This window comes from Nocardia sp. NPDC060249 (assembly GCF_042728755.1).
GTDB lineage: Bacteria > Actinomycetota > Actinomycetes > Mycobacteriales > Mycobacteriaceae > Nocardia.
The window spans coordinates 1,486,715-1,544,385 of the sequence record NZ_JBHXAQ010000001.1; the positions used below are offsets into that span (position 1 = coordinate 1,486,715).

At 69.4% G+C, this 57,671-nt stretch carries 48 protein-coding genes (2 of these 48 running past the window's edge); 23 read left to right on the forward strand and 25 right to left on the reverse strand.

Annotated features, from left to right (window positions below; translation table 11 throughout):
* Positions 1 to 1,476: the 5' portion of a TldD/PmbA family protein gene (locus ACFWFP_RS06730; protein WP_379293540.1), read on the reverse strand. 57 nt of this gene lie to the left of the window's left edge; only the first 1,476 of its 1,533 coding nucleotides appear in the window; the start codon lies at positions 1,474 to 1,476; the stop codon falls past the left edge of the window.
* A gap of 194 nt (positions 1,477 to 1,670) precedes the next feature.
* Between ACFWFP_RS06730 and ACFWFP_RS06735 the strand changes: the two genes are divergently transcribed.
* Positions 1,671 to 2,264: a helix-turn-helix domain-containing protein gene (locus ACFWFP_RS06735; RefSeq protein ID WP_379293541.1), complete on the forward strand. Its 594-nt coding sequence runs from the start codon at positions 1,671 to 1,673 to the stop codon at positions 2,262 to 2,264.
* 13 nt (positions 2,265 to 2,277) lie between these two features.
* Here ACFWFP_RS06735 and ACFWFP_RS06740 read toward each other — a convergent pair whose 3' ends face one another.
* On the reverse strand, positions 2,278 to 3,045 hold the full coding sequence (locus tag ACFWFP_RS06740; RefSeq protein ID WP_379293542.1) for a sulfite exporter TauE/SafE family protein: 768 nt from the start codon (positions 3,043 to 3,045) through the stop codon (positions 2,278 to 2,280).
* 55 nt (positions 3,046 to 3,100) lie between these two features.
* On the opposite strand from ACFWFP_RS06740, the gene ACFWFP_RS06745 reads away from it, so the two are divergent.
* The 9 genes from ACFWFP_RS06745 to ACFWFP_RS06785 all read left to right on the forward strand — a co-directional run bounded on the left by ACFWFP_RS06745 (position 3,101) and on the right by ACFWFP_RS06785 (position 24,955).
* Complete coding sequence (locus ACFWFP_RS06745; protein ID WP_379293543.1) at positions 3,101 to 4,276, forward strand: sensor histidine kinase; 1,176 nt, start codon at positions 3,101 to 3,103, stop codon at positions 4,274 to 4,276.
* 73 nt (positions 4,277 to 4,349) lie between these two features.
* Positions 4,350 to 5,009 carry a response regulator gene (locus tag ACFWFP_RS06750; protein WP_379293544.1) on the forward strand — a complete coding sequence of 220 codons (660 nt, stop codon included), beginning with the start codon at positions 4,350 to 4,352 and terminating at the stop codon, positions 5,007 to 5,009.
* Positions 5,010 to 5,081: 72 nt separating this feature from the next.
* Positions 5,082 to 5,573: an FxsA family protein gene (locus tag ACFWFP_RS06755; RefSeq protein WP_379218253.1), complete on the forward strand. Its 492-nt coding sequence runs from the start codon at positions 5,082 to 5,084 to the stop codon at positions 5,571 to 5,573.
* A 59-nt stretch (positions 5,574 to 5,632) separates the two neighbouring features.
* Positions 5,633 to 5,836 (forward strand): hypothetical protein, encoded by a 204-nt coding sequence (locus ACFWFP_RS06760; protein WP_379293545.1) that lies wholly within the window; start codon positions 5,633 to 5,635, stop codon positions 5,834 to 5,836.
* 70 nt (positions 5,837 to 5,906) lie between these two features.
* The gene (locus ACFWFP_RS06765) at positions 5,907 to 7,499 is read left to right on the forward strand and encodes an amidohydrolase (RefSeq protein ID WP_379293546.1); all 1,593 of its coding nucleotides are present in this window, start codon (positions 5,907 to 5,909) and stop codon (positions 7,497 to 7,499) included.
* A 35-nt stretch (positions 7,500 to 7,534) separates the two neighbouring features.
* A complete protein-coding gene (lnt, locus tag ACFWFP_RS06770; protein ID WP_379293547.1) occupies positions 7,535 to 9,211 on the forward strand; it encodes an apolipoprotein N-acyltransferase in 1,677 nt (558 codons plus the stop codon).
* A 203-nt stretch (positions 9,212 to 9,414) separates the two neighbouring features.
* Entirely contained in the window at positions 9,415 to 23,082 is a 13,668-nt protein-coding gene (locus tag ACFWFP_RS06775; RefSeq protein WP_379293548.1) for an amino acid adenylation domain-containing protein, read from the forward strand.
* A complete protein-coding gene (locus tag ACFWFP_RS06780) occupies positions 23,079 to 24,068 on the forward strand; it encodes an ATP-binding cassette domain-containing protein (protein WP_379293550.1) in 990 nt (329 codons plus the stop codon). The genes ACFWFP_RS06775 and ACFWFP_RS06780 overlap by 4 nt, the downstream gene beginning before the upstream one ends.
* Positions 24,069 to 24,154: 86 nt before the next feature.
* Complete coding sequence (locus ACFWFP_RS06785; protein ID WP_379293796.1) at positions 24,155 to 24,955, forward strand: ABC transporter permease; 801 nt, start codon at positions 24,155 to 24,157, stop codon at positions 24,953 to 24,955.
* Positions 24,956 to 25,033: 78 nt separating this feature from the next.
* On the opposite strand, the gene ACFWFP_RS06790 is transcribed toward ACFWFP_RS06785, so the two are convergent.
* Complete coding sequence (locus tag ACFWFP_RS06790) at positions 25,034 to 25,369, reverse strand: RNA polymerase-binding protein RbpA (protein ID WP_067453486.1); 336 nt, start codon at positions 25,367 to 25,369, stop codon at positions 25,034 to 25,036.
* Between the two features lie 206 nt (positions 25,370 to 25,575).
* Between ACFWFP_RS06790 and ACFWFP_RS06795 the strand changes: the two genes are divergently transcribed.
* Positions 25,576 to 25,902, forward strand: coding sequence for a hypothetical protein (locus ACFWFP_RS06795; RefSeq protein ID WP_378627566.1), 327 nt, complete (start codon positions 25,576 to 25,578; stop codon positions 25,900 to 25,902).
* A 73-nt stretch (positions 25,903 to 25,975) separates the two neighbouring features.
* On the opposite strand, the gene ACFWFP_RS06800 is transcribed toward ACFWFP_RS06795, so the two are convergent.
* Together ACFWFP_RS06800 and ACFWFP_RS06805 are read right to left on the reverse strand one after the other, a co-directional pair.
* Positions 25,976 to 26,986 (reverse strand): hypothetical protein, encoded by a 1,011-nt coding sequence (locus tag ACFWFP_RS06800; RefSeq protein ID WP_379293551.1) that lies wholly within the window; start codon positions 26,984 to 26,986, stop codon positions 25,976 to 25,978.
* A 104-nt stretch (positions 26,987 to 27,090) separates the two neighbouring features.
* On the reverse strand, positions 27,091 to 27,942 hold the full coding sequence (locus ACFWFP_RS06805; protein ID WP_379293552.1) for an SDR family oxidoreductase: 852 nt from the start codon (positions 27,940 to 27,942) through the stop codon (positions 27,091 to 27,093).
* Positions 27,943 to 28,057: 115 nt separating this feature from the next.
* On the opposite strand from ACFWFP_RS06805, the gene ACFWFP_RS06810 reads away from it, so the two are divergent.
* On the forward strand, positions 28,058 to 28,660 hold the full coding sequence (locus ACFWFP_RS06810) for a TetR/AcrR family transcriptional regulator (protein WP_379293553.1): 603 nt from the start codon (positions 28,058 to 28,060) through the stop codon (positions 28,658 to 28,660).
* A 51-nt stretch (positions 28,661 to 28,711) separates the two neighbouring features.
* Here the strand turns inward: ACFWFP_RS06810 and mqo are convergent, their stop codons facing one another.
* Positions 28,712 to 30,154, reverse strand: coding sequence for a malate dehydrogenase (quinone) (gene mqo / locus ACFWFP_RS06815; RefSeq protein ID WP_379293554.1), 1,443 nt, complete (start codon positions 30,152 to 30,154; stop codon positions 28,712 to 28,714).
* 90 nt (positions 30,155 to 30,244) lie between these two features.
* Here mqo and ACFWFP_RS06820 point away from each other — a divergent pair, with 90 nt between their 5' ends.
* Complete coding sequence (locus ACFWFP_RS06820) at positions 30,245 to 31,147, forward strand: LysR family transcriptional regulator (RefSeq protein WP_379293555.1); 903 nt, start codon at positions 30,245 to 30,247, stop codon at positions 31,145 to 31,147.
* A gap of 6 nt (positions 31,148 to 31,153) precedes the next feature.
* Here the strand turns inward: ACFWFP_RS06820 and ACFWFP_RS06825 are convergent, their stop codons facing one another.
* Positions 31,154 to 31,831: a M23 family metallopeptidase gene (locus ACFWFP_RS06825; RefSeq protein WP_379293556.1), complete on the reverse strand. Its 678-nt coding sequence runs from the start codon at positions 31,829 to 31,831 to the stop codon at positions 31,154 to 31,156.
* 267 nt (positions 31,832 to 32,098) lie between these two features.
* Here ACFWFP_RS06825 and ACFWFP_RS06830 point away from each other — a divergent pair, with 267 nt between their 5' ends.
* Entirely contained in the window at positions 32,099 to 32,437 is a 339-nt protein-coding gene (locus tag ACFWFP_RS06830) for an ArsR/SmtB family transcription factor (protein WP_379293557.1), read from the forward strand.
* Here the strand turns inward: ACFWFP_RS06830 and ACFWFP_RS06835 are convergent.
* Entirely contained in the window at positions 32,419 to 33,393 is a 975-nt protein-coding gene (locus ACFWFP_RS06835; RefSeq protein ID WP_379293558.1) for a glycosyltransferase family 9 protein, read from the reverse strand. The genes ACFWFP_RS06830 and ACFWFP_RS06835 overlap by 19 nt on opposite strands.
* Before the next feature lie 161 nt (positions 33,394 to 33,554).
* Here ACFWFP_RS06835 and ACFWFP_RS06840 point away from each other — a divergent pair, with 161 nt between their 5' ends.
* On the forward strand, positions 33,555 to 34,139 hold the full coding sequence (locus ACFWFP_RS06840) for an HdeD family acid-resistance protein (RefSeq protein WP_379293559.1): 585 nt from the start codon (positions 33,555 to 33,557) through the stop codon (positions 34,137 to 34,139).
* Positions 34,140 to 34,220: 81 nt separating this feature from the next.
* On the forward strand, positions 34,221 to 34,571 hold the full coding sequence (locus tag ACFWFP_RS06845) for a hypothetical protein (RefSeq protein WP_379293560.1): 351 nt from the start codon (positions 34,221 to 34,223) through the stop codon (positions 34,569 to 34,571).
* A 14-nt stretch (positions 34,572 to 34,585) separates the two neighbouring features.
* On the opposite strand, the gene ACFWFP_RS06850 is transcribed toward ACFWFP_RS06845, so the two are convergent.
* Complete coding sequence (locus ACFWFP_RS06850; protein ID WP_379293561.1) at positions 34,586 to 35,458, reverse strand: alpha/beta fold hydrolase; 873 nt, start codon at positions 35,456 to 35,458, stop codon at positions 34,586 to 34,588.
* Between the two features lie 101 nt (positions 35,459 to 35,559).
* On the opposite strand from ACFWFP_RS06850, the gene ACFWFP_RS06855 reads away from it, so the two are divergent.
* Positions 35,560 to 35,946, forward strand: a complete 387-nt coding sequence (locus ACFWFP_RS06855; protein ID WP_379293562.1) for a VOC family protein — start codon at positions 35,560 to 35,562, stop codon at positions 35,944 to 35,946.
* Here the strand turns inward: ACFWFP_RS06855 and ACFWFP_RS06860 are convergent, their stop codons facing one another.
* The 3 genes from ACFWFP_RS06860 to ACFWFP_RS06870 all read right to left on the reverse strand — a co-directional run bounded on the left by ACFWFP_RS06860 (position 35,947) and on the right by ACFWFP_RS06870 (position 38,931).
* Positions 35,947 to 36,747 carry a HugZ family protein gene (locus ACFWFP_RS06860; RefSeq protein ID WP_379293563.1) on the reverse strand — a complete coding sequence of 267 codons (801 nt, stop codon included), beginning with the start codon at positions 36,745 to 36,747 and terminating at the stop codon, positions 35,947 to 35,949.
* Positions 36,744 to 38,000, reverse strand: coding sequence for a lipase family alpha/beta hydrolase (locus ACFWFP_RS06865; protein ID WP_379293565.1), 1,257 nt, complete (start codon positions 37,998 to 38,000; stop codon positions 36,744 to 36,746). The genes ACFWFP_RS06860 and ACFWFP_RS06865 overlap by 4 nt, the downstream gene beginning before the upstream one ends.
* 214 nt (positions 38,001 to 38,214) lie before the next feature.
* Positions 38,215 to 38,931 (reverse strand): metal-dependent hydrolase, encoded by a 717-nt coding sequence (locus ACFWFP_RS06870; protein ID WP_379293566.1) that lies wholly within the window; start codon positions 38,929 to 38,931, stop codon positions 38,215 to 38,217.
* Between the two features lie 212 nt (positions 38,932 to 39,143).
* Between ACFWFP_RS06870 and ACFWFP_RS06875 the strand changes: the two genes are divergently transcribed.
* Positions 39,144 to 39,599, forward strand: coding sequence for an SRPBCC family protein (locus ACFWFP_RS06875; RefSeq protein WP_379293567.1), 456 nt, complete (start codon positions 39,144 to 39,146; stop codon positions 39,597 to 39,599).
* A 56-nt stretch (positions 39,600 to 39,655) separates the two neighbouring features.
* Here ACFWFP_RS06875 and katG read toward each other — a convergent pair whose 3' ends face one another.
* Positions 39,656 to 41,884: a catalase/peroxidase HPI gene (gene katG / locus ACFWFP_RS06880; RefSeq protein ID WP_379293798.1), complete on the reverse strand. Its 2,229-nt coding sequence runs from the start codon at positions 41,882 to 41,884 to the stop codon at positions 39,656 to 39,658.
* A gap of 11 nt (positions 41,885 to 41,895) precedes the next feature.
* Positions 41,896 to 42,330: a Fur family transcriptional regulator gene (locus tag ACFWFP_RS06885; RefSeq protein WP_379293568.1), complete on the reverse strand. Its 435-nt coding sequence runs from the start codon at positions 42,328 to 42,330 to the stop codon at positions 41,896 to 41,898.
* 139 nt (positions 42,331 to 42,469) lie between these two features.
* Between ACFWFP_RS06885 and ACFWFP_RS06890 the strand changes: the two genes are divergently transcribed.
* Complete coding sequence (locus tag ACFWFP_RS06890; protein WP_379293569.1) at positions 42,470 to 42,988, forward strand: hypothetical protein; 519 nt, start codon at positions 42,470 to 42,472, stop codon at positions 42,986 to 42,988.
* A 107-nt stretch (positions 42,989 to 43,095) separates the two neighbouring features.
* Entirely contained in the window at positions 43,096 to 44,142 is a 1,047-nt protein-coding gene (locus tag ACFWFP_RS06895) for a fused (3R)-hydroxyacyl-ACP dehydratase subunits HadA/HadB (RefSeq protein ID WP_379293570.1), read from the forward strand.
* A 34-nt stretch (positions 44,143 to 44,176) separates the two neighbouring features.
* Here the strand turns inward: ACFWFP_RS06895 and ACFWFP_RS06900 are convergent, their stop codons facing one another.
* A complete protein-coding gene (locus ACFWFP_RS06900; protein ID WP_379293571.1) occupies positions 44,177 to 46,372 on the reverse strand; it encodes a molybdopterin oxidoreductase family protein in 2,196 nt (731 codons plus the stop codon).
* Between the two features lie 161 nt (positions 46,373 to 46,533).
* On the opposite strand from ACFWFP_RS06900, the gene ACFWFP_RS06905 reads away from it, so the two are divergent.
* The gene (locus ACFWFP_RS06905) at positions 46,534 to 46,878 is read left to right on the forward strand and encodes a hypothetical protein (protein WP_379293572.1); all 345 of its coding nucleotides are present in this window, start codon (positions 46,534 to 46,536) and stop codon (positions 46,876 to 46,878) included.
* A gap of 50 nt (positions 46,879 to 46,928) precedes the next feature.
* Here the strand turns inward: ACFWFP_RS06905 and ACFWFP_RS06910 are convergent, their stop codons facing one another.
* Positions 46,929 to 48,374: an MFS transporter gene (locus tag ACFWFP_RS06910; RefSeq protein ID WP_379293573.1), complete on the reverse strand. Its 1,446-nt coding sequence runs from the start codon at positions 48,372 to 48,374 to the stop codon at positions 46,929 to 46,931.
* A gap of 14 nt (positions 48,375 to 48,388) precedes the next feature.
* A complete protein-coding gene (locus tag ACFWFP_RS06915; RefSeq protein WP_379293574.1) occupies positions 48,389 to 49,192 on the reverse strand; it encodes an acyl-CoA thioesterase in 804 nt (267 codons plus the stop codon).
* A gap of 53 nt (positions 49,193 to 49,245) precedes the next feature.
* Here ACFWFP_RS06915 and ACFWFP_RS06920 point away from each other — a divergent pair, with 53 nt between their 5' ends.
* Positions 49,246 to 49,728 (forward strand): winged helix-turn-helix transcriptional regulator, encoded by a 483-nt coding sequence (locus ACFWFP_RS06920; protein ID WP_379293575.1) that lies wholly within the window; start codon positions 49,246 to 49,248, stop codon positions 49,726 to 49,728.
* An 85-nt stretch (positions 49,729 to 49,813) separates the two neighbouring features.
* On the opposite strand, the gene ACFWFP_RS06925 is transcribed toward ACFWFP_RS06920, so the two are convergent.
* Positions 49,814 to 50,425 (reverse strand): TetR/AcrR family transcriptional regulator, encoded by a 612-nt coding sequence (locus tag ACFWFP_RS06925; protein WP_379293576.1) that lies wholly within the window; start codon positions 50,423 to 50,425, stop codon positions 49,814 to 49,816.
* Positions 50,426 to 50,542: 117 nt separating this feature from the next.
* On the opposite strand from ACFWFP_RS06925, the gene ACFWFP_RS06930 reads away from it, so the two are divergent.
* Positions 50,543 to 51,403 (forward strand): SDR family NAD(P)-dependent oxidoreductase, encoded by an 861-nt coding sequence (locus ACFWFP_RS06930; protein ID WP_379293577.1) that lies wholly within the window; start codon positions 50,543 to 50,545, stop codon positions 51,401 to 51,403.
* A 4-nt stretch (positions 51,404 to 51,407) separates the two neighbouring features.
* Here ACFWFP_RS06930 and ACFWFP_RS06935 read toward each other — a convergent pair whose 3' ends face one another.
* The 7 genes from ACFWFP_RS06935 to ACFWFP_RS06965 all read right to left on the reverse strand — a co-directional run.
* Positions 51,408 to 52,013 carry an ATP/GTP-binding protein gene (locus ACFWFP_RS06935; RefSeq protein ID WP_101467406.1) on the reverse strand — a complete coding sequence of 202 codons (606 nt, stop codon included), beginning with the start codon at positions 52,011 to 52,013 and terminating at the stop codon, positions 51,408 to 51,410.
* Complete coding sequence (locus ACFWFP_RS06940; protein WP_379293578.1) at positions 51,994 to 52,368, reverse strand: DUF742 domain-containing protein; 375 nt, start codon at positions 52,366 to 52,368, stop codon at positions 51,994 to 51,996. Before ACFWFP_RS06940 ends, ACFWFP_RS06935 begins: the two co-directional genes overlap by 20 nt.
* 12 nt (positions 52,369 to 52,380) lie before the next feature.
* Positions 52,381 to 52,785 carry a roadblock/LC7 domain-containing protein gene (locus tag ACFWFP_RS06945; protein WP_067453425.1) on the reverse strand — a complete coding sequence of 135 codons (405 nt, stop codon included), beginning with the start codon at positions 52,783 to 52,785 and terminating at the stop codon, positions 52,381 to 52,383.
* A gap of 1 nt (position 52,786) precedes the next feature.
* Positions 52,787 to 55,123, reverse strand: a complete 2,337-nt coding sequence (locus tag ACFWFP_RS06950) for a nitrate- and nitrite sensing domain-containing protein (RefSeq protein WP_379293579.1) — start codon at positions 55,121 to 55,123, stop codon at positions 52,787 to 52,789.
* 218 nt (positions 55,124 to 55,341) lie between these two features.
* On the reverse strand, positions 55,342 to 55,749 hold the full coding sequence (locus ACFWFP_RS06955) for a DUF779 domain-containing protein (protein ID WP_379293580.1): 408 nt from the start codon (positions 55,747 to 55,749) through the stop codon (positions 55,342 to 55,344).
* A complete protein-coding gene (locus tag ACFWFP_RS06960; RefSeq protein ID WP_379293581.1) occupies positions 55,749 to 57,266 on the reverse strand; it encodes an aldehyde dehydrogenase family protein in 1,518 nt (505 codons plus the stop codon). Before ACFWFP_RS06960 ends, ACFWFP_RS06955 begins: the two co-directional genes overlap by 1 nt.
* An 87-nt stretch (positions 57,267 to 57,353) precedes the next feature.
* A protein-coding gene (locus ACFWFP_RS06965) for a transcriptional regulator (RefSeq protein ID WP_378987832.1) crosses the window boundary here: on the reverse strand, positions 57,354 to 57,671 show its final stretch. The gene runs 954 nt beyond the window's last position; only the last 318 of its 1,272 coding nucleotides appear in the window; its start codon lies off the right edge, out of view; its stop codon occupies positions 57,354 to 57,356.

A 57,671-nucleotide genomic window follows, 5' to 3' on the forward strand; every position in this document is an offset into this window, starting at 1 on the left:
CGGGCAGCCGTGGCTCACCGCCGCCACCTGACCGGGCTGTGCCTTACCGCAGTTGAAGGCGCCACCGAGCTGCCAGGTGCTCGGCCCGCCGACCGCTTCCATCGACCCCCAGAAATCGGTGGTCGTCGCCTGGTAGGCGACATCGCGCAGCTGCCCGTCCAGTTCGCCGTCGCGAATCCGGAAGAACCGCTGACCGGTGAACTGGAAGTTGTAGCGCTGCATATCGATCGACCAGCTCTTGTCGCCCACGATGTAGATGCCGTCCTCGACGCGGGAGATCAGCTCGGCGGTACTCGTGTCACGCACCGGGTCCGGCTGCAACGACACGTTCGCCATCCGCTGGATCGGAACATGATGCGGTGAATCGGCATACGAGCATCCGTTGGAGCGATCGAGCCCGAGACGCGGGGCGAACACGCGGTCGAGCTGGTACCCGACCAGGATGCCGTCACGCACCAGATCCCACAGCTGGCCCGCCACGCCTTCGTCGTCGTAGCCGACGGTGCTCAAACCGTTGGTCTGGGTGCGGTCACCGGTGACGTGCATGATCGGCGTGCCGTACCGCAGCGTGCCGAGCTGATCGGGGGTCGCGAACGAGGTGCCCGCGTACGCGGATTCGTAGCCGATCGCGCGGTCGTATTCGGTGGCGTGGCCGATGGATTCGTGGATCGTGAGCCACAGGTTGGTCGGGTCGATCACCAGATCGGTGGGGCCCGCGACCACGCTGGGCGCCTTCACCTTCTCGGCCAGCCAGCCCGGGATCTGCGCGAGTTCGCCTGTCCAGTCCCATGTTCCGTCGGCACCGGTGACGTACTCCCAGCCGCGGCCCGCGGGCGCGGCGAGGGTGCGCATCGTCTCGAACACCCCCGAGGCGGAATCGACGGTGACAGCCTCCAGCTGGGGGTGCAGCCGCACCCGCTGCTGGGTGATCGACGAACCCGCGGTGTCGGCATAGAACGTCTGCTCCTTGACCTGCAGGACCGAGGCGGTGACGTGGTCGACCCCGTCGGCCGCGGACAGGCGTTCCGAATAGTCCTGCAGCAGTGACACTTTGTCGGCCGTCGGCACCGTGAACGGGTCGAGGTCGTAGGCCGAGACCCACGAGACATCGCCGTAGCGTGGCTCGTCGGCCAGTTCGACGCGCTCGCGGTTCAGTGCGCGCAACGCCGTCGCCACCGTTACCGCGCGACGCGCCACCTCGGCGGCGATCTCGGGCGTGAGGGCGGCGTGCGAGGCGAAACCCCAGGTGCCGTCGACGATCACGCGCACGGCCAGCCCCAGCTCGGTCGCGTCGGTGACCGCTTCGACGCGGCCGTCGCGGAGCCGGATCGACTGGGTCACCAACCGTTGCACGCGCAGGTCGGCGTGCTCGGCGCCGGCCGCGCGGGCCGCCGACAGCGCGGCCCCGGCCAGGGCGGCGAGCCCGAGCGCGCGGAACTCCTCGTCCACATCTCTGGAAGTCGTGGTATCCCTCACCGCACCTACGCTAACCGGTGCCACCGACACATGTGCGCCGGAACCGCTTCCGGCGCACCGTCATGTCGGTTGTCGCCGTGACGCGCGGACTCCGATCATCCCGCGGGCGGCGCCGAAAATGCCGTAGGGTGCCCGCCGTGCCGCCATCTGCCCTGCGTGATCGAAAAAGGGAACGAACCCGACGTGCGATCCTCGTGGCCGCTGTCGAATTGTTCGAGGCCGGAGGCTATGAGGAGACGACCGTCGCCGATATCGCGGCCGCGGCCGAGGTCGGCACCCGGACCTTCTTCAACTACTTCGCGAGCAAAGAAGAACTGCTCTTCCCCGAGCCCGACGAACGGGTGCGCGCGGCGGTCGCCGCCATCGCCACCCGTCGGCCCGGTGAGCGACCGGTGGAGGTGTTGCTGCGGGCGCTGCGGGCGGCGGGCGACAACCCCGGCGAGCACCTCGTCGACGACGTCGGTTCGCGGGTGGCCGCGCTGCGGGCGCGGGTCTCGCGGACGGTCCCCTCGGTGAGCGGTCGCGCCGCGCACGCGCAATTGGCCGCGCAGCGCGAGATCGCCCACCAGTTGCACCTCGCGTTCCCGCACGAACTCGACGAGGTCGGCGCCGCGGCGCTGGTGGGTGCCGTGGTCGGCGCGGTATCGGGCGCGCTGACCGTGCTGTTCCAGCAGCCACAGCACAGCATCGACGACGGTGAACGCCTCCATCGCAAGATTCACGAGACCACCTCGCGGGTCCTGCAACCCTGGCTCGCCGCCTCCGCGCCTGCCGAACCGGTGCGCTGACAGAACCGCTGCCCTAACCGAACTGCTGCCACCCCAACCGGATCACCATCACCACCACGACGACGAGCAACACGATCCGGACGAATCCCGCGCCCCTGGCCAGCGCCATCCGCGAACCGATCAGCGCGCCGAGGACATTCGCCACCGCCATGCCGGCGCCGAGACCCCACAGGATGTGGCCGGTCGAGCCGAGGAACAGCAGCGCACCCACGTTCGACCCGCAGTTGATCACCTTGGCCATCGCGGCCGCCCGCACGAACTCGGTGCCGAGCAGCGTCGCGAAGGTGATGATCAGGAAGGTGCCGGTGCCCGGTCCGAGCAGCCCGTCGTAGAGGCCGATCAGACCGGACGCGAGGCCCACCACCAGGATCACCTTGCGCCGCGTCGGCGGATGGGTGGCCATCGTCAGGCCGATCGACGGGCGCACGGTCACGAACACCGCCACCCCGACGAGCACGACCATCACCAGGGGGATGAACAGGTCGCGGTCGATCAGCGACACCGCCGCCGCGCCGCACGCGGCCGCGATCGCGGCGATCACCGCGCCGGGCAGCAGCACCTTCCACTGCATCGGCACCTTGCGCGCGAAGGTCGCCACCGCCGTCGCGGTGCCTGCCAGGGCGGCGAGCTTGTTGGTGCCCAGCGCGGTCTGCGGTGCGATGCCGGGAACGACGAGGAACAGCGTCGGCAGAATGATCAGCCCGCCGCCGCCGACCACGGCATCGACCCAGCCGGCCGCCGCGGCGGCCACCAGCAGGACCGTCCAGTCTCCGAGTTGCACGTGTCCAGGCAATCAAGATCACGGCCGGAAAGCCAGCCGGGGCTACGCTGGGCCCGTGCGCCGGTTCAGCCTGTGGCTACGCGGACGACCCATCGTCGCCGACTCGATTCTCGCGGGATTGCTGCTGTTCCTCGATGCCCTCGGGGTGGGCGACGAACCCAACAAGATCGTCTACTTGAGCTTCTCGGTGATCCTGCCGTTGCCGCTGATCCTGCGGCGGGTGTATCCGCGGGCGGTGGCGGCGGCGCTGCTGGTGCTGTCGTTGCTGAACACCCTGATCGGCTACCTGACCGATGTGCAATCCACCGACCATGTCGCCCTGATCGGGCTCGGGGTGATGCTCTACACGCTCGTCGCCTACGTCGGCCGGCGCGACGGCCTCATCTTCCTCGCCGTCCTCGCGCTCGACATGGTGCTGTCGGTCCTGCTGCTCGATCAGCCGCGCGGCGGTGACCTGGCGATGGTCGCGCTCATCTACGCGCTGTGCTGGACACTGGCCGAGTTCAACGGAGCCCGGCACGCGTACGACTCCGAGGTGGCCGCCCGGCTGGCCGTCGCCGACTACGACAAGGAACGGCGTGCGCACGACGCGGTCGCCGCCGAACGCACCCGCATCGCCCGCGAGCTCCACGATGTGGTCGCGCATGCGGTGAGCGTCATCATCGTGCAGGCCGACGGCGCCAAATACGCCTTGCGCCAAGACCCCGATACCGCCGAACGCGCGCTCGCCACCATCTCGGGGACCGGTCGCGACGCGCTGCGCGAACTGCGCCGCACCGTCGCCCTGCTGCGCACCGAGCACGCACCGGAACTGCTGCCCCAGCACGGGAGCGCGGGGATCGCGAAGCTGGCCCAGATGATGCGCGAGGCGGGCCTGGCCGTCGATCTCGAGCTGACCGGCGAACTCGACGACATCGCCCCCGAGGTGAGTCTCGGTGTGCACCGCATCGTGCAGGAATCGCTCACCAACACTCTGCGCCACGCGGGAGCGGAGCCGAAGGCGGTGGTCCGGGTGCATCGGCGTGACGAGGACATCCTCGTCGAAGTCGTCGACAGCGGCGGCGTTCCCGCGCGGGTGAGCCCGGGCGCCGAGATTCCCGGCGCGGGGATGGGACTGGTCGGTATGCGCGAACGGGTCGCGGTCCTCGGCGGCACCCTGCACGCGGGCAGACTCGACGACGGCCGCTGGCAGGTCCGCGCCGACCTTCCGCTGCGTACCGACACGGACTGAAACCCCGCGCGCCCGCGGCCGTGCGCGAAAACACGGGGCAATGCTGCGCGGCTGTGACTATTAGGGTGGGGCAATGCCGATCAGCGTGCTCGTGGTGGACGATCAGGAACTCATGCGGATGGGCCTGAAAATGGTGCTCGGCGCGCACCCCGACATCGAGGTGATCGGTGAGGCGGGCAACGGCGACGAAGCCGTGCGGCGGGCGAGCGAACTGCGCCCCGATGTGGTGCTGATGGATGTGCGGATGCCGGTCGTCGACGGGGTGAGCGCCACCGCGCAGATCGTGGCCGCGGGGGAGGGCGTGCGGGTGCTCGTGATGACCACCTTCGACCTCGACGAACACGCGCTCGGTGCCCTGCGCGCGGGCGCCAGCGGATTCCTGCTCAAGGACACCCCGCCCGAGGACCTCGTCTCGGCCATTCGCAGCGTCGCCGGCGGTGACGCGGTGGTCTCGCCCAAGGTCACCAAGCGGCTGCTGGATCGGCTCGTGGCCGAGAATCCGGCGAGCCTGCGCGACCCGAAGATCCTCGACGTCCTCACCGCGCGCGAACGCGAGGTGCTCGAACAGATCGCGGGCGGCCGCTCCAACGCCGAGATCGCCGCGGCGCTGTTCCTGTCGGAGGCGACGGTGAAAACACACGTGGGCCGCGTGCTCACCAAGCTCGGTCTGCGCGACCGGGTGCAGGCGGTGGTGCTGGCCTACGAGACCGGGCTGGTGCGGCCGGGCGGCTGAATTCGCCGGCTCGCTCGGGAGAAAAATCGGGCGCTCGTGCGTTGAAGGGGTAGATCGTCCGAAAGGATCGCCATGACCGCTGTGCTGTTCGTCCTCTACCTCGTCGTCGAGATCGCCGCCCTCGTCGGTCTCGCCCAGTTGATCGGCATCGGCTGGGCGCTGGTCGTGCTCGTCGCCGTCTCGGGCGTGGGATTGGTGCTGCTCGGACGGCAGGGCAGGCGGGTGTTCGACCGATTCCGGCGGGCCTCGCGCGGTGAGGTGACCGCCGAGAGCGCGGTCGCCGACGGAGTGATCGTCGCCACCGGCTCGGTGCTGCTGTTCGTGCCCGGCCTGGTCACCGGACTCGTCGGCCTCCTGGCGCTGTTCCCGCCGACCAGAGCGCTGCTGCGACCGGCGCTGGAGAAGCTCGGTACCCGGCGCTTCGGCCCGCTGCCCTCGTTCGCACCCTCGCCGTATCGCGGGATGGTCGTCGACGCGGACGGCGACGTGGTCGACGGCACCGTGGTCGGGCAGTGGTACGACGATGGTCACACCGCGGGTCCGCGCGCACTCGGCCCCGCCTGATCCGACAAGGCCTCCACCGACACGCTCGCGCGCGGCGGCGAAGGGTCTACAGTACCGACATGGCCACCGAGCAGATCACCGTCACGGTGAGCGAGGAACTGGCCGACGCGGTGCGCAGAGCGAGCGCCGCTGCCGGACAGTCGATGTCGGACTTCACCACCGCCGCATGGCGGTTGGAAATGATCGCCGTGGAGGCGGGTGGGCATCGTCCCGCCGGGTTCGGCGACGCCGAAGTGCGCGCCGCGCTGTCGCTGCCGACCTGACGCTCGCGCCGCCGAGCCGAGACTGTCCCTGCCGAGGTGACGATCCGGCGATACGGCAGACTGGGGCACCGTGAGTACCCAGTTGCTGATCGGCGGTCGTTTCTACAGTTCCAGCTCCCCGGACGCGGCCGCGATGGCGGTCACCGACGGCACCGTGGTGTGGCTGGGCGCCGAGGCGCCCGGGCGCGCGATGCACCCCGATGCGGAGATCATCGACCTCGACGGTGCGTTCGTGGCGCCCGCGTTCGTCGACCCCCATGTGCACGTCACCGCGCTGGGCCTGCAGCTGACCGGGCTCGACGTGAGTGGCGCCGGATCCCTGTCCGACCTGCTCGAGACGGTGCGGGCGCACGCCGCGAACCAGCCGGACGGGGTGATCATCGGCGAGGGCTGGGACGACACCGGCTGGCCCGAACAGCGTCCGCCGACGGTCGCCGAACTCGACGGGGCCGCCGGTGCGGGCAGGCTCGTCTACCTGGCACGGGTCGACGCGCATTCGGCCGTCGCCTCCTCGGCGCTGCTCGACGCGGCCGGTGATCTCGGCGAGGGATATCAGCGCGGCGAACTGCTGCGCGCCGACGCCCACCACCGGGTGCGGACGGTCGCGCTCGCGGAACTCACCCGCGCCCAGCGTGATTCGGCCCGCCGGGCGACCCTCGACGCGGCGGCCGCGCACGGCATCGTCGCTGTCCACGAATGCGCGGGCCCCGAGATCTCCGGCCGCGACGACATCCGCGAACTGCTCGCGTTCGAACACGGCGTGGCGGTGCGGGCCTACTGGGGTCAGGCCGTGCGCACCGCGGAGCAAGCGCGCGCCCTGCTCGACGAGCTCGGCGTGCACGCGCTCGGTGGTGACCTGTTCGTCGACGGTTCGCTCGGCTCGCACACGGCCCTGCTGCGCGCGCCCTACGCCGACGCGGCGGGCTGCGGCAAGAGCTTCCTCGACGAGGACACGGTCACCGCACATATTCGCGCGTGCACCGAGGCCGGAATCCAGGCAGGCTTCCACGCCATCGGTGACGCCGCGATGGATACCGTCGTCGCCGGATTCACCCGTGTCGCAGCCGAACTCGGTGGTCCGGCGATCGCATCGCGTGGGCACCGGGTGGAACACGCGGAGATGACCGACGCCGCCGCGATCGCACAACTCGCCGAGCTCGGCGTGATCGCGTCCGTGCAGCCCGGCTTCGACGCCGCGTGGGGCGGACCCGGCGGGATGTACGCGACCCGCCTCGGCGCCGAGCGCGCCGCCGGCCTCAACCCGTTCTCGGCGATGGCGGCGGCGGGGGTCTCCCTCGCCATCGGTTCCGACGCACCCGTCACCGTCATGAACCCGTGGGAGCAGGTGCGCGCGGCCGTCCACCACCGCACCCCTGGCCATGGGCTGTCTCCGCGCGCCGCCTTCGCCGCCGCCACGCGCGGCGCCTGGCGCGCGGGCGGTGTGCGCGACGGCATGGCGGGCACGCTGGTTCCCGGCGCACCCGCCTCCTACGCCGTGTGGGACGCGGGCGACCTCGTCGTCGCGGCGGCCGCCGACACCGTGCAGCGCTGGTCCACCGACCCCCGCTCCCGCGTGCCCGGCCTCCCGCGCCTCGATCCGGGCGCCGACCTGCCGACCTGCCTGCGCACCGTGCGCGACGGCACCACGATCTACGCCGCCTGACCCGCCGCCAGCAACGAATCACGGAGCGACACACCATGATCGACCCCGCGCCGGGTAACCACCCCGACTCCGCCGCCGAGCCGGCATCAGCGCCGCGCGAGGTGGATCCCGGTGCGCGCCGATCCACCGCCGCACCGCACCCGACGGCCTTGCGTCTGCTCGCGGCCGTGGTGGGCGGGCTGCTGCTGTTCGGCAGCTTTCCGCCCCGGCCGTTCTGGTTCCTCGCGCCCGTGGCCATCGCGTTGCTCACCCTCGCGGTGCGCGGGCCGGGCAAGCCGCGCGCCGGGTTCGGGTACGGGATGCTCGGCGGGCTGGCGTTTTTCGTGCCGTTGCTGCCGTGGACCGGGATCTACGTGGGCCCGGTGCCGTGGCTGGCGCTGTCCACGGTGTGCGCGCTGTACTTCGGCCTGTGGGGTGTGCTCGCCCGATGGCTGAGCGCGCTGCCGGGCTGGCCGATCTGGCTCGCTCTCGCGTGGACCGCGAGCGAATGGGTGCGATCGAGTTTCCCGTTCGGCGGATTCCCGTGGGGGCGTGTCGCTTTCGGTCAAGCCGACGGTTGGTATCTGCCGCTGGCCGCCTACGGTGGAGCGCCGCTGGTCGGCTTCGCGGTCGCGCTGACCGGCACCGCGCTCGCCGCACTCGCGCTGCGCGTCATCGCCTGGGCTCGCACACCCGCGCCGCGCCCGAACACTCGTGCCGTGCGCACCGGATTTGCCACCGCCGTAGTGGCCGTGGCTATCATGCCCCTGGCCGGAGTGATCCTGCGGCCGACATTGCCCGCCCCGGACGCCGGCACCAGGACGATCACGGTCGCCGCCATCCAGGGCAGTGTGCCGCGGCTCGGGCTCGACTTCAACGCCCAGCGCCGCGCCGTGCTGGACAACCACGTCCGGCGCACCGAGGAGTTGGCCGACGCCGTCACCCGCGGCCAGGCCGCGCGGCCCGACATCGTGATCTGGCCCGAGAACTCCTCCGATATCGACCCACTGCGCAACGCCGATGCCGCCGCCGAGATCACCGAAGCCTCGGTGAAGATCGGCGCCCCGATCCTGGTCGGCGCAGTCCTGGTGAACGGTGACCGCACGACCACCAACTCGGTGATCGTGTGGAACGGCACGGCAGGCCCGGGGGAGCGGCACGACAAGAAGATCATCCAGCCGTTCGGCGAATACCTGCCGATGCGCGGTTTCTTCCGCGTGTTCTCGTCCTACGCCGACCGCGCGGGCTATTTCGTGCCGGGTAATGGTGACGGAACGGTGACGGCCGCGGGGGTGCCGGTCGGCGTGGCGACCTGTTACGAGGTCGCGTTCGATCGGGCATTTCGGGATTCCCTCGCCGCGGGCGCCCAATTGCTGACGGTGCCCACCAACAACGCCACCTTCGGCGAGAGCGAGATGACCTACCAGCAACTGGCGATGTCGCGGGTGCGTGCGGTCGAGCACGGGCGTGCGCTCGTGGTGTCGGCAACCACCGGAGTGAGTGGGATCATCACCGCGGACGGCGTGCTCAGGCAGCACACCGAGCAGGTCGTGCCCGCCGCGTTGGTGGCCCAGCTACCGTTGCGCGACGCGACAACAGTCGCTACCCGAATCGGTGCGTGGCCAGAACTCGCGTCCGTTATCCTGACCGCGATCGGTGTCGGATTGCTATTACTTCGACGCCGCCGTGCGAATCAGACGCACCATGTGCGAAGTTCGGACAATTCTGAATAAGCGGTTTGTTTCAACCGGGGGGAAGCGGCACAAAGTTGTTGCTTCAGGGGCGTAATTCGTTGAGCTCGAAATAAATTCACATTGGTAGCCATCCGGCTGCCGTAGTACTCCGAATCATGGGCGTGGAAAAGCCACGCCCTGGGCCGTCGTGTGCCCGGGCGCTGCTCGGGGAGTTGTGACACAAGGCAGAAACGGAGTGCTTGATGAGTTCTTTGGCCACCGACCACGTCAGCTCGAGCATCACCGACGAGGACCCGGGCCAACCGTTCGCCCTCTCGCCCGGTCAGACAGCACTGTGGTACGCGCAACGGATTCGGCCCGATATTCCGCTCACCATCGCTCACTACGTCGAACTGCACGGTGATCTCGATGTCGGCCGGTTGCTGTACGCGGTCGAGCGCTACGGCGCGGAATCCCAGGTGGGACACGTCCGCCTACTCGAGATCGACGGCGTGCCCCACCAGCGAGTGGACCCCACGTGGCGGCCCGGCTGGGCTCGGATCGACCTCCGCGGCGAATCCGACCCCCGGGCCGCCGCTCTGGCCTGGATGAACGCCCACGCCAGCACCCCGATCGACATGGAGCACGAGCCCCTCACCATCAACGTGGTGTTGCGCATCGGTGACCGGGAATGGTTCTGGTACGAGCGCGGCCACCACATCGTCATCGACGGCTACGGTGCGATGAACGCGCTCTCGCGCACCGCCGAGATCTACACGGCCGTCGGCGAGCAGCGCGAGCCGTCCGTTTCCCGCGCGGCCGCGCTCGTCGACCTCTACGCCGACGAATCCCGTTACCGCGAGTCCAGCCGGTTCCGTGCCGACCGCGAGTACTGGATGGAACAGCTCGCGGGCGTGGGCGAACCGATGACGCTGTCGGCGGTCACCGCCGCGGGCGATACCCACGACGCCGGGCGCCACCGGGCCACCGCGGTACTCGACACCGACCTCGACACGCTGCTCACCGACGCGATCGCCACCCACGGTTCGGCCAACTCCGCGCTGATCGTCGCCGCACTCGCCGCCTACGTCCGTTCGGTCACCGGCGACCCGGATGTCGTCCTGAGCCTGCCGGTTTCGGCTCGCACCACCGTCGTTCTGCGCCGTTCGGCGGGTGTGGTGTCGAACGTGGTGCCGCTGCGCGTCCGGTTCGACGAGCACACCACCGTCGCCGACGTCGTGCGCCAGACCGAACTGCAGATCACCGGCGCGCTGCGCCACCAGCGCTACCGCTCCGACGACATCCGCCGAGACTGCGGGTACTCCCGCGACGCGCGCGGCTTCTTCGGGCCGATGGTCAACATCATGCTGTTCCACGACGAGCTGAAGTTCGACGACATCGCCGGTCAGCTCAACGTGCTCGCCACCGGACCCGTCGAAGACCTCTCGATCAACATCTACAACGGCGACGGCGGCCGCATCCAACTCGACTTCGAGGCCAACCCGAAGCTCTACGGCGAGTCCGAGAACGCCGCCCACCACGCGCGCTACCTCGACTTCCTCGCGCGCTTCCTGGCCGCCGAGCCCACCACCCCCACCTACACGCTCACCGCGATCACCACCGCCGAGCACGCGCGGGTGCTGCGCGAGTGGAACGCCACCGAGATGCCGATGCAGGCCGCCACGCTGGTCTCGCTGTTCGAGGATCAGGTGTGCCGCAGCCCGCACGCCATCGGTCTCGAATTCGGTGACCGCACACTCGGATACACCGAACTCGGCGACCGGGTGAACCAGCTGGCACGCGAACTCATCGCACGCGGCGCGGGCCCGGAGACCACCGTCGGGGTGTGCCTGCACCGCAGTGTCGATCTGGTCGTCGGGATCTACGCGGTACTCGCCACCGGCGCGGCCTACCTGCCGCTGGATCCCGAGCACCCGGTCGATCGCATCGACGCTGTGGTGGCACAGGCGCTTCCGGTCTGTGTGCTCACCGCGGACCGCGACGGAGTCCGGCTACCCGAGGGCACCGTCCGGGTCGATCTGGACACCCTCGACGTGAGCGGGAACGACGCCGGGCCGATCACCGACGCCGACCGCACCGCGCCGCTGCGCCCCGATCACCTCGCCTACGTCATCTTCACCTCCGGCTCCACCGGTAAGCCCAAGGGCGTCGGCGTCACACACGCCGCGATCGTGAACCGGTTGCGCTGGATGCAGGCCGAGTACCCGCTCGATCACACCGACGCGGTTCTGCAGAAGACCCCGGCCACCTTCGACGTGTCGGTCTGGGAGTTCTTCTGGCCGCTGCAGGTCGGTGCGCGCCTGGTCGTCGCCGCGCCCGAGGGGCATCGCGATCCGGCCTACCTCGCCCGGATCATCACCGAAAGGGCCGTCACCACGGCACATTTCGTGCCGTCGATGCTGTCGCTGTTCGTCACCGATCCGCGGGTGCGCGGCGGGGCGGGGCTGCGGCGGGTGTTCTGCAGTGGTGAGGCGCTGCCCGGTGCGACGGTCGCCGATTTCCACGCCGCGCTGCACGGCCCCGACGGTGGACCGGAGCTGCACAATCTCTACGGGCCCACCGAGGCCGCGGTCGACGTCACCTACTGGCCGTGCCCGGCCGAGGCCACCACGGTGCCGATCGGCTCGCCGGTGTGGAACACCCAGACCTACGTGCTCGACCCGCATCTGCGCCCGGTGCCGCCCGGTGTCGTCGGCGAGCTGTACCTGGCGGGCACGCAGCTGGCCCGCGGCTACCTGGGTCGTCCCGATCTGAGCGCCGACCGCTTCGTCGCCAACCCCTTCGCCCCGGGGCAGCGGATGTACCGCACCGGTGACCTGGCGCGCTGGCAGATCGCCGGCGGCGTCCTGGAATACCTGGGCCGCACCGACTTCCAGGTGAAGATTCGCGGACTGCGCATCGAACTCGGCGAGATCGAATCCGCGCTGCTGGCGCAGGACGACATCGCCCGCGCGGTCTGCGTGGCCCGCACCGGCCGCGTCGGTGACGACGAACTCGTCGCCTACGTGGTCGCCGCGCCCGGCGCGTCGGCACCCGATCCCACGGCCCTGCTCTCGGCACTGCGCCGCGGCCTTCCGTCCTACATGGTGCCCTCGGCACTGGTGGTACTCGACGAACTGCCGTTGAGCGCCAACGGCAAGGTCGATCGCAAAGCACTGCCCGCGCCGGAGGTGGGTGTGCGGGTCACCACCGGTGCCGCCGCACCGCAGACCGAGCTGGAATGCGCGCTCGCGGAGATCTTCACCGAGGTTCTCGCCCTGGACGGCACCACGATCGGGATCGAGGACAGCTTCTTCGATCTCGGCGGCAACTCCCTGGTCGCCGCCCGCGCGGTCGCCCGGATCAACACCACCCTCGACGCGAACCTCACCATCCGGGAGATGTTCGAGTCGCCGACCATCGCCGCACTGGCCGGCTACCTCAGCACCCACCGGCCCGAAACCTCGACACCGAAACTGGTTCCCGCGCGCAGGCCGGAGCGGGTGCCGCTGTCGCTGGCCCAGCAGCGGTTGTGGATCCTCAACCGGTTCGCCGAACACGCCGCCGCCTACAACATGCCCCTGGCCTTGCGGCTCACCGGGCATCTCGACCTCGACGCGTTGCGTGCGGGTCTGCGCGACGTGCTCGAACGCCACGAGAGCCTGCGCACCAGTTTCCCCGAAGGCCCCGAGGGCCCGTACCAGCTCATCCACCCGGCGGCCGGGGTGGAACCCGAACTCACGCCGATCGAGGTGGGGGCCGCCGAGATTTCCGAGCTGGCTGCGCAGATGGCAGGGCGCGGTTTCGAGCTGCGGACCGAGACACCGCTGCGGGTCGCGCTCTACCGGGTGGGCGCCGAGGATCATCTGCTGCTCGTGGTGCTGCACCACATCAGCGGTGACGGCTGGTCGGTCGCCCCGTTGGCCCGGGATCTGATGGTCGCGGTGTCGGCGCGCGCGGGCGGTGCCGCGCCCCAGTGGGCGCCGCTGCCGGTGCAGTACGCCGATTTCGCGATGTGGCAGCGGGAACTGCTCGGTGAGGAAACCGACCCCGAGGCGCCCATCGCGCGCCAGCTCGGGCACTGGCGCGGTGCGCTGGCCGGGCTGCCCGATCAGCTCGACCTGCCCCTCGACCGGCCGCGGCCGCAACAGCGCGGCACCGGCGGGGACACCGTCGAATTCGTCATCGACGCCGAAACCCGGCGCGCGGCAGCCGAACTCGCCACCGGCCGCGGCGTGAGCATGTTCATGGTGCTGCACGCGGCGCTGGCCACCCTGCTGGCCCGGCTGTGCGCGAGCGCCGACGTCACCATCGGCACGCCCATCGCGGGCCGCTCCGATCCGGCGCTGGACGAGCTGGTCGGCATGTTCGTCAACACCCTGGTGTTGCGCACCGAAGTGGACCTCGGCGCCGGGTTCGAGCGCATGCTCGACCTGGTCCGCGAGACCGACCTCGACGCCTTCGCCAACCCCGACGTGCCGTTCGAGCGGCTGGTGGAGCTGGTCAATCCCGATCGCTCGACCACCCGGCATCCGCTGTTCCAGGTGATGCTGTCCTACGACCGCACCCCGGAACTGCGCGTCGAATTGCCCGGTGTCACCGCGGAACTGGTGCCGATCGAGATCGGCGTCGCCAAGTTCGACCTGCAGCTCGAGGTTCGCGACAACCACGACGACGGACCGCTGCACGCCGAATTCGGTTTCGCCACTGACGTTTTCGATCGCGCCACGGTGCAGGCCATCGCCCGGAGGTTCACCACGCTGCTGGCCGCCGCCGTCGCCGGCCCCACCACGGCGATCGGCGACCTCGACGTGCTCGACCGTCGCGAGATCGCCCGGCTGGTCCCCGTCGCCGGTGCGCCGGCCGAACCGGCGGGCACGCTGGCCCGGCTGCTCGGCGACACCGCACAGCACCTGCCCGACTCGGTGGCGGTGCGCTACCTCGGTTTCGACACCACCTACCGCGAACTCGACGAACGCTCGAACCGATTGGCGCGCAGTCTCATCGCGCACGGTGCCGCGCCCGAAACGGTGGTCGCCGTCGCGCTGCCGCGCAGCCTCGAGTCGATCATCGCCATCTGGGCGGTCGCCAAGACCGGCGCCGCGTACGTGCCCGTCGACCCCGCCTACCCGGCCGATCGCATCGCGCACATGATCGGTGACTCCGGTGCCACGCTCGGGCTCACCCTGCCCGAACATCTCGCCGCGCTGCCCACCGCCACCGGCAGGCACCGGTCGGCACCGGAGTGGATGGTCTTCGGAACAGCCGATTTCGAGGCCGACTGCGCGATCCGCTCGGCCACCCCGCTGTCCGATGCCGACCGCAGGCACCCGATGCGTGCCGGTCAGCCCGCGTACCTGATCTACACCTCCGGCTCGACCGGCACACCCAAGGCCGTCGTGGTCACCCACGCGGGCATCGCCTCGCTGGCCAGCGAGCAGACCCAGCTGTTCAAGGTGACCGATCACGCGCGGACCATGCACTTCTCCTCACCCAGCTTCGACGCCTCGGTGCTGGAACTGCTGCTCGGGTTCGCCGCGGGTGCCACGATCGTGGTCGCCCCCGCCGACCTGTACGGCGGTGCGGAACTGGCCGGTTTCCTGCGCTCGGAACGCATCACCCACGCGTTCATCACCCCGGCCGCGCTGGCCACGGTGCCCGCGGGCGACTTCCCGGCTCTCAACACGGTGATCGTCGGCGGCGAGGCGTGCTCGGACGAGCTCGTCGAGGCCTGGGCCACGAAGTACCGGATGCACAACATGTACGGCCCGTCCGAGGCCACCGTCGCGGTCACCGCGAGCGCGGCGATGGTCCCGGGCGAGCCCGTCCCGCTGGGCACACCCGTGCGCGGCATGCGGCTGTTCGTGCTCGACGGCCGGATGAACCCGGTGCCGCCGGGAACACCGGGCGAGCTCTACGTCTCGGGGCCCGGCCTGGCCCGCGGCTACCTCGGTAAGCCGGCACTCACCGCGCAGCGATTCGTCGCCAACCCGCACGGCCGGGTCGGCGAAAGAATGTATCGCACCGGCGATCTCGTCGTCGCCGACATGACCGGCCTGCTGCGTTTCCTGGGCCGCGCCGACGACCAGATCAAGATCCGTGGTTTCCGCATCGAACTGCGCGAAATCGATCATGTGCTGCGCGCGCACCCGGGCGTTCGGTCCGCGCTGACCGTCGTCCATGTCGACGAGCAGGGGCAGCAGCGGCTCGCGTCCTACGTCACCGCCGACGGCCCGATCGACCCGGCCGCCGTGCTCGACACCGCCCGCGGTAGGTTGCCCGGCTACATGGTGCCCGCCGCACTGGCGGTGCTCGACGCGATGCCGGTCACTCCGGCGGGCAAACTCGACCGAAAGGCTCTACCCGCACCGGAATTCGTGGTCAGCGGTGGGTCGCGTGCGCCACGCACGCACCTCGAGATGCGGGTGGCCGCGGTGTTCACCGAGATTCTCGGGCGCCCGACCCCCGGCGCGGAGGACAGCTTCTTCGACATCGGCGGCAACTCGTTGCTGGCCACCCGGCTCGCCGCCGGGCTGCACGCCGATTTCGAGGTGGACCTGCCGGTCCGGCAGATCTTCGAGGCACCGACCGTGGCGGGCATCGCCCGGCTGATCACGGAAGCGCCCCGGACGCAGCGGGTGGCGCTGGCGGTACACACCCCGCGCCCGGGACGCATACCACTGTCGTTGCCGCAGCAACGGCTGTGGTTCCTGAACCGATTGTCCCCCGAATCGAGCGCCTACAACATCGCATTCGTCTTGCGAATCGGCGGAGATCTGGACGTCGGGGCATTGCGCGGGGCTCTCGCCGACCTGGTGGAGCGCCACGAAGTCCTGCGCACGGTTTTCCCCGAAGACCTCTCCGGTGCCCAGCAGGTGATCCTGCCGCTCGACCAGGCGATGCCGATGATCGACGCCGTCGACACCGCACCCGATCGGGCGACCGCGGCGCTGACCGCGCTGGCCCGCCGGGGCTTCGACCTCACCCGGCAGACGCCGCTGCGAGTGTCGTTGCTGCGCACCGCGTCCGACGAACACCTGCTCGGCGTGGTCGTCCACCACATCGCCGCCGACGGCTGGTCGCTCGGCCCGCTGACGCGGGATCTCGCACTGGCCTACGTCGCCCGCACCGGGGGCGCCGCCCCCGAGCGCGCGCCGCTGCCCGTGCAGTACGCCGACTTCAGCCTGTGGCAGCGAGCGGTGCTCGGCAGCGAGGACGATCCGGACAGCATCACCGCCACCCAGCTCGCGTTCTGGCGTGACACGCTGTCCGAACTGCCCGACGAGCTGCCGCTGCCGTTCGACCGCCCACGCCCCGCCGAACCCACCGGGTCCGCGGGCACCGTCACCTGCGAGATCTCGGCGCCGCTGCAGCACGCACTCGACGAGCTGGCCAGTGATACCGGTGTCAGCCTGTTCATGGTCGTGCGCTCGGCCCTGTCGGTGCTGCTGCGCAGCGTCACCGGCGGCCGCGACATCCCCATCGGCACCCCGGTCGCCGGGCGCACCGACATCCAGCTCGACGACCTCGTCGGCATGTTCGTCAACACCCTGGTCCTGCGCTCCGATGTCGATCCCGGCCGCAGCTTCACCGAGTTGCTGCACGCCGATCGCGACGCCGAGCTCGCCGCCCTCGCCCACGCCGATGTGCCGTTCGAGCGGGTCGTCGACGCGCTGGGCCGGGAGAGCAGGGCGAGCAACCGGCACCCGCTGTTCCAGGTCGCGCTGAGCATGCAGGACAGCCGCCCACCTGCGCTGGAACTGCCCGGACTGCGACTGGCCGCGGACGAGCTCGACATCGCGCTGGCCAAGTTCGACCTGGAACTGCGGGTCGCGCCCGCCGAGGAGAACGGGCTGCGGTTCGACTTCGTCTACGCCACCGAACTGTTCGACGCCACCACCGTCGACACCCTCGCCGGCCGGTTCGTGCAGATCCTCACCCAGGTGACCGCCGACCCACGGCAGCTGGTGTGCGAACTGGACCCGCTCACCGTGCTCGAGCACCGTGACCACGTCCCCGCGCAGGGGCCCGCCGCGGTCCCGCCGGTCATCCTGGCCGACATCCTCGACGGTGCCGCCACGAAGTACCCGCGGCGGCCCGCGTTGCGCTGGTTCGCCGACGGCAGCGTCGCGGGGGAGGTGGGCGAGCTCGACTACGCCGAGGTCGCGAGCCGGGCGCACCGGCTCGGCCGGGCGCTGATCGCTCGCGGTATCGGCACCGGCGATCGCGTGGCCGTCGGGCTGACCCGCTCACTGGACTGTGCCCTCGCGATCTTCGGCGTCGCGGCCAGCGGTGCCGCGTTCGTGCCCGTCGACCCGCGCTACCCGGCCGACCGGGTGCGGCACATGCTCACCGACTCCGGCGCCCGCGCGGTCGTCACCGCGCGGGCCGACGCGGACTCGTTGCGCCCGGCCGCGGGCTCGATCGACACCCAGTGGCTGCTGATGGACGACGACGAGCTGAACGCCGAACTGGCCGGCTACGACGGGGGCCGGATCAGCAACGCCGAACGGGTCCGTCCCGTGCGCACCGCCGATCTGGCGTATCAGATCTACACGTCCGGTTCGACCGGCCTGCCCAAGGGCGTGACCGTCACCCACAGCGGTCTCACGAGTCTCGCGCTCGACCTGCGCGAACGCATGGGTCTGGACCGGTTCTCCCGCACATTCTTCTTCTCCACACCCAGTTTCGACGTGTCGGTGCTCGACATGCTCCTCGCCGTCTACTCGGGCGCCGAGATGGTGATCGGCCCGATCGACATCTACGGCGGTGACGAGCTCGGGGTGCTGCTGGAACGCGAGCAGATCACCCACACCTTCCTGACGCCCGCGGTGCTGGCCTCGATCGACGCCACCCGCCACCCGCTGCCGATGCTGCGCGGACTGATGGCCGGTGGCGAGGCGGTGCCGCCGGATCTGGTGGAGAACTGGGCGCCCGGCAGGCGGTTCGTCAACGCCTACGGGCCCACCGAGTTCACCGTCATCGCGGCGATGTCGGAACTGCGGGTGGGTGTTCCGGTCGCCATCGGCACACCCGTCCGCGGCTCACGGGCCCTCGTCCTCGACGAGCGGCTGCGGCCGGTTGCCACCGGGGTGCCGGGTGAGCTCTACATCGGCGGCGCCGGCATCGCCCAGGGCTATCACGAGCGCTACGGCCTGACCGCGGGACGCTTCATCGCCGACCCGTTGGGCCCGGCCGGCAGCCGGATGTACCGCACCGGCGACGTGGTGCGCTGGACCGCACACGGTGAGATCGACTACCTGGGCCGTAGCGACCATCAGGTGAAGGTGCGCGGTTTCCGGATCGAACTCGGCGAGATCAGCGCCGTCCTCGGCAGTCATCCCGAGGTTCGCTTCGCACACACCGAAGTCCGCCGGATCGCGGGCGACGATCGGATCGTCGCCTGGATCCAGCTGAACGAGGGGGTCGACCCGGCCGAGGTGGCCGGGGTGAAGCGGCACGCGACGGTCCGGCTGGCCGGGCACATGGTGCCCGCGTCGCTGAACCTGATCGATCGGGTTCCGCTCACACCGGTCGGCAAGCTGGATCGCACGGCGCTGCCGGAACCGGAATTCACCGCCACCACGGGCCGGGCACCACAGACCGACGCCGAGCGGACGGTCGCGCGGGTGTTCGCGGAGCTGGTCGGGGCGAGTGAGGTCCGCGCCACCGACAGCTTCTTCGACATCGGCGGCAACTCGTTGCTGGCCACCCAGCTGGTGGCCCGGCTGGCCGCGGCCAGCAATGTGCGCTTGGAAGTGCGCACCGTGTTCGCGGCGCCGACGGTCGCCGAACTCGCCGCGCTCCTCGAATCCGGACCGTCCGGCGACGAACACCGCCCGGACCTGGTGCCCCGGCCCCGCCCGGAGCGGATTCCGCTGTCGGCGGCGCAGCGCAGGCTGTGGTTCCTCAACCGCTTCAACGCGGGTGCCGACGGTGACAACCAGTCGTCGGGCGCCTACAACATCCCGGTGGTGCTGCGCCTGCACGGCACCGTCGACCTCGATGCGCTCATTGCCGCTTTGCACACGGTGCAACGTCGGCACGAGACGCTGCGCACGGTGTTCCCGGAGACCGCGGGGGAGCCAGAGCAGCTGGTGCTCGACCCGGCGATCGCCGCGGTCACGCTGTTCCACGCGACGGCCACCGCGCGCGAGGTCGATACCGCCGTGACCCGATTCGTCACCCCCGGATTCGATCTGTCGAACTCGGTGCCCCTGCGGGCGGCGCTGATCAGCGTCGACCACACCGGGCAGGCGGCACCGGCCAAGGCCAAGTTCGCTGTCGCGCGCTCGACCGAACATGTCCTGGTCCTGGTCGTGCACCACATCGCCATGGACGGCTGGTCGCTGGAACCGCTCGCCGCCGAAGTCGCCGCCGCCTACCGTGGCATCCAGACCGGTGAACCGTTCGGCGAACAGATCCCGCAGATCCAGTACGCCGACTACACCCTGTGGCAGCGCGAACTCCTCGGCACCGAGGACGATCCGGACTCGCTGATCAGCAAGCAGCTCGACCACTGGCGCGGTGTGCTCGACGGCCTGCCCGAACTGCTCACCGTGCCCGCCGACCGGTCGCGCCCGCCGGTGCCCTCCTATCAGGGCGGCACCGTCGACTGCGCGGTCGACGCGGCGACCCACCGGGCGCTGCGTGGTATCGCCACGGCGAACAACGTCAGCATGTTCATGGTGCTGCACGCGGCGCTGGCGGTCCTGCTGCACCGGGTGACCGGCACCGAGGACATCGCCGTCGGCACCGCCAGCGCGGGCCGTGGGCATCCGGCGCTCGACGCGATGATCGGTATGTTCGTCAACACCCTGGTGCTGCGTACCGAGGTGTCCGACGAGCGCGCGTTCGTCGACCTGCTGCGGACCGTTCGCGACGGGGATCTCGACGCGTTCGCCCATGCCGACCTGCCCTTCGAACGGCTCGTCGAGGTCGTCAATCCGGCACGCTCCCAGGCACATCACCCGCTGTTCCAGGTGATGCTGTCGGTGCGCAACACCCCGGTGCGGATGCTGGAACTGCCCGGCCTGCGGATCGAAGCCGTCGAGGCCGACGCCGGTATCGCCAAATTCGACCTGCAGTTCACCTTCACCGAGACCCAGACCGCCGACCGGGTGGGCGACGGCATCAGCCTGTCGGTGAACTACGCGGCGGACCTGTTCGACGCGGTCACCGCGCGCAAGCTCGGCGACCGCCTGGTCCGGCTGCTCACCGCCGTGGCCGCCGACCCGAACACCGCGGTGGGCGACCTGGCACTGCTCGACGCGGTCGAGTGGACCGCGCTGGCGCCGGTGCACGGCGCCCGCGCCGGACAGGCGGTCACGCTGCCCGCGGTGTTCGGTGCCGCCGTCGCTCGTTCTCGGGACGGTGTCGCGCTGTGCGCCGGGGACACGGTGGTCACCTACGACGCGCTCGATCGGTGGACCAACCGGCTCGCGCGTGTCCTGATCGCACACGGTGTGGGGCCGGAAACCCTGGTGGCCCTGGGTATTCCGCGTTCGGTGGAATCGGTGGCGACCATGCTGGCCGTGGCCAAGGCGGGCGCCGCGTTCGTGCCCGTCGACCCGAACTACCCGCCGCAGCGGATCAGCCACATGCTCACCGATTCCGGTGCGGCACTGGGTCTGACGCTGCTCGAACACCGCGATCGGCTGCCCACCGACACCCGCTGGCTGGTCCTGGACGACCCGCAGACCAGGGCCACCGTGCTGGGCGCCGATGACTCGCCGGTCACCGACGCCGAACGCGTTCGCCCACTGCGCCTGCACAATCCGGCGTACGTGATCTACACGTCGGGCTCCACCGGGACCCCGAAGGGGGTCGTGGTCACCCACGGCGGCCTGTCGAACTTCGCCGCCGAGACCGCCGACCGGTTCGATGTGCGTCCCGGCAGCCGGGTGCTGCACTTCGCCACCCCGAGCTTCGACGCCGCCATGCTCGACATCCTGTTCGCGCTCGGTGGTGCGGCGACGCTGGTGATCTCCCCGGCCGGGGTGGTCGGCGGCGAGGATCTGCGCCAGGTGTTCATCCGGGAACGGATCACCCACGCGTTCATCACCACCGCCGCGCTGGGCACCGTCGACCCGACGGGCGTGAACTCCCTCGCCCACGTCCTCACCGGTGGTGAGGCGCTCCCGCCGGAACTGCTCGCCCGCTGGGCACCGGGGCGCAACTTCTACAACGTGTACGGCCCCACCGAGACGACCATCGTCACGTTGATGCCGCAGCCGATGAGCCCGCGGGGGCCGATCACCATCGGTGGGCCGATCCGTGGCGTCGCGGCCAGCGTGCTCGACCGGCGACTGCATCCGACGCCCATCGGCGTCACCGGCGAACTGCAGCTGGCGGGCTCGGCCCTGGCGCGCGGCTATCTCAACCGGCCGGGTCTCACCGCCCAGCGGTTCGTGGCCGATCCCTACGGCGCGCCGGGCGAACGGATGTACCGCACGGGCGACCTGGTGCGCTGGCGTGACGGCGCCGAGTCGGCGCTGGATGTGGAGTACGTCGGCCGCACCGACCATCAGGTGAAGGTCCGCGGATTCCGGATCGAACTCGGCGAGATCGACGTCGCGTTCGCCCGGCACCCCGATGTCGAGCTCGCGCTCACCATCGGTCACACCACGCAGGCCGGCGTCACCGCGCTGGTCTCGTATGTGAAGGCGCGCAACGGGAGCGCGCCGAGCGTGCCCGAACTGCTCGAGCACGTCGCGGGTCAGGTGCCGAACTACATGGTCCCGCAGGCGATCATGCTGCTCGACGAGGTGCCGCTGAGTCCGGTCGGTAAGCTCGATCGGGCCCGGCTGCCCGAGCCGGTGTTCGCCGCGTCCGGTGGTTACCGCGCGCCGGTGACCGTCGCCGAGATGGCGCTGTGCGCGGTGTTCACCGAGGTCCTCGGGGTCGAGCGAGTCGGCGTGGACGACGGGTTCTTCGAACTCGGCGGCAACTCCCTGCTGGCCACCAAAGTTGTCGCGGCACTGCGTGAGCAGGGCTACGACATGCCCGTCCAGATGATGTTCGGCGACGCCACCCCCGCGGCGATCGCGGCCAAGCTCGACGACGCCGACCCGGACGCGGTGATCGAGGCGGCCACCGGCCCGGTGCTGGCCATCCGTCCGTCCACCGGCCCGCACGACACCCCGCTGTTCTGCGTGCACCCGGCGATCGGGCTGGCCTGGTGCTACGCGGGACTGCTCGCCCATCTCGCCCCGCAGCGCCCGGTGTACGGCCTGCAGGCCCCGCACGTGTCCGGCGACGACAGCTTCACCTCGATCCCCGAAGCCGCCGGACACTATGTCGCCCATATCAAGTCGATCCAGCCGCACGGCCCCTACCACCTACTCGGCTGGTCGCTCGGCGGCCTGATCGCGCAGGAGGTCGCCGTGCAGCTGCAGGAGGCGGGCGAAGACGTCGCGCTGCTGGCGATGATGGACAGCTACCAGCTCGGTGACCGCTGGCTCGACACGTCGATGCCCAGCGTCGCCGACATCCTCGGCGAGTTCGGCGCCGACCTGGTCGAGGGCGCACCGTTGCCCGCCGACCTGGACCTCGACGAGGCGGCGGATCTGCTGCGGGCCCAGGCGGGCCCGTTCGCCGCGCTCTCGGTGGGCCACCTGCAACGCCTCTACACCGGGTACGCCGACGGCACCGTCATGGCGAACCGGTTCCGGCCGCGCACCTTCGACGGCGACCTCGTGTTCTTCACCGCCACGGCGGACGAGATCAACGCCGCCGATCCGAGCCGCTGTGCCGACGCCTGGCAACCGTTCGTCAGCGGCAACATCCACAACCACGACCTGCCCTGCAGGCACGCGGCGATGACCACACCGGAATCGCTGGCGGCGATCGGCCCCGTGCTGCATCGCCACCTCGACGCCGTCCCGGAGATCACCGTGTGCGGCAGCGGCCAGAAGGAGATGCGACCGTGAGTCTCGCGGTAGAAGTGCAAGGCCTGGCCAAGAGTTACGGCAAGGTACGCGTACTGAAGGAGATCGACCTGGAGATCCCGGCGGGGACCGTCCTCGGCCTGCTCGGCCCCAACGGCGCGGGCAAGACCACCACCGTGCGGATCGTCACCACGCTGCTGCGACCCGATGCCGGTTCGGTGCGGGTCGCCGGCGTCGACGTGCTGGCCGACCCGGCCTCCGCGCGCACCAGGATCGGGTTGTCCGGCCAATACGCGGCCGTCGACGCGAACCTGACCGGTTACGAGAACCTCCGCATGGTGGCGCGCCTGTACGGCATGGGACGCAAGCAGTCCGTCGCCCGCGTGGAGGAGTTGCTGACCGCGTTCGGGCTCGACCACGCGGCGAGCCGGCGGGCAGGCACCTATTCCGGTGGCATGGCCCGTCGCCTCGACCTGGCCGGTGCGCTGGTGGCGCGGCCCCCGGTGGTGGTGCTCGACGAACCGACCACCGGCCTCGACCCGCGCGGGCGGCTGGACATGTGGCAGGTGATCGGTGATCTCGTCGACGACGGCACCACCGTCCTGCTCACCACCCAGTACCTCGAAGAGGCCGACCTGCTCGCCGACCGGATCACCGTCATCGACAAGGGCACGGTGATCGCCCGCGGTTCGGCCGACGAACTCAAGACCTCCATCGGCGGCGACCGGCTCACGGTCACCCTGGCCGCGGGGCAGAGCCCGTGGCCCGCGGTGCAGGTCCTGCAGCAGGTCGGGGTCGGCGAACCCCTGCACGAACCCGGCAGCGACGAGGTGTCGGTGGTGGTCGGCAACGGGTCACGCACGATGGTCGAAGCGCTGCGGCGCCTCGATGACGCCGGTGTCTGCGTGCTCGACGCGAATGTCGTGCGCCCCACTCTCGACGATGTGTTCCTTTCCCTCACCGGTACCCCGGCCGAGACCGTTCCCGAACCCGAGACCGACGACGTGCAAGAGGAGGTCCTGTCGTGAGTGCCCCCGACGTCACGGTGGACGAGTACGAGACCCGCGATCTGCCCATCCAGCCGGCCACCCCGCGGCCTACCGCCGCCGAGGAGATGCAACCGAAGGCGCGATTCGTGCGCGACAGCGCGATCGTGGCCTACCGCAACCTGCTGACCATCCTGCGGGTGCCGACGCTACTGGTCACCGCCACCATCCAGCCGCTGATGTTCGTGTTCCTGTTCGCCTATATCTTCGGTGCCTCGCTCGGCGGCGACCAGTACCGGGAGTTCCTCTTGGCCGGCATCTTCACCCAGACCGTGGCGTTCAATGCCGCGTTCACCACCGTCGGTCTGGCCGGTGACCTGCAGAAGGGCATCATCGACCGGATGCGGACGCTGCCGATGTCACGACTGGCGGTCCTGATGGGGCGCACCCTGTCCGACCTGGTCGTCAACATCGTGAGCCTGGGCGTGATGTCGATCTGCGGGTACATCGTCGGCTGGCGCATCCACGGCAGCTTCGGCGATGCCGTGATCGCCTTCGCGATCATCTTGCTGTTCGCGTTCGCGATGTCGTGGGTCGGCGCCCTGACCGGTCTGGTCTCCCCGACGGTGGAGGTGGCGCAGAGCGCGGGCTTGATCTGGCTGTTCCCGCTGACGTTCATCTCCTCGGCGTTCATCTCCGCCGAAACCCTGCCCGGCCCCCTGCGCGCGATCGCCGAATGGAATCCGATCACGGCGGTGTCGGCGGCGGGTCGCAAGCTCTTCGAGAACGACTCGCCACCGGCCTTCGTCCCCGCGACGGGCTGGGCCGCGGAGAACTGCATCCTCTACGCGATCATCTGCTCGCTGGTCATCCTGGCTGTCGCGATGCCGGCGGCACTGCTGCAGTACCGCAAGGTCGCCAGCCACTGAATCATCAGCGGCTGGCGCCGAGAACGCCGAAGGCCGCCTTCCCGCATCGGGTAGGCGGCCTTCGGCGTTGCCACTGTGCTATCCGCGGCGACGGGTCTTCAGGAGGTCGAGGCGCTCCTTGAGCAGCTCCTCGAGCTCCTCCTTGCTGCGACGTTCCAGCAGCATGTCCCAGTGGGTGCGCGGCGGCTTGACCTTCTTGGTCTCCACGGAGGTGCCCTCCATGAGCTGACCCTCCTGGCCGTTACGGCACAGCCAGGTGGGCGGGATCTCCGCGTCGTCGGCGAACGGGACGTCGAATTCCTCACCGTTGTCGGTGCGGTAGCGGGCGATCCGGCGCGGGGCCAGGTCGTGGTCGCGATCGGTCTCGTAACTCACCGCTCCGAGCCGACTGCCCCGGAGTACGCGATCTGCCATGTGTGCTCCTGTAATTTCGGCGGCTGGTGCCGCAACTCGTACTACCTCAACGCACGGGAAGTATGAACTGTTCCATTGTAGTCGCCCGGCTACCTCCGCCGAGCGACCCCCGAATCGGCGCCGACGGTGGGTCGGTACCGGGAGGGTGCCCGCTCAGCGAGACCTGAACCGGCGAATTGTTTCCCGGGCCGATAGGGTTTCCGATCATGTCGCGCAGTCGCCTGCTGTCCTGCCTGTGGTGCGGGCGGGAGATCGTGGATTCGGAGTCGGGTCGGCGTCGCCGCTATTGCCGCCAGTCGTGTCGCCAACGTGCCTATGAGCACCGCAGCAGTCTCAAGGGGACCGGTATTCCCGAGGACGCGGTCGTGCTGACCGCGCAGGAGGCCGCCGATCTCGCCGATCGCTGGTTCGCGGCGCGATGTGCGGCCGAGGACGTGGCGACGGCGGTGGGAGAGGGAGCGTCCCCGGCGGAGTTGGCGGAGCTGAGCGCGACGTTGCTGCAACTGGCTCGGGAAGCCGAACGACTCCGCTGAATGCGCGAAACCCCGTGTACCCCATCGGAAGTCGATGAGGTACACGGAGCGGCACCGGTGGGCGACGACCACGCTAACTCGACAGTGACTCCCGAGCGCGCAGGTACACAGCCGTGACGCCGCCCGCGACGAACAGCGCGAGGGCCGCGGCGGCACCGGCGGTCGCGAGATCGGGACTGGTGAGCGACTGTCCGCGCAGCGCCTGCCAGGTCACCAGCGTGAGCAGTCCGAAGTAGCCGAGAACCGCGACCACGAGCAGAGCCGCACGGGTCGTTTCAGTGCGCAACCAGCGGTAACGCGGCGCGAGTGCCACCAGGGCGACGGCCAGCAGCAAGAGCGCCTGAATGCCGTGTAGTCCGACGAAGTGCGGGATGCGCAGGTCGCCGCCGATGGTGCTCCAGTGGGTGATCGGCATGCCCGCGGCAGCGTCACGTGCTGTATCGCCGGGCCGCACCGTGTGCCCGGCCATCAGTCCCACCACGGTGCCGTCGGCCGTGCGGACGAGCTGCGGCCCGGTGAAGCCCATCAGGTACCCGAGTGCCATGCCGGTCACCGCCAACCACAGCCCGGCCTTCAACGCGATCCTGGTCGGCCGGTCGGCCAGTTTCTGCCAGGAGATGATCACCGCCAGGACCAGATTCGCGAGGAATAGCCCGGGCACGCCGGAAGCGAACACCTGCTGCCCGATCTCGTTGACCGGGTCGGTGGCGTCGTTGAAGTGGCTGAATGTCCCGCGGGCCGCCTGGACCGCGATGAATCCCACATCGGCGACCCCGGTGACCGCGAAGATGGTGCCCAGCCACCAGGTGGCACGCCGTCCGCGATGCGGCAGCCGCAGGATCCAGGCCAGGGTCACGCCGTAGAGGGCGAAGGCGAGGCCGAACTTGGCCGGCTTGAGCCACACCGACTCGCCGAGTAGTAGCCGGTCGTCGACCACCATCCCGGCCATCGACACCACAACCAGTGCGGCCATGAGGGCGGAATTCACCAGCAGCGGGCCGTGCCAGGGAGCGCGGTCGGTGCCATCGCGGGCGGTGGGGGACGTGATCCGGGACAGCGTGTGGGTGAGGTCGATCGTCGCCATGGACCGACGGTAGAAATCCGGTGCGCCACACCACGTCCCGCTGCGGAACGGTTCGGCTCCGATACCGGGGTACGGGTCGGCCTACTCGGGTTCTAGGGGTTGTCTCAGATTCCCATCCGCCAGATCGCGGCGTCGACCGCGCGGGGTGAGACGAGCGCGAGTGCCTGCAGGACGCGGGTGTAGGTCGGGTACAGCTCGACCGGACGGGTCCGGATCGCGGTGGTGATCCAGTCGGCGGCGTCCTCGGCCGACAGTGCCGCCGCGTCGGCGTACTTGCCGGTGGGCGCGATCATCTCGGTGCGCACCAGCGGATAGCCGATCGTGGTGACGTGCACGCCACGGCGCCGGGTCTCCGCGCCGAGACTGCGCCCGAACGCGCCGAGGGCGGCCTTCGACGCGTGGTAGGCGGTGAACAGCGGCATCGACCCGGCGGCCACACCCCAGGTGGCCACATTGATGACGTGCCCGGTGCCCGCGTCGAGCATCGACGGCAGCAGCCCCATGGTGAGCCGGGTCGCCCCGAAGTAGTTCAGCGCCATGGTGCGTTCGTAGTCGTGGAACCGGTCGGTGGTGTCGGCGGCGCCGCGGCGGATCGAACGGCCCGCGTTGTTCACCAGCACGTCGACGGTGCCGAACTGCTCGAGCAGGGTCTTCGCCAGCGCGTCGGTCTGCTCGGCGTCGGCGAGGTCGCAGGTGATCATCTCGGCCTCCCCGCCCTCGGCGCGGACCGCGTCGCGCACCTCGGCCAGCGGCTCGGCATTCCTGGCGACGAGCACCACCCGCGCCCCTTCCCGCCCGAGCGCCTGTGCCGCGGCTTTGCCGACGCCCGACGAGGCGCCCGTCAGCACGACGGTCTTGCCCGCGATCTCGTGCTGCTCGCCGCGGACCAGCCGCGCGAGCATGCGGGGGAGTGTGGGTGGGTTGAGCAGTACCGATTGTGCGACTTCGGCGAACACGGGGACTCCTGTCGAGCCGTACGGGCGGGACGAACTGGCAATTTACTGAATAGTAAATTACAAAGGGGACCAATTGGGTGTCAACCGGCACGGGGCTCGATGGTTGGATGGAACAGTGAGTACAGCCGGTACCAAAGGTGTCCCGCGTCCCGAGCGCGAACAGCAGATCCTCGACGCCGCCGTCGCCGAGATCGGCCGCGTGGGGTACGCGGGGCTGTCCCTCGCCGACGTCGCTCAGCGCGCGGGCGTGTCCAAGCCGCTGGTCTACACCTACTTCCAGTCCAAGGACGGGCTCTACATCACCTGCGTGGACCGGGCGGCGACCGTCCTGTTCGACGCGATCGAAACCGCCATCGCCGGTGCGGGTGGTCTCAGCAAGGCAGAGCGCACCCTCGACGCGATCTTCGTCGCGCTGGAACCGCGTCCGCACGACTGGACCGTGCTGTTCGACCGCTCCCACCCCGACGACGGCCCCGCCGCCGACGCCGTCCGCGCCGCTCGCCGCCGGATCGCCGCCCAAGCCGCGCGCGGTGTCGCCGACGCCATCGGCGCTGTCGAGCTCACCGACCCCACCGACCTGTCGGCGCTGACCGATGTCTGGATGGGCGCGGTGACCTCGTTGGTCCTGTGGTGGTTGCGCCACCCCGACGAGACCGCCGCTCAGATGTCGGCCCGCAGTCATCGCCTGATCGGCGCACTCCTGTCCGCCCCGCGCTGAAACGCGATCCGCACCCCGGCTGGGGTGCGGATCTGCTTGTCCGGCAGGTGTTTACGAGGTGACTGTGGCGGTCGATCGGGCAGGCGGCAGCAATTCGGCGAGCAGTGGGGCCCATTCGTATCGGCGTTCCGGGAAGCAGCGCTCGAGCAGATCGCCCATGATCGACGGCGCGATGGAGGCGCCGGGGGAGGCGCCGAGCAGACCGGCGATGGTGCCGTCCGCCCCGGTGACCAGTTCGGTGCCGAATTCGAGGACGCCGCCGTGCTCGCGATCGGGTTTGACCAGCTGGGCGCGTTGCCCGGCCTGGACCAAAGTCCAGTCGGCGGCATCGGCGGTGGGGTAGAACCGTTGCAGCTGGGCGAACTTGCTCCGGCGTGAGGCCCCGAGTTCGGTGACGAGGTAGCGGACCAGATCGACGTTCCGCAGACCGACCGCGACCAGCGGGACGATATTGTGCGGGCGCAGGGTGGTGAACAGATCGGTGAGTTTGCCGTGGCGCAGCAGTCGGGTGCTGAAGGTGGCGTAGGGGCCGAACAGCAGTGCGCCCGCTCCGTCGACCTCGCGACGATCCAGATGGGGTACCGACATCGGCGGCGCGCCCAGCGCGGCCTGGCTGTAGACCTTGGCGTGATGCTCGGCGACGACGTCGGGGTTGTCGGTGCGCAGGAGCTGCGCGCCCAGCGGGAACACCCCGTATCCACGCACCTCGGGGAGACCGGCCCGCTGCAACAGCCGCAGCGCGTATCCGCCGGCGCCGACGAACACGAACCGCGCCCGGACCCGGAACTGGCGCCCGCGGTCGAGATCGCGCCCGCGCACGGTCCACACACCGTCCTTGCCGCGCGTGAGCCCGGTGATCTCGCGATGCATCCGGACCGCGTTGCCCGCCGCGCTCATCGTCGACAACAACGACCTGGTCAGCGCCCCGAAATCGACATCGGTGCCCGCGGTGTGCCGGGTGGCCGCCATCGCTTCGTCGTCGGCCCGGCCGCGCACGAGCAGCGGCGCCCAGCCGGCGATCACCGCACGGTCCTCGGTGTACTCGATCTCCGCGAACGCGGGCAGCGTGCGCAGCGTCGCGTACCGCCGGCGCAGGTAGGCGACGTCGCGCTCGCCGAAGACGGCCGTGATGTGCGGTGCCGGGGTGAGGAAGGTGGCGGGCTCGAGTTCGCCACGGTGGGCCAGCGCCGACCAGAACCGGCGCGAGAGCGCGAACTGATCGGCGATCCCCGCCGCCTTGGTGCCGTCGGTCGCGTCGGGCATGTAGTTGAGCTCGCACAACCCGGAGTGGCCGGTACCCGCGTTGTTCCACGGATGACTGCTCTCGCCCGCCGGTTCGCCGAGCCGCTCGAACAGCGCGATCGACCAGTCGGGCGCGAGGGTGCTCAGCAGTGCGCCGAGCGTGGCCGACATGATGCCGCCGCCGATGAGTACCGCGTCGAGTATGTCGTCGCCGCTGCCGGAGCGGGGCCGGGTGGGTGTGGTGTCGTTCATGGTCGAACCTCCCGTGAGCTGTGTACCGCCATCGTCGCGCCGGGAGCAGCGATCCGTCCAACACGGAATCGCCGACTATATGATCCGGATATGGATGATTCAGCGGAAACGGGAGCGCAGGCGCTGGCTCCGCTGCTGGCCGCTTTCGACGCGGCGGCCGAAGAAGGGCATTTCACGCGGGCGGCGCAGCGGCTCGGCGTGCCGCAGTCCTCGCTCAGCCGCCGCGTCAAAACGATGGAGCAGCTCCTCGGCGTGGCCCTGTTCCAGCCGGTCGGGCGCGGGGTCGCCCTCACCCCGCAGGGGCGTGACCTCTACGCGCACACCAGGGGACTGGTCCGCGCCCTCGACGACGCGGTGCGGCAGGTGCGTGCCGACGCCGACCCCGACAGTGGGCTGGTGCGGTTCGGGTTCCCGCTCACGCTCGGCCCGGTCAGCATTCCGTCGCTGCTCGCGCAGTTCCACACCCGCGCGCCACGGATCCGGCTGCACTTGGTGCAGGCGCACGGCGAGGCGCTGGCCGAGCAGGTGCGCGACGGCAGGCTCGACCTCGCGGTGATGATCCCGCCCCCGTCCGACCTGCCGACCGTCGATCTCGGACGCCAGCGCATCGACCTGCACGTTTCGCGCACGCATCCACTGGCCCGGCGCGCCCGCGTCGACCTCGCCGAGCTGGCCGACGAGGCATTCATCGCGAACCCGCCCAGCTATCAGTTGCGCACCCTGCTCGACAACTGGTGTGCCGCAGCGGGTTTCATGCCGAGAGTGGTATTCGAGATCACCGAGTTCGAAACCCTGCGCGCCCTGGTCGCACTCGGGCAGGGCGTCGCGCTACTGCCCGCCGCCGAGGTCGTGAACCCCGACCTGGCGGTGGTACCCATCGATGGCGAACGCGACCGCGAGGTCGGCCTGGTCTCGGGAGACCATGACTCGACGCTCGCGGTCGCGCGGCTTCGGGAATTTCTGATCGCGCGCCGGGCGGCGATCAGTGGGTGAGCGGGATCAGTCCTGGGCGACGCCGGCATCGACGCCACGCGCGGCGAGCCACGGGTGCGGGTCGATCGGGGCGCCGTAGAGCGAGCCGTCCGGCACGTGCACCTCGTAGTGCAGGTGGGGGCCGGTGGAGTTACCACGGTTACCGACGGTGGCGATGGTGTCACCGGCGTTGACGTGCTGACCGACCTGAACCAGGATGTCGTTCACGTGGCCGAACACACCGATGGTGCCGTCATCCTGCTGGACGCGGACCCACAGGCCGAAGCCCGAAGCCGGACCGGCCTCGATCACGGTACCGTCGGTGACGGCGAAGATCGGTGCGCCGATCGGGTCACCGAAGTCGATGCCGTTGTGCGCGGTGCCCCAGCGGGCGCCGTAGTAGGAGGTCAGCCTGCCGGTGACCGGGCGAACGGTCTGCGGGCGCGGCGGCGGCGGGGGAGCGATGATCGGCAGCTGCGGCAGTTCCAGGCCGACGGCTTCGCGGTGCTCCTCCCACGGGATCGGCGCGGAAGCGGGAATCTGGCCCTGCGGGCCCTGTGCCTCGGCGGGGGTGTACGCGGTGAAGCGGTACGGGGACTCACCGGCGTTGATGGCCTCGGTGGCGTCCGCGGCGATCGTGGTAGTGGGGACAGGGCTCTCGGGCGCACTGAAAGTGGCGACGGAGGTACCCACGAGTGCGGACAAAGCCACCGCACCCGCGACCACGCCTCCCCAACGACCTGCGAAGGCGTCGGAGACTCGAGCAGATAACGGGTTGGTCACGAACATGGTTATGAACGTAGCTAAACCGTAACCTTCGCGGCGAATCCTGTGGCTGCGATCACGAAGCGCTATAACCCCAGTTGATCTATAACGATACTCTAACGAAAGTCCGTCATCTGGTACTCACCGGGTGAAATTGCCCTGGTCAAGATCATTGCCGAAATCTCGCGTCCCAGGGACACTGATTCAGTGGACGCTAACGGAGTCCGTGCCATCACGGCGTTATCCGACCCCACCCGGCGCGCGATCTTCGAATTGCTGCCGCAGGGTCCCCGCTCGGTGTCCGACCTCGCCGCCGCCACCGGAATCACCAGCTCGGCCGTGTCGCAACACCTGCGCGTCCTGCGGGAGGCCCATCTGGTCCGCATGCGCCGCGACGGGAACAGGCACCTCTACTCCCTCGACCCCCGTGGCCTCAACGACGCCCGTGACTACCTCGACAAGTACTGGCCCAGTGCCCTGGCCGCCCATGCCGCCGCCCTGCGGGAGGCCGCCGACGCCGACCCGGCTCAGCCCACCCGGCGGTAACGCGATCTGCCGGATTCGGCCCATGCCTGCTTGTCCAGCTGCATATCGACCGCCGCGATCACCTCGGGCACGCCGATCCGCAACAGGCCGGGGTCGGTGCTCAGGCCGTCGGGATCGCCGACCTGTCCGGCCCAGAGCACCGCGTGCCTGCCGAGCAGATGAGCGGGCGGACCGCCGCGGCGCGGCGGTGTGGGGCCGAACAGCAGCACAGTGCGGGTGCCGAACGCCGTCGCCAGGTGGGCGACACCGGTATCGCCACTGATCACGAGGGCGGCCTCGGCCACCGTCGCCGCGAGGTCGGTGAGGTTCTGCCGACCGGCCAGCACCCGGTCGTCGGGCAGGCCTGCCTGAGCGGCCACCTGCCGAGCGATCTCATGCTCGAACGGGTCGCCGGTGAGCACCACGTCGCGGCCGAGTACCAGCAGGTGACGCACCACCGCGGCGAACCGCTCCGGCGGCCAGCGGCGCGCGGGCGCACCCGCGCCGATGTGCACGACGATGCAATCGCGACGGCTGATCGAGGCCACCGGCGGCACCAATCCGAGATTGCGGCGATCCGCGTCGATGCCCTCGCCCTCGAGCAGGCGGCACCACCGGTCGACGACATGCGCATCGGGATCCCAGCGCGGACCGGCGAGCTTGGGCAGGGCGGGCGTGCGATGACCGATGATCCGCGCGGCCCCGGTATCGGCCAGTGCTCGTGCGCTGGCGCCGTCGGGGCCGTGCAGGTTCACCGCCAATTCGGGCGCGGGACCATCCCAGATCAAGGCGGCCGGGTCGGCGGTGGCGACGAGTTCGTCGACCGAGGAGATCAGGTCGACGATCTGCTCCAATCGATGCGGCGCCGCCAGGACGATCCGGCTCTGTGGTTCGGCCCGGCGCAGGGCACGCAGAGCCGGGACCGCGGAGAGAAGCTCACCGAGGCCCCGAGCTTGCAGCACGAGTACAACCGACACATTCTTCATCTACCCGAGACGGTCCCCGACCAAACTTTCGCGAGGGCAACGATGTGACGGCTCGCGTACGCGCCCGCTCACGGCGCCGCGTGCGATCGCGACACGGTTGCAGCTCCAGCTAATTTCCGGAAAACCAGAGCAGGCGGGCATAACATCTCGTCATGACGACAAATACCGTGATTGGGAGCCCGTTCACGGCTCTTGCCAAGAAAACCTGGCAAACAGTTCTGGTCACCGGCCTCCTCGCGGTGGTCCTCGGCATCATCGTGCTGGTGTGGCCCGGTCCGTCGCTGCTCGTGGCGGGCATTCTGTTCGGTGTCTACATGGTTGTCAGCGGCATCTTCCAGCTGATCGCCGCCTTCACCCACCTGCCGAGCACCAGCTTCCGCGTGCTGTCGTTCATCAGTGGTGTGCTGTCGCTGATCATCGGTGTGTTCTGCTTCCGCGACGACCTCACCTCGATTGTGTTGCTCGGCTTGTTCATCGGCATCAGCTGGCTGTTTCGCGGCGTGGCCGTCCTGTTCGCCGCTCTCTCGGAGTCGGGCGTGCCCGGCCGGGGCTGGCAGATCTTCTACGGCATCATCAGCGCGCTGGCCGGTGTCGTCCTGATCGTGTGGCCGATCAGCTCCATCGCCACGCTGGTCTGGGTCGTCGGCATCTTCCTGATCGTCATCGGCGTCATGGAGATCATCACGGCCTTCGGTATCCGCAAGGACGCGCATCTGCTGGACGAGCAGCTGGGCTGACCCTCCCCACGGAAAAGTTCGTCTGAACCGGTCGGCGCCTTCGGGCGCCGGCCGTTTTCGTCTGAACTACGCTTCGCACCCATGGAATTCGTTTACAACCTGGTGGTTGTCACCCATCTGCTCGGCATGGCCGCGGTGGTCGGCGGGTACGTCGCCTCGCGTCCGGTGGTGTCCGAGCTGATGGTGTGGGGCGCGCGTGCCCAGCTGATCACCGGAGTGATCCTGGCGGGGCTGGCGTCGGGGATCGACTCGCTCGACAAGGATCCGGATACGACGAAACTGGCTGTGAAGCTGGTCATCTCGGTCGCGGTGGCCGCGTTCGCCGAAATGGGCCGCGGTGACGCGAAGCGGGGCAAGCAGATCGACTGGATGACCGACGCCGCCGGTGGTCTCGCGATCGTGAACGTGCTGGTCGCGGTGCTCTGGACCTGAGTCGCCGGCGGGAATCACGAGGTGCGTGCGAGGAGATCGGCCGCGACGCGGTGCGGGATCTCGAGGTGCGGGCAGTGCCCCGCGTCCGGGTATTCGACGAGGTCGGCGCCGGGAGAGCGTTCTGTGATCGCCTGCGCCATGTGCGCGCCCGCCACCGGATCACGCATGCCCCACAGGAATGACACCGGCACATCGGCGCCGAAGATCGCCTGCTCCCAGCGTTCCCGGTGGGCGGCGCGTTCGGGAATGTAGGCGAGCAGCCTGCGATGGACGTCACCGTCCGGGTCACCCGCCCGCAGTGCCCGATAGTGCGTGGCGGCGAGATCGTGATCGAGTGGATGCTCGGCGGAGAAGACCTCGGCCCAGCTGCGACGGAACACCGACTCGGTGTACGCCCGAGCCAGCAGGCGCCCGAGGCCGGGGACGAGCGCGGCGCGCTGCACGAGCCGCGGCCGGTAGTGCTCGGCGATCAGCCCGCCGTTGAGGAAGGTCGCCCCGGTCGGCCCGAACCCCGCGTCGGCGCCGCGGGCGAGGAGTTCGCTCAGCACGATCCCGCCGTAGTCGTAGGCGGCGACGTGCGCCCGGGTGACGCCACGCGCGGCGAGGACCGCGGCGACGAGATCGGCCTGTTCGAAGACGCTGTAGCGGTGCCCGGGTGGCTTCTCGCTGGCGCCGTAGCCGAGGAAGTCGACACTGAGCACTGTGCGTTCGGCGGCCAGAACCGGTTCGATCGCGGACCATTCGAGCGAGGAGCTCGGAAAGCCGTGCAGGAGAACGACAACCGGTCCCGACCCGGTGGTGCGCACGAATATCCGCCGTGTCACACCGCGCACGGTGACATCGATCAGCTCGCCGCCCGATCGCCACTGGTCCCAGAGATCCGTCATCGTGCCTCCCGCCGGTCACGCCCACCCTGTGGTCTCATTATGAGACCGAACCTAGCGCGTCCGTACGGGATCCGCCAGCGGGAATCCGCTAGCGTGGCGGCGTGCGATTTCTCGGCATCCATCACATCGCGATCATCGCGACGGACTACGCCCGCTCCAGAAGTTTCTATACCGAGACACTCGGCGGGACCGTGCTCGACGAGAACTACCGGGCCGATCGCGATTCGTGGAAGCTCGACCTCGAGTTGCCCGGCGGGGTCCGCATCGAACTGTTCTCGTTTCCCGACCCGCCCGCACGTCCGAGCAGGCCGGAAGCGGCGGGGTTGCGGCACCTGGCTCTGGCGGTCGCGAGCGTGCCCGCTGCCCTCGATGAGCTGCGGGCACGTGGCGTCCGGACCGAGGAACTGCGCACCGATGAGCACACCGGTAAGCAGATGGCCTTCTTCTTCGATCCGGACGACCTGCCGCTCGAGCTGTACGAGGCGTGATCAGTGCGTCGCGCGGGCCCGGCGCGCGAGTTCGACTGTCGCCGCGCGCAGTTCGCTGATGTCGGACAGGGGGCTGGCGTAGCCGACTCGGGTGAGCGCCACGCCGCGTGGTGATTCCACCCGCAGGTCGAGGCCGTAGCGGTCGGCCTTCTCGCAGGTGGCGGCGATGGCATCGGGGAAGCCACCCAGCTGCTGGGCCATCGCCAGCAGTGCTTCGGCGTGGTCGGCGTTGAGGTGCGCGACACCGGGCGCGGCATGCGCGACGATCGGGTCCGGCTGTGCGGCAAGGTATTCCGCGGCCGAGGCCGAATCCATCCGGCCGTAGCCGCCGACCCAGCGCACCCGCTCGATACGCAGCACCCACAGCGTGAAGTCGCTGTAGTCGATGTAGTACTTGGCGGCCGGGATCGCCGCCAGGTGAGCCGCGCGAGCCGCTTCCGCCTCGGCGCCGGTCGGGCGTTCCACGAAGCCCGCGAGGGTGATCCGGGTGCCCGCCAGCGGGTCGGCCGGGATATCGGGGGTGACGATCGCGACGCTGGCGCGCGGGTCGGCGGCCAGGTTGCGGCCGTGTTCGGCCAGGCGCGACACACACAGCACCGGCGCGCCGTCGAGCAATCCGTAGGTGATGAACGACGCCCACGGCGCGCCGTCGGCGGTGAGGCTGGCCAAGGTGCCGGTATTGGTGCCCGCCGCAATCGTTCTGGCTTCTTCGGCCGGCGAGGGGCGGGCCTCGTTGGCCAGGGGAGCGGTGGGCAGCGGAATGGCAGGTGCGTCGCCCGGGTCGCCGTGGTCGAGAGTCATGGCCACAGCGTATCCACCTGACGGGCGCGGCGGGGTGCGCTCGTCAACCAACTGCGCAGCGCAGCGTAGACAGCGTCGTGATTGAGCAGGCTGAAATGGTTCGCCCCGGGGATGTGCAGGCCGTTGACCGCGTCGAAATCGAGGCGCCGGGTCCGCCCACGCCCCGACCCGCTGCCGGTGAGCACCATGCCGTCGCCGATGATCACGCCGAGGGGGTGCTTCGGGCTGTGGGTGATGGTGGTGGTGACGAAGTAGTGATCGACGCCGGGCAACAGCGGCACTTCCCGCACCGCCCGCGCGCGCAGGGTGTCCACGTCGAGGTCGCGCCAGTCCTCGTCGACCAGCGAGCCCTGCCGCAGATCGCGGATGCCCGCGCTGCGCCTGCGTAGCAGTGTGCTCAGCGGCCGTGTTTCGGGCAGCAGATCGAGCGCGGCCGACGCGTAGTGCACGAACTGTTCGAGCGGCGCGCCGAGGTGTGGTGAGCCCAGGCATACCACCTGTCGCACCGACCGCACCCACTCCTGGCCCGACTCCTCGGCCTGATGGCAGGCGCTGCGCATGATCAGTCCGCCCATCGAGTGCCCGATCAGGCAGATCTCGTGGACCGGCATCGGCCAGCTGTCGACCAGACGGGTCAGCAGGGCGCTGAGCTGGGCGGCGTTCTCGGAGATGTGCAGTCCGGTGTTGCAGCGGACGAAGATCGGGGTGTAGCCGAGATCGTCTTCGAGGCGCTCGCCGTAGGTGGGGCGGTTGCCGAGCCGCCAGGAGTGTTCGGTCTCCACGAGTCCGTGCAGGAGCACGACCAGCCGGGTCGTCGGCACCGGGACGTGGGCGGCGAACTCTTCGGGCGGGACGGGAACGCCGTCGACGCGAAAGGTCATGGGGGAGGACAGGATCGGGGTCTGGTCCTCGAGCGTGTCGCCGATCAGCCCCTGGATCGCGGCGAGTATGCCCGCACCCCACACGGTGCGCGAGGGTGCGGTGACCCCGGGGAGCTGGACCGCGCTCGCGACCTCGCCGACGACGAAGCCGGTGCCGCTGACGGCGGCGTACACACCGTCGGTGATGGCGTCGTGCACGACCTTCACCGGCGCCGCGGCGGGGCCGACGCCCAGCCGTACCGCCGCGAACACCCGGTCGGAGATGGCTCGGTGGATGGCCGCGATGCCGTCGACCGCCCCGGCGAACTCGTCACCGGCGAGCCGTGTGAGCGCCTGTACTTCGGCCTGGGATTGGGGGAGCTGCTCCGTCACAGAGTTGAGAGTACAACTGTGCACTGAAAGCTGCTGGGGTTGGGGCGGCTTCGAGACCTGCGACGATGCCCGGGGCGCCGGGGTTGGGAGCGCTCACAAACAACATTCTGATACTGCGATATGCGCATTAAAACATGTAAGTCGAACAGGGGATCGGGGAAGAACCGGCTACGCCGGTCGGCTCGGGACGGCGGGAGCCCCGCCGTCCCAGCGATCACGGCCGGTGCATGATCGCGTACCAGAGCGCGCCCATCGTGCCGAGCACGAACAGGGGAGACAGGACCCAGGTCTCGACCCGATTCCCGGTCCGCTCGATCAGCGGCACCCGGGTGCGCAACGGAAACGGCCACAGCAACCGGCAGCCCCGATCGGTGAGACAGTCGCCGAGCAGATGGGCCAGGCACCCGAGGCCCACGCAGATCGGCAGCCACACCGGGCGGTCGACGATCCAATGGTCGACCGCGAATGTCCCCGCCGTCGCCAGCACGATCACCGTTCCGTAGGTCCGGACACTCTTTCCCGGCGGGCACAGGTGCAGCGATCGCACCGCGAGGGCGAGCAGGAAGAACACGAGACCGAGGGTGAACGGCCGGCCGAGGTAGTGCTCCCCGGCCCAGGTGGCCGCGACCGCGACGACGACGAACAGCAGTGAATGCGTGCCGTGACGATGTCCGCCCGACGCCCAGGAGATCAACCGGCACAGGTGATGTGACACCGGCCCGAGCACGTGGGAGATGGTGCCGCTCGGATGATCGGCGTCCGGCAGCAGTGCCGCGCCCGCGGTGAGCAGCGTGCCCATGATGAGTTCGGCGATGCCGAAACGCGTTGTGTCACTGTCGAACAGGGGAAAAGCGGCGACTGTGAGGGGTAGCGCGGCGGCCGTACCGGCCCAGGCCAGCGCCCCACTCGTCGCATGAGAATGTCCTAGCACCCCGCAACGTTAGAGTAAGTCACTACTTCGGCGCATATGCCGTGCACAGCGCCGGAATGCGAGGCGCGACTGGATCGTTGGGGCAGGGCAGTTACCCGACACGAGGGCCGCCGCGACAAGTGATTCCCGTGTTCGCGGTGTACCGAGCGAGTTAGTCGCGTGCTCGAGCGGAATGGTTGCCGGGGTGGGTGAGCTGCTGGTTCTATCGCCCGGTGACCGAAACCATCGACGTGCCACGCATCGTCCACGCCTCCCGCGACATCGCGGCGACCCCCGCCGCGATCTTCGACCTGATCGCCGATCCCGCGCAGCAGCCGCGCTGGGACGGCAACGACAACCTCGCGCAGGCCGTCGAAGGCCAGCGGGTCCGCGCGGTCGGTGACGTGTTCACCACGACGCTGACCAACGGCGCCGACCGCGACAATCACATCGTCGAGTTCGAGGAGGGCCGCCGCATCGCGTGGAACCCGTCCGAGCGGGACAAGACCCCGCCGGGACACCTGTGGCGCTGGGAGCTCGAGCCGATCGACGACACCCGCACCCGGGTGACCCACACCTACGACTGGACCGAACTGCACGACGAGTTGCGTCAGGTGCGGGCCAAGGCCACCACCGCCGACAAGCTGCAGGCATCGGTGGACCGGCTGGCCGGCCTCGCCGAATCCTGATCACAACGAAACACCCTGCGACTCGGACCGGGTCGCAGGGTGTTTCGCTGTTCGGATCAGGCGGTGACGTCGAACCGGTCCAGGTTGCTCACCTTGGTCCACGCGGCGACGAAGTCGTGCACGAACTTCTCCTTCGCGTCGTCGGTCGCGTAGGCCTCGGCCAGCGCTCGCAGCTGCGAGTTGGAGCCGAACACCAGGTCGACGCGGCTGCCGGTCCAGGTGACCGCACCGGAGGCGCGGTCACGGCCTTCGTAGACGTTCTCGTCGGCGGCCGACGGCGCCCACTCGGTACCCATGTCCAGGAGGTTGACGAAGAAATCGTTCGTCAGCGCACCCGGGGTGCCGGTGAACACACCCAGCGGCGAGGACTGGTAGTTCGCGCCGAGCACGCGCAGACCACCGATCAGCACGGTCATCTCCGGCGCGCTGAGCGTGAGCAGGTTCGCCTTGTCGATCAGCAGGAACTCGGCGGGGATCTGCGCGTCCTTGGACACGTAGTTGCGGAACCCGTCGGCCGGGGTCTCCAGCGCGTCGAACGACTCGACATCGGTCTGGGCCTGGGTCGCGTCGGTACGGCCCGGCGTGAACGGCACCGTCACCGGGAAACCGGCGGCCTGGGCGGCCTGTTCGACGCCGACCGCGCCGCCGAGGACGACCAGGTCGGCGAACGACACCTGCGTACCGCCCGCGGTGTTGAACGTGTCCTGGATGCCTTCGTAGACGCGCACCACCTGGGCGAGCTCGTCGGGCTGGTTGACCGCCCAGCCCGCCTGCGGCTGCAGCCGCAGGCGGCCGCCGTTGGCGCCGCCACGCTTGTCGCTGCCGCGGAACGACGAAGCCGCCGCCCACGCGGTCGTCACCAGCTGGGCGATGGACAGGCCGGCGGCCTGGATCTGCCCCTTGAGCGCGGCGATCTCGGAGTCACCGAGCACCGGGCCCTGCTGGGCGGGGACGGGGTCCTGCCACAGCAGTTCCTCGGACGGAACCAGCGGGCCGAGGTAGCGGGCGATCGGCCCCATGTCGCGGTGGGTGAGCTTGTACCAGGCGCGGGCGAACGCGTCGGCGAATTCCGCGGGGTTCTCCAGCCAGCGGCGGGTGATCGGGCCGTAGATCGGGTCGAACCGCAGCGACAGGTCGGTCGTCAGCATGACCGGTGCGCGCTTCTTGCCGGGGATGAACGGGTCGGGCACGGTGTCGGCGCCCGCGCCGTCCTTCGGGATCCACTGATGCGCGCCCGCCGGACTCTTGGTGAGCTCCCATTCGTACCCGTAGAGGGTTTCGAGGAAGTTGTTGTCCCAGGTGATGGGGGTGCTGTTCCAGATGCCTTCCAGGCCGCTGGTGATGGCGTCCTCGCCGACGCCCGTGCCGAAGCCGCTCTTCCAGCCCAGCCCTTGCTGTTCCAGCGGCGCGGCTTCCGGTTCCGGGCCGACCAGGTCGGCGTCGCCCGCACCGTGGGTCTTGCCGAAGGTGTGGCCGCCGGCGATCAACGCGGCGGTCTCCTCGTCGTTCATCGCCATCCGCGCGAAGGTCTCGCGGATGTCGGCGGCGGCGGCGAGGGGATCCGGATTGCCGTTGGGGCCTTCGGGATTGACGTAGATCAGGCCCATCTGGACCGCGGCGAGCGGACGCTCGAGGTTGCGGTCACCGGTGTAGCGTTCGTCGCCGAGCCAGGTGCGCTCCGGGCCCCAGAACACATCTTCCTCGGGCTCCCACGCGTCGACGCGACCGCCGCCGAAGCCGAAGGTCTCGAAGCCCATCGACTCGAGCGCGACATTGCCGGTGTAGACGATGAGGTCGGCCCACGACAGCTTGCGGCCGTACTTCTTCTTCACCGGCCACAGCAGCCGGCGGGCTTTGTCGAGGCTGGCGTTGTCGGGCCAGCTGTTGAGCGGGGCGAAGCGCTGCAGGCCCGCGCCCGCGCCGCCGCGGCCGTCGCCGACCCGGTAGGTGCCCGCGGAGTGCCAGGCCATCCGGATGAAGAACGGGCCGTAGTGGCCGAAGTCGGCGGGCCACCACGACTGCGAGGTCGTCATGACCTGCTCGATGTCGGCTTTCACCGCGGCCAGGTCGAGGGTGGCGAATTCGGCCGCGTAGTCGAAGTCTTCGCCCATCGGGTTCGCCGCGGGCGGATTCTTCTGCAGCAGGGTGAGGTTGAGCTGGTTCGGCCACCAGTCACTGTTGGCACCCCGCGCGTCGGTGGAGGCGAACGGACGGTGCAGGACGGGGCAACCGCTGTCACCGGGTTCCGTGTTGGCTTCCGCGATAGGTGGGTGTTCCTCGGGCACGGTGAATCCTTTCAGGAGAGTGATGGTGATGTCGTGCAGTCGGGGCACCGGCCCCAGTAGATGACCTCGGCTTCGTCGACGACGAAATCGCGGCCGTCGAGGGGAGTCAGGCAGGGCGCGTCGCCGACAGCGCACTCGACATCGACGATCACCCCACAGGATCGGCACACCAGGTGATGATGGTTGTCACCGACGCGCGTCTCGTAGCGTGCGACGGTGCCCATCGGCTGGATCCGCCGGAGCAGTCCGGCGCTGGCGAGTACCCGCAGTACGTCGTAGACGGCCTGCTGGCTGACGGTCCCGAGGGTGGCTCTGACTCGGCTCAGAATGGTGTCCGTGTCGGCGTGCGGATGCTGGTGCACTGCGATGAGCACCGCCAGGCGTGGCGCGGTGATGCGCAGTGAGGCTGCGCGCAGCATCTGTTCGAAGTCCGATGTGGTGGACACATTCCAGATCATGACTCATTCCAGAAGATGCGGGGAGGGTTTTTCCGGATGAATCGTGATGACATATCGGGCAATTCGCGCAATACTGACGGTGCAGACCGGATCGGGGAGTCCGGTCCACGAGCATGGGGTGGGAACGATGTCGAATCGTCAGTGGTATGCCGTGTCCGCGATCGCGGTGGCCCTTCTGGTAGCCGGCTGCGAGTCGGGGCAGTCCGTCGGCGCCGCGCCGGCGAGCAGTTCGTCGAAGGCCACCACCACCGTTCGCGCGACCACGCCCGCGGCGCCGGTGCTGAACCGCCGGGGCGAGAACGGCGCGGTGGTCCAGCAGGACGGGCTCGTCGGTGCGGGCAAGCTCGACATCGTCAACGGCAACAGCGACGACTTCGCGGTCGTGGTGACCAACGGCGATCCCAAGAAGCCGCAGGCCACCATCTACGTGCAGGGCAATGCCAACGCCACCCTCACCGGGATCGACGGCACGTACTACGTCTATCTCAAGACCGGCAAGGACTGGGACGAGGCGACGCTCGCCTTCACCCGCGAGCGCGAGTTCCAGAAGTTCGACGACCCGTTCGACGGTGACTCCGATTGGGAGATCACGCTGCAGCCCTCGATCGGTGGCAACGCCAGCACGAGCGACGTACCCTCCTTCTGACCGCGGTGGAAGGGCACAGAACTGTGAACTGTGCCAAGGAATGCCCGGTCCGCCTGCGCGTCGACTAGCCTGCCGGGTGTCCGTTCCCCGAACGAAGGTGATTCATAGTGACTTCCGTAGTCGATGCCCCGCCCGTCGATGGCCCCGACACCGCGTCGAAGGTAGGGCACTACTACCGGGTCGAGGGCGTCTACGAGGTCGGTCGCGAGAAGATCCGCGAATACGCGCGCGCCGTCCAGGACTTCCACCCCGCCCACTGGGAGGACGAGGCCGCCGCCGCGCTCGGCTACCCGGGTCTGGTCGCGCCGCTGACCTTCGTCTCCATCCCGGCTATGGCGGCGAACAAAGTGTTGTTCGAGACGGTGGTCGTCGGCTACGACATGTTCGTGCAGACCGAGCAGGTCTTCGAACAGCACAAGCCGATCGTGGCCGGTGACCGTCTCGTGGTCGACGTCGAGCTGACCTCGGTGCGCACCATCGCGGGCAAGGACCTGATCACCGTCACCAACACCTTCGTCGACGAGCTCGGCGAGACCGTGCACATCATGCACACCACGGTCGTCGGTATCACCGGGGACGACGGGGTGGACCCCGCGATCACCGCCGCCGTGGAGAACATCATGCTCCACGGCGTGAGCATCTACAGCGCCGACAAGAGCGCCGTGGTGGAGACGACCCTGCGTCCCGAGGGCGAGGTTGCGCTGTCCGTCGAGGGCGCCGCCCGCGTTCCGAACACCACGATGTCGTTCGACGAGCTCACCGTCGGCGACGAACTGCCGCTGCGCGACGCCCGCGTCTCGCGCGGTGACCTCGTCAACTACGCCGGCGTCTCCGGCGACGGCAACCCCATCCACTGGGACGAGAAGATCGCCGAGCTGGCGGGCCTGCCCGACATCATCGCCCACGGCATGCTCACCATGGGTCTGGGCGCGGGCTTCGTCTCCACCTGGTCCGGCGACCCCGGCGCCGTCACCCGCTACGGCGTCCGCCTGTCGACCTACACCATCGTCGGCCGGGAGGGTGGCCAGGTCGAGTACACCGGCCGCGTGAAGTCCCTTGACCCGGAGACCCGCACCGCGGTGATCGCCATCGTCGCCAAGTCCGGCGGCCGTAAGATCTTCGGCCTCGCCACCGCGAACCTGCGCTTTCGCTGACCCCGGTGCGGTGGACCCGGCCTCGTAGCCGGGTTCACCGCGGCGCGGCGGCTACCTCGGATCGTGGTGTGGCGTCCGGGTTCTCGACCGCTACCGGGTTCACCCGCACCCACGTGCTGTTGACCGCCGACGTGCCCGAGAGCGGGTCGGTGCGGGCCGGGTCGTGCAGCAGGTTGACATTGGCCCCCGGCAGCGCCGCCGCGACCGACCAGCCGACCCCGGGTTCGTGATGGCCCCATCCGTGCGGGATCGCCACCACCCCGGCGCGGATATCGCCGCTGATCTCCACCGGAACCACGATCGAACCGACGGGGGATTCGATCGTCGCCGGATCGCCGTCGGCGAAACCACGGGCGGCGGCGTCGTCGGGATGGATCAGCACGGTGCAGCGGTCACGGCCCTTCACCATGGACGGGATGTTGTGCAGCCAGGAGTTGTTGCTGCGCAGGTGCCGTCGTCCGATGAGCTGGAGGTCGTAGCCGGGTTCGGCCGCCGCGGTCGTCTCGTCGAGGACGGTACGCACCGCCGCCAGGAAATCCGTGGGCGCCAAGTTCGTCTTGCGGTCTCGGGTGCCGATCAGTTCGGGCAGCCGTGGCCGCAACGGGCCCAGATCGACGCCGCCCGCGGTGTCGCGAATCTTCTTCAGCGTCAACCCGTTCCGTCCACGACGCAGGACCCCGTAGGGACCTGTCGCGACGGCGGCAGCGGACAGTCGCAGGGGGCTGAACTGTGCGAACACGGCGTTGAGCGCGCGTCCGGTGAGCCGTCGGGCCGGCAGCGGGACCATTTCGGTCACCAGTCGTGCCAGGATCTGCCAGTCGTCCAATCCGTCGGCCGGCGGCTCGAACACCCTGGCGTCGTAGCGGGCGTTGTTGCGAACGCTGAAGATCGGGAACAGCAGGCTCAGCTCCTCGCGTTCCAGCGCGGAGACGGGCGGCAGGATGAAGTCGGCGTGCCGGGTCGTCTCGGTGATGTACATGTCGACGGCCACATAGCAATCCAAGGATTCCAGCGCGGCATCGAGCTTGTCCGCCTGCGGGGTCGAGAGCACCGGATTGCCCGCGTAGGTGATCATCGCTTTGATCTGGCCCGGTCCTTCGGTGCGGATCTCCTCGGCGAGAACCGCGACCGGCAGTTCGCTGCGGAACGACTTGTGCGCGCCGGAGCGGTCGGTCCACGCGCCGTGTCCCACGGGCAGGTACTTCGCGTAGCGGGCGGCGTCGACGGCGGGCGTCGCGAACATCTGACCGCCCGCGCGATCGAGGTTTCCGGTCACCGCGTTGATCGTGTTGACCAGCCAGTGGGTGAGCGTGCCCGTCACCTGCTGGCACACCCCGATCCGCGCGTACAGCACCGCCGACGGTGCGGCCGCGTGGTCACGGGCGAGCCGCGTGATGGTGTCGGCGTCGACGCCCGCCAGTGGCGCCATGCGTTCGGCGGTGGTGCCGGCGACCAGTTCGGCGAGCTCGTCCCACCCGGTGCACAGGGCGCGGACCGCCCGTTCGTCGCACAGGTCCTCGGTGATCAGCACATGCAGCATCCCGAGCAGCAGGTACACATCGCCGCCGGGTCGCACCGCCACGTGTTCGTCTGCCAGCCGGGCGGTTTCGGTGCGGCGCGGGTCGATCACGACGACGGTGCCGCCCCGCGCCCGGACCGCCTTGATGCGCGATTTGGCGCCCGGCATGGTGGTGATCGATCCGTTGGACACCGCGGGATTGGCGCCGAGCACCACCAGCCGGTCGGTGCGGTCGATATCGGTGATCGGCATGAGAACGTTCGAACCGAACATCCGCCACGCGACGAACTCCTGCGGGAACTGATCGATCGAGGACGCGGAGAAGAAGTTGCGGGTGAGCAGGACGGCCCGTAGCAGCGCTCCGTACATCACCGAGGAGCTGTGCGCGGCCGGGTTGCCGATGTACATTCCGATGGCGCTGGGACCGTGCGCGGACCGCACCGCGCGCAAACGCTGACCGATCTCACGGAAGGCCTCGTCCCAGCCGACCGGTTCGAAACTGTCGCCGACGCGGCGCATCGGTGTCCGCAGCCGGTCCGGGTCGTGGTGCAGACCGCCCATGGCTGTCGCCTTCGGGCAGATGTAGCCCTTCGACAGCACGTCGTCCGGGTTACCTTCGACGCGGGTGACCCGCGAATCCTCGACCGTGACCAGAATCCCGCAGTGCGCTTCACACAATGTGCACTGCCGGGCAATCGTCGTGCTGTCCACAGCTTTCCTACCCTCCGCCGAACCGCTCCTGTCACGGTAGCGCGACCGAGCGGCTCGGCAGATCCGTCTGTGGTCTGATTTCCGTGCCGATCGTCGACCGGGCGTATTATCGTTCGCGATACGAAGAGCCTTCATTTCCGCTCAGGTCAGGAGCAGATTCGATGCGTTCCACCGTTCGTCTCGGCCTCGCGGCCGCCGCCGTGACAGTCGCCGGGATCGCGGGGCAGGCCACCGCGGCGGCCCAGCCCAGCTATTACGACCCCGTCATCACGCCGTGCAGTCACCTGTTCCGCGCCCCGCTCGAGATGCCGCGCCCCGGCACGGATGTGTACTGGAGTCCGTTCGGCACCTCGAACATCGTCTGCTACGACGACGGCACCGGGATGGCGAACTACTACCAGCGCGATCCCTGGGGTCGCTGGCACGACATGAACGAACTGACTCCCGGTCACTTCTTCTACGTGATCTTCGATTCCTCGGTCCCCGATCAGGCGAGCTGGGGCTGAGCGGACCGCAGGACGCGGTCGGCGACATCGTGGTCGCCGACCGCTCGGGGTCACGCGGAAACTGCCGTGCCCCCGGACTTTTCGGTCGCCTCCGGAGCGCGGCCGGGTGATTCGGTCGGAGTGGCGGCTGGCGATCGCACGGCGAAGCCGATGAGTCCGGCGATCACCGCGATCGCGGCGGTCACGTACCAGGCACGCTGGAAGGCGTCGAGCGTGGCGGCGGGGGTGCCGGGCGTACCGAGCAGCGCGACGAGGAGTGCGACGCCGAGGGCGAGGCCGAGCTGGCGGGCCATGCTCAGCACGCCCGATCCGGTCGCGAAGCGTTGCGGGGGCAGGGTTCCCGCGCCGACGGCGAACGCGGTCGGCAGGGTCAGCCCCACTCCGAGACCGGTGAGCAGCATGCCGCCGAGCAGACCACCCACATAGTCCGGTGACAGTGAGGCTGCGCGCGCCCACCAGAGGAGTCCCCCGCCGAAGGCGAGTCCGCCCGCCGCGATCACCGGTCCCGCGCCGATGCGGGCGATGAGTTTGCCCGCGACGATGGCGACGAACGGGACGACCAGCGGGCCGGGCGCGATCGCCAGACCGGTCCGCAAGGCCGACCACCCCCACACGTTCTGTGCCCAGAGCGTGACCGAGAGCAGCATGCCCGCGAACGCGATCTGGAACACCAGCGAATTCGCTCCCGCGAGCACGAAATTCGGGACCCGGCGCAGGGCGGGGTCGACGATCGGGCTGTGATGACGCGCCGAGCTCACCGCGAAGACGACAGCGAGCACGATCGCGACACCGAACGCGGCGAGGACGCCGGTGGAGGTCCAGCCCCAGTCCGGGCCCTGGACAACGGCCAGGATCAACGATCCGACCGCCCCGATCAGCGCGCCCGCACCCAGCAGATCGGGCAGCGGGCCGCCCGCGGCGGGCGGGCACGGCAGCTTGCGGACACCGATCACGAACGCCGCCAACCCGATCGGGACGTTCACGAGAAACACCCAGCGCCAATCGATGTCGACCAGCACGCCGCCGAGCACCGGGCCCAGCGCCGCGCCGAGGCCGCCGAAGGCGACCCACAGCCGCACCGCGCCCGCGCGCCGCTGCGGCGGAGTCGCGGCGAGTACCAGCGCGAGCGAGGACGGCGTGAGGAGTGCGCATCCCACGGCCTGCACAACACGGAAAGCGATGAGCGACTCCACATTCCAGGCAGCCGAGCACAATGCCGATCCGATCACGAAGATCGCCAGGCCGGTGAGGAAGGTGGCGCGGTTGCCGCCGCGGTCGCCGAGCCGACCGGCTGGAACGAGCAGGGCGGCGAAGACGATGGCATAGAGATTGAGTACCCAGGACAGTTCGGTCAGTCCGGCGCCGAAGTCGTCGGCCATGGCCGGCATGGCGACATTGACGATGAACAGATCCAGGCTCGACAACAGCACACCGATGGAGACGATGGCGAGCACCAACCGCGGATTCGTCTCCCGGGACGGGGCAAGGGATTGCATGGTCCAGCTCTCGTTCAGCCGAGGATGCGGCGGGTTTGACGGGCGGTGGCGAGCAGCACGCCGTCGCCGTCCCAGATATCGGTGTCGTCGACCGACCAGCCGTCGGCGGAACTGACGTTCGCGGCGCGGACCAGCACGGGTGTGTCGCCGAGGTGGGTGAGATCGGCGTGCAGTTGCAGCGACAGGGTGACGGTCGGGACGGCGACCGGCGCGGTGAGCAGTGGGAACAGTCCCGGTGGGAGCGCGTCGGCAAGGACGGCCAGGCTCGGCGCGTCGAGGGGCAACGCGGGCTCGAGGGCGATCCAGGCGCACATCATCGCCTCGGTGGCGCCGCTGAGGGGCAACGGGCCCGTGGCGGGGCGGATGACGAAATGCGCGCCGACGGGGACGATCTCCGGGGGCAGCTGGAACAGCGCGCAGTCCGGTGCGGGCGCGACGACGGGCGCGGGCCTGGCGCTGTGGGCGGGGATCGCGGTCGTGCCGGGTGCGCCCAGGGTGACGGTGGCCGCGGCGACCGGCGCACCGCCCTGTTCGGCGACCACGTCCAGAATCGTCGTACTGCGCCCGATGGTGTGTTCGGTGGCGCGCAGGGTGAACGCGCCGCTCGCCGGTCGGCCGAGGAACCGGACATCGGCGGCACGCACGGAGTGGTCGCGCGAGCTCGCCCGCTGTGCGACGTCGATCAGGAGTCCGGCGAGCGTGCCGCCGTGGGGGCCGGTCCAGCCGCGCCACGAATCGTCGACCACGGCCTGCCACCGCCCGGAGTCTGTGGCGGTCAGGGCGAATCGCGCGCCGAACTGCCCAGTGAGTTTCATCATGCAACTCACCGTAGATGGGTGAGTTCTTTCATGCAACCGACTAGACTCGGGGCATGCGGCGCACCAGCTTCGAAGACATGAACTGCTCCCTGGCCCAGTGCCTGGAAGTGGTCGGGGAGTGGTGGACCTTGCTGATCGTGCGCGACGCCCTCTTCGGCGTCACCCGCTTCGACGACTTCCGCGACCGCCTCGGCATCGCCCGCAATGTCCTCACGCAACGCCTCGAAGGCCTGGTCGAGCACGAGATCATGACGAGAGAGCCCTACCAGGACAACCCCGTCCGCTACGACTATCGCCTGACCGCCAAGGGTCGGTCCCTGTGGCAGGTGGTCACCGCGATGCGCCAGTGGGGCGACGAATGGGCCGCCCCGAACGGCCCTCCGGTGGAGGTCTTGCACCGCATCTGCGACCACCTCGCCACCATCGAGCCCACCTGCTCGCATTGCGGCGAGCGAGTCCACAGCCGCGACCTGAAACTGATGGACGGCCCCGGCGCGGGCAATAGTTCCCCGCTGCCTGAGTCGCTACGCCGCTGACGTCGCCACATGATCGCCGCTGAGCGTGTCGGTCATCGGCGCCACGTGGGCCGAATGTCGTTGGTATGGAGTGCTTTCCGTCGGATCAGCCGCGCAGTCCGCGCAGCGCGGTCTCGACGATACGATCGGCGAATTCGGTGGTGAGGGTGCCGGTGCGCAGGAGCCAGCGCTCCATCAGTGGGCCCCAGATCAGCGCGATGGCCACATCGAGATCGATATCGGGGGCGATCTGGCCCGCGGTTTGCGCGGCGGCGAGTCTGCGGCGCTTCAGGTCGTCGACGGGGCCCTGCAGGCGTTCGACGTAGGTGGCGGCCAGGGCGGTGTCGTGCATGATGGCGCTGGTCAGGCCGCGCAGGGGGAGGTCGAAGCGGGGGTCGGCGAGTTCGGCGACGGTGGCGCGCAGGACCAGTTTCAGGTCGGCTTCCAGGTCGCCGGTGTCGGGCAGGCCCGGTGTCGCGTCGTCGCCGGTCTCGCTGAGCATCAGGAAGGCGTCGAGCAGGACAGCGCCCTTGGACGGCCACCATCGGTAGATCGTCTGCTTGCCGACGCCCGCTCTGGCGGCGATCGCCTCGATGGTCAGTTTGTCGTAGCCGATCTCGCCCGCCAGCTCGAAGGCGGCGGACAGGATCGCGCGCCGGGATCCTTCGTTGCGCCGGGTCGCATCGGCTGTCGGCCGGGGGTTCACCTGCTGACTCATGCCGCCATCCTAGCAATCGAAGAGACGAGACGTTGCGTCTTGACAAGGTGCCGAGGTGGTGGCATCCTCGAATCATCAGACGAGACGCAACGTCTTGTCTAGGCAAGGAGGATCGCCATGACCACCGCCGGTACCACCGCATCCCGCGTCTGGTTCATCACCGGAGCGAGCCGCGGTCTCGGCCGTGCCTTCGCCGAAGCGGCGCTGGCGGCGGGGGACCGGGTCGCCGCCGCCGCGCGCACCGGATCCGCCCTCGAGGAGCTCGCCGCCGCCCATCCGGGCCGGGTGCTGCCGTTGACCCTCGATGTCACCGACCGCGGTGCGGTGCACGCGGCGGTCGACGCCGCGGTCGCCCACTTCGGCCGCCTCGACATCGTGGTCAACAACGCGGGCACCCTCTCGATGGGCATGATCGAGGAGTTCACCGAAGCCGAGGCCCGCGCGCAGATGGAGGTCAACTTCTTCGGCGCGCTCTGGGTGAGCCAGGCCGTGCTCCCGCAGCTGCGCGCGCAGCGCGGCGGGCACATCGTGCAGGTGTCGAGCATCGGCGGACTCGCCGGATTCCCGCTGTCGGGCATGTACGCCGCGAGCAAGTTCGCACTCGAGGGCATGAGCGAGGCGCTGGCGATGGAAGCCGCGGAATTCGGTGTGCGCGTGAGCATTCTGCAACCGGGCGGCTACTGGACCGACCTGTATTCGGCGATGGCGAACACCACGCCGATCGAGGCGTACGCTCCGCTGCGCGCCCAGCTCGAGGCCCAGTGGGCCGAGGGGTCCGTCGACAGCGAGCCCGCCCTCGCCGCCGAGGCGCTGCTCACCCTCGTCGGTGCCGAGCAACCACCGCTGCGCCTGCTGCTCGGAAACATGGTCTACGACTTGGCCTTCGACCTCGCGCGCGCCAAGATGGCCACCTGGTCGGCCTGGGAGCAGACCAGCCGAGCCGCGGAGCGGGCAGTCCCCGCGCCGGGCTCGGCGTAGCCGCTCAGGTGGTGACGGGCGTTCGTGCGGCGCGATCGATCAGGTACTCGACCAGGTGGGTCAGCACCGCCTTGGCCGAGGGCCGATCGCGCGCGTCGCACAGGATCACCGGGGTGTTCGGATCCAGGTCCAGCGCGTCACGCACCTCGTCGACCGTGTAGCGCGGCGCACCGTCGAAGCAGTTCACCGCGATCAGGAACGGCAAGCCGCGACGCTCGAAGAAGTCCACCGCCGCGAACGAATTGCTCAACCGCCGGGTATCGGCCAGCACGATCGCGCCGAGCGCGCCACGGCACAGCTCATCCCATAGGAACCAGAAGCGGTCCTGTCCGGGCGTACCGAACAGGTACAGCACCAGATCCCGGTCGATGGTGATGCGCCCGAAGTCCAGCGCGACGGTGGTCGTGTGCTTCTGCTCCACCCCCGACAGGTCGTCGACGCCGGTACTGACCTCGGTGATCAGCTCTTCGGTCCGCAGCGGCGCGATCTCGCTGATCGCACCGACCATGGTGGTCTTGCCGACGCCGAAGCCGCCGGCGATGAGGATTTTGACCGAGGCGGCCATGTGCTGGTCGCCTGCGGACATCGGGTCAAAGTTTTCGGATGCCATCCAGAACCGCTCGCAATATGTTGAGGTCACCGGTACCGGCCTCGGCCGCTACCGGAGCCCGGAAGATGAGGTGGCCCTCGGCGATGAGATCACCGACGAGGATCTTGGTCACCGCCAGAGGCAGTTTCAGCACGGCCGAGACCTCGGCCACCGACTGCGGACGCTTGCACAACTGTGCGATCGTCGCGTACTCGGGTTCTGGTTTGCGCAGGGTGGGGGCGGGGTATACCGCTACCACCACCGTGAGCATGTCCAGGTCGTGCGCCGCGCCCATGGTGCGGCCGCGGGTCACCGCGTACGGCCGGACCAGGGGTCCGGCCGCGTCGTCGAACCACGGATCGCCTAGTCGAGTCATTGTCGAGACTTTCTATAGCTGCGCATGCCCGTGCCGCGGCTCCGTCGACAGATAGCTGCCGACCCGCTGCACGGTGAGATTCATTTCGTAGGCCACCATGCCGAGATTGGCCGACTCGTTGGCTTGCAGTGCCAGGCAAGCGTTGTCACCGGCCGAGGTGACGAAGAGCACCGCCCGATCGAGCTCGATCACCGCTTGGCGCACGCCGCCACCGTCGAACCGGCTACCCGCGCTGCGCGCGAGACCGTAGAGGGTCGAAGACATGGCGGCGAAGTGTTCGGCGTCTTCACGCTTCATCTGCGAGGAGCGTCCGAGCAGCAGTCCGTCGGTGGACAGCACGACCGCGTAGCGGACCCCTGCCAGCCGGTCGACGAGATCGTCGAGTAGCCAGTTGAGATCACCGGGGGAAGAGTTCACCTCAGCCTTCCTGTTCGTCCTGGTTCGATGTGGTCTGTTGTTTGCGACCCTGGCGGGTGCCGTTCTCGATCGCGGACATGATGTCGCGCGCCTGTTCCGCGGAGCGGGGACGCTCGGGTGCGCGTGGCGCCTCGGCGGCGGGCTCGGCGAGCTCGGGTGCCAGATTGGTCTGCCTGCTGCGGCGCGGCAGCGCGGGTCGTTCGTCGGAGCCGGTGTCGTAGCGCGGGGTCTGCACGGCGGGCGCCTCGGGCGCCGGTGCCATCGGACGCGGGGTCGGCGGGTCGGCGACCAGCGTCGCGACGGGCGCGGGCGCGGATTCGAGGGCGGCGATCGGTCCCGATTCCTGCGGTGCGGGCAGCCCACGGCGCAGCGGGCCGGTCATCGTGGGTGGCGTGCCCGCGAGATCGGCCTCACCCGCCAGCAACTGCTGGGGGATCAGCACGATGGCGCGGATGCCGCCGTAATCGGATTCGCTCAGCCGCACCGACACACCGTGCGCCAGGGCCAGCCGGGCGACCACGAACAGACCGAGGCGTGAGTCCGAGGACAGTGTGCCGACACCGAAGTCCGGCGGATCGGCCAGCATGTTGTTGTAGCGGACCAGGTCGTCGGCGCTCATGCCCATGCCCTGATCGGTGATCTCGACGACCACGCCCTTGCCGACGATATTGCCGCCCGCCTCGACCCGCGACTGCGGCGGGGAGAACGCGGTGGCGTTGTCGACGAGCTCGGCGAGCAGGTGCACGAGGTCGGCCACGACGGTGCCGACGACGCTGACCTCGGGCAGCTTGGTGACCCGCACACGCGCGTAGTCGAGCGTTTCGCCGATGGCGCTGCGCACCACGTCCATCACGGGCACCGGCTGACGCCACTGCCGTCCCGGGCGACCGCCGCCGAGGATGATCAGGTTCTCGGCGTTACGGCGTTCGCGAGTAGCCAGGTGATCGAGCCGGAACAGCGTCTCGAGCAGCGCCGGATCTTCTTGGCGGCGTTCGGCTTCGTCGAGGATCTCGAGCTGGCGGTGCACCACGATCTGGCTGCGGTGGGCGATGTTGAGGAACACCGCGCGCACGCCCTCACGGGTACGGGCCTCGTCGACAGCGGCACCGATCGCGGCCGCGGCGGCGTGTTCGAAGGCCTTGGCGACCTGGCCGATCTCATCGTGCCCGAAGTCGAGGGACGGCGAGGTCTCGGCCGAATCGACCTCGTCACCGTCGCGCAGCGCGCGCATGGTGGCCGGCAGCTTTTCGTCGGCGAGCTGCAGTGTGGCGGTGCGCAGGCGGCGCAGGCGGCGAATAATGCGATTGGCCAGGACCACCGAGACCAGGAAGACGAGCACGCTGAGCGCGATGACGCCGCCGCCGGCGGCGGCCGCGGTCGCCTCCGAGCGCTGTGCGGAGTCCTTGGCCAGAGTCTGGATGAATCCGTTGTGCCCGGTGTAGACATCGAGCAGTGCCCGGTTGACGGTCGCCGAGGCGCTCTGCCATTCGGCGGCCGACATCGGCAGTGCGGGCGGGGTGGCCGTCCTGGTGGTGCCCGTGGTGGCGGCGGGAGCGGAGAAGCGCGCGATGATCGCGTTGTCCATCTGCGTGAGCTGTTGCCACGGCGCCGAGGCGGTGAGCGCGACGATCGCGTTGCGCTCGCCCTCGGGTAGTTCGGGGGTGAGGTTGCTCAGCTCGGTGCGGTAGAAGCCGCTCTGGCGGATGAATTCGTCGACCTTGACTCCGAAGTCGCCCTCGGCCGTGACCAGCGCCGACCCGAGCGCGTTGCCGCGGGACATGGCCTCGATGACGTTGAGCAGGCGCATGCCCTCGCCCACACCGGACGACACGGTCGCGTCGGGGGCGGCGAGCATGGCGATCTTGGTGCCCTGGATGAACTTGTCGACCACCAGGTTGAAGAACATGTAGGCGTCCGGCGCGGGCAACATACCCGCGTCGGCGCCGCCGCGCATGGCCTTGAGGTGCTGCTGGAATGCTTCGAACTCGGTCTGATCGTCGCCGATATCGGCGCCATCGACGGCCTGCATCTGCTGCGCGATTTGATTGAGCTTCATGAACGCGGCGTCCGTGCGCGTCCGCGCGGCGGGCAGAGCGAGGGTGGTGGTCATGTCTCCGGCGACCAGCGACATCGTGAGGTGACGCTCGGACTGGATCGCCTCGACCATCTCCTGGGTGAAACGGCCGGCTTGCTGGAGTTCGGTGGCCCACGCTTTGGCGGTGTTGCTCTCCTCGACCAGATAGCCGGCGGTACCGACGCCGACCACCACCAGAGTCAAACTCGGGATGAGAGCAATCGCCAGAATCCGGGTGCGCACACCGAGTCTCGCTAAGAACATCGCCATAACGTAACGGAATCGTTGCACTGTTGCCGTGTGTGTCTCGCTGAGCGAGACGCGATTTGGTTTGCGCGGGAACACATTTGCTATATGGGGGAAGACGAAAAAACGGCGAGCTCACCCCGCCGGCTGAGCCTCGATGGCCCAGTCGGCGGGGGCTCGCCGCGACCTGGCAGCGCCGGGAAAGATGCTGCCAGGTCAGGTTTTCGGTGGCGCCGCTACAGGGTGCGGTCGGCGCCCGTTCGCGGTGGCGGGCCTGCCGCCAGCGCCGCGTGCTCGGCCTCGGTCAGCAGCCTGGCGCGCAACACGAATCGCATGCCTTGGCCTGCCTCGAGCGAATCCTCGGCAGCCTCACCGCGCGTCACATCGACGGTGAGGTGGGTATCTTTCCAGCATTCGAACTGTGCCGCGCTGATCCAGAATTCGGTGTGCCAGCTGAGCCGGCCGAGCAGGATGTCGGCCTTCTCGATGGGGAACTGCTTGGCCGACAGGCACACCGGTGTGGTGTCGTCGTCGCAGCCGTCGCCCGCCTGGCGGAACAGCACCGGGCCGTTGTCCTCGATGAGGCGGCGGAGCAGGGTCTGGGCGCGCTCGGTGATCTCCACACGGTGGATTCGATTCTGCATCAGAACATCCCGAGTTTCGTCGTCGAATAACTGACCAGCAGGTTCTTGGTCTGCTGGTAGTGCCCGAGCATCATCGCGTGGTTCTCCCGGCCGAACCCCGACTTCTTGTAGCCGCCGAACGCGGCGTGGGCGGGGTAGGCGTGGTAGCAGTTGGTCCAGACCCGGCCCGCCTTGATGCCGCGGCCGAGTCGGTGGGCGGTGTTCATGTCGCGGGTCCACACGCCCGCACCGAGACCGTAGAGGGTGTCGTTGGCGATGCGGATCGCTTCGTCGACGGTATCGAAGCGGGTCACCGCGACGACCGGGCCGAAGATCTCCTCCTGGAAGATCCGCATCGTATTGTCACCCTCGAAGACGGTGGGTTCGATGTAGTACCCACCCGGTAGGCCGTCGACCTTGCGTGCTTCCCCTCCAGTGAGCACGCGGGCGCCTTCGGCTCTGCCGATGTCGAAATAGGACAGAATCTTCTCGTACTGGTCGTTGCCGGCCTGCGCGCCGATCATCGTCTCGGTGTCGAGCGGATGACCGGACACGATGGCCTCGGTGCGGGCGATGGCGCGGGCGAGGAATTCGTCGTAGATCGACGAGTGGATCAGCGCCCGCGACGGGCACGTGCACACCTCACCCTGGTTCAGGGCGAACATGACGAACCCCTCGACGGCCTTGTCGAGGTAGTCGTCGTCGGCGGCCAGCACATCGGGCAGGAAGATGTTGGGGCTCTTGCCGCCGAGTTCGAGCGTGACCGGAATGATGTTCTCGCTGGCGTACTGCATGATCAGTCGCCCGGTGGTGGTCTCGCCGGTGAAGGCGATCTTGGCCACCCGCGGGCTCTGCGCCAGCGGTTTTCCCGCCTCGACGCCGAAACCGTTGATCACGTTGAGAACTCCGTCGGGCAGCAGATCCGCGATGAGTTCGACGACGAGCAGCAGCGACGCCGGTGTCTGTTCGGCCGGTTTGATGACCACACAGTTGCCCGCCGCCAGCGCGGGCGCGAGTTTCCAGGCGGCCATCAGGATCGGGAAGTTCCACGGAATGATCTGCCCGACCACGCCGAGCGGTTCGTGGAAGTGATAGGCGACCGTGTCGGCGTCGATCTGGGACAGCGAGCCCTCCTGGGCGCGAAGCACACCCGCGAAGTACCGGAAGTGATCGATGGCCAGCGGGAGGTCGGCCGCCAGGGTCTCGCGCACCGGTTTGCCGTTGTCCCAGGTCTCGGCCACCGCCAGCGGTTCGAGACTGTTCTCGATCCGATCGGCGATCTTGAGCAGGATGTCGGCCCGCTCGGTGACCGAGGTCGCGGCCCAGCGCTCGGTGGCGCGGTGTGCCGCCTCGAGCGCCATGTCGATGTCGGCGGCGGTGGAACGGGCCACCGCGCAGAAGGTCTCACCGTCGACCGGTGAGGTGTTGTCGAAATAACGGCCTTCGACAGGGGGTGACCAGTCACCTCCGATGAAGTTGTCGTATCGGTGGGCATAGCTGACTATGCCGGTATCCGATCCGGGCTTGCCGTAGATCATTCGCCTCGCTCCTCGCGACCTCTGCGTGGTGCCCCACACTATGGTCGGCGAAGGTTGGTACGAGGTTGGTGACGGCGTCTGCGCAGGTCAGCCCTGGCGTGCGGTGAAAAGCCGGGCCGTGACGACAGCGCGGCGGACATCGTCGCGAGGCAGTAGCCGCAGAGCGTGCTCGTGCACGGCGACATCGCCGGGGCAGCGCTGCCCGAACGCGACCGCGTGCTCGGGCCGGTCGCTGCCGAGCACGGCGTTGCGGATGCCGACGTCGAGGTGAGCGCGCCACTGTTCGACGCCGGGTAGATCCGATCCGGGCAGCAGCGGTCCGCGATACAGCCACAGCGCTGAGGTGAGGTCGCCGCCCTCGATGGCGGCCAGCAGGTCCACCGCGTCGCAGGACACCTGGCCGGT

Excerpts from the sequence above, each read along its gene's own strand:
- ACFWFP_RS06820 (WP_379293555.1), top strand. The coding sequence starts at position 30,245 with ATGGATGATTCAGCGGAAACGGGAGCGCAGGCGCTGGCTCCGCTGCTG.
- ACFWFP_RS06755 (WP_379218253.1), top strand. The coding sequence starts at position 5,082 with ATGACCGCTGTGCTGTTCGTCCTCTACCTCGTCGTCGAGATCGCCGCC.
- ACFWFP_RS06915 (WP_379293574.1), bottom strand. The coding sequence starts at position 49,192 with ATGATGAAACTCACTGGGCAGTTCGGCGCGCGATTCGCCCTGACCGCC.
- ACFWFP_RS06840 (WP_379293559.1), top strand. The coding sequence starts at position 33,555 with ATGACGACAAATACCGTGATTGGGAGCCCGTTCACGGCTCTTGCCAAG.
- mqo (WP_379293554.1), bottom strand. The coding sequence starts at position 30,154 with ATGAACGACACCACACCCACCCGGCCCCGCTCCGGCAGCGGCGACGAC.
- ACFWFP_RS06785 (WP_379293796.1), top strand. The coding sequence starts at position 24,155 with ATGCAACCGAAGGCGCGATTCGTGCGCGACAGCGCGATCGTGGCCTAC.
- ACFWFP_RS06790 (WP_067453486.1), bottom strand. The coding sequence starts at position 25,369 with ATGGCAGATCGCGTACTCCGGGGCAGTCGGCTCGGAGCGGTGAGTTAC.
- ACFWFP_RS06890 (WP_379293569.1), top strand. The coding sequence starts at position 42,470 with ATGTCGAATCGTCAGTGGTATGCCGTGTCCGCGATCGCGGTGGCCCTT.
- ACFWFP_RS06905 (WP_379293572.1), top strand. The coding sequence starts at position 46,534 with ATGCGTTCCACCGTTCGTCTCGGCCTCGCGGCCGCCGCCGTGACAGTC.
- ACFWFP_RS06955 (WP_379293580.1), bottom strand. The coding sequence starts at position 55,749 with ATGCAGAATCGAATCCACCGTGTGGAGATCACCGAGCGCGCCCAGACC.
- ACFWFP_RS06795 (WP_378627566.1), top strand. The coding sequence starts at position 25,576 with ATGTCGCGCAGTCGCCTGCTGTCCTGCCTGTGGTGCGGGCGGGAGATC.
- ACFWFP_RS06910 (WP_379293573.1), bottom strand. The coding sequence starts at position 48,374 with ATGCAATCCCTTGCCCCGTCCCGGGAGACGAATCCGCGGTTGGTGCTC.
- ACFWFP_RS06940 (WP_379293578.1), bottom strand. The coding sequence starts at position 52,368 with ATGACTCGACTAGGCGATCCGTGGTTCGACGACGCGGCCGGACCCCTG.
- ACFWFP_RS06960 (WP_379293581.1), bottom strand. The coding sequence starts at position 57,266 with ATGATCTACGGCAAGCCCGGATCGGATACCGGCATAGTCAGCTATGCC.
- ACFWFP_RS06930 (WP_379293577.1), top strand. The coding sequence starts at position 50,543 with ATGACCACCGCCGGTACCACCGCATCCCGCGTCTGGTTCATCACCGGA.
- ACFWFP_RS06800 (WP_379293551.1), bottom strand. The coding sequence starts at position 26,986 with ATGGCGACGATCGACCTCACCCACACGCTGTCCCGGATCACGTCCCCC.
- ACFWFP_RS06925 (WP_379293576.1), bottom strand. The coding sequence starts at position 50,425 with ATGAGTCAGCAGGTGAACCCCCGGCCGACAGCCGATGCGACCCGGCGC.
- ACFWFP_RS06860 (WP_379293563.1), bottom strand. The coding sequence starts at position 36,747 with ATGACTCTCGACCACGGCGACCCGGGCGACGCACCTGCCATTCCGCTG.
- ACFWFP_RS06845 (WP_379293560.1), top strand. The coding sequence starts at position 34,221 with ATGGAATTCGTTTACAACCTGGTGGTTGTCACCCATCTGCTCGGCATG.
- ACFWFP_RS06950 (WP_379293579.1), bottom strand. The coding sequence starts at position 55,123 with ATGTTCTTAGCGAGACTCGGTGTGCGCACCCGGATTCTGGCGATTGCT.
- ACFWFP_RS06760 (WP_379293545.1), top strand. The coding sequence starts at position 5,633 with ATGGCCACCGAGCAGATCACCGTCACGGTGAGCGAGGAACTGGCCGAC.
- ACFWFP_RS06775 (WP_379293548.1), top strand. The coding sequence starts at position 9,415 with ATGAGTTCTTTGGCCACCGACCACGTCAGCTCGAGCATCACCGACGAG.
- ACFWFP_RS06850 (WP_379293561.1), bottom strand. The coding sequence starts at position 35,458 with ATGACGGATCTCTGGGACCAGTGGCGATCGGGCGGCGAGCTGATCGAT.
- lnt (WP_379293547.1), top strand. The coding sequence starts at position 7,535 with ATGATCGACCCCGCGCCGGGTAACCACCCCGACTCCGCCGCCGAGCCG.
- ACFWFP_RS06920 (WP_379293575.1), top strand. The coding sequence starts at position 49,246 with ATGCGGCGCACCAGCTTCGAAGACATGAACTGCTCCCTGGCCCAGTGC.
- ACFWFP_RS06750 (WP_379293544.1), top strand. The coding sequence starts at position 4,350 with ATGCCGATCAGCGTGCTCGTGGTGGACGATCAGGAACTCATGCGGATG.
- ACFWFP_RS06935 (WP_101467406.1), bottom strand. The coding sequence starts at position 52,013 with ATGGCATCCGAAAACTTTGACCCGATGTCCGCAGGCGACCAGCACATG.